Source organism: Bradyrhizobium vignae (genome assembly GCF_900324035.1).
Lineage (GTDB): Bacteria > Pseudomonadota > Alphaproteobacteria > Rhizobiales > Xanthobacteraceae > Bradyrhizobium > Bradyrhizobium vignae.
The window spans coordinates 1,174,746-1,230,821 of sequence record NZ_LS398110.1 but is presented as its reverse complement, the minus strand read 5'-3'; the positions used below and the strand labels follow the sequence as shown (position 1 = coordinate 1,230,821).

General features: G+C 64.1%; 50 protein-coding genes, 1 tRNA gene and 2 pseudogenes (2 of these 53 running past the window's edge). 21 read left to right on the top strand and 32 right to left on the bottom strand.

Features of this window, described 5'->3' with window-relative positions:
• On the top strand, positions 1–498 hold the 3' portion of the coding sequence (locus tag BRAD3257_RS05970; RefSeq protein ID WP_122401080.1) for an N-formylglutamate amidohydrolase. 306 nt of this gene lie to the left of the window's left edge; the window shows 498 of its 804 coding nt (coding positions 307–804); its start codon lies beyond the left edge, outside the window; the stop codon is at positions 496–498.
• Between the two features lie 408 nt (positions 499–906).
• On the opposite strand, the gene BRAD3257_RS05960 is transcribed toward BRAD3257_RS05970, so the two are convergent.
• Positions 907–1,527 (bottom strand): LysE family translocator, encoded by a 621-nt coding sequence (locus BRAD3257_RS05960; protein WP_162500130.1) that lies wholly within the window; start codon positions 1,525–1,527, stop codon positions 907–909.
• 122 nt (positions 1,528–1,649) lie between these two features.
• On the opposite strand from BRAD3257_RS05960, the gene BRAD3257_RS05955 reads away from it, so the two are divergent.
• The 4 genes from BRAD3257_RS05955 to BRAD3257_RS05940 are packed head-to-tail and all read left to right on the top strand — an operon-like array spanning position 1,650 to position 3,400.
• Entirely contained in the window at positions 1,650–1,964 is a 315-nt protein-coding gene (locus BRAD3257_RS05955) for an ArsR/SmtB family transcription factor (RefSeq protein WP_061880471.1), read from the top strand.
• Positions 1,957–2,421 (top strand): SRPBCC family protein, encoded by a 465-nt coding sequence (locus BRAD3257_RS05950; RefSeq protein ID WP_122401079.1) that lies wholly within the window; start codon positions 1,957–1,959, stop codon positions 2,419–2,421. Before BRAD3257_RS05955 ends, BRAD3257_RS05950 begins: the two co-directional genes overlap by 8 nt.
• Entirely contained in the window at positions 2,421–2,891 is a 471-nt protein-coding gene (locus tag BRAD3257_RS05945; RefSeq protein WP_122406395.1) for an SRPBCC family protein, read from the top strand. Before BRAD3257_RS05950 ends, BRAD3257_RS05945 begins: the two co-directional genes overlap by 1 nt.
• Positions 2,888–3,400: an SRPBCC family protein gene (locus tag BRAD3257_RS05940; RefSeq protein WP_122401078.1), complete on the top strand. Its 513-nt coding sequence runs from the start codon at positions 2,888–2,890 to the stop codon at positions 3,398–3,400. The genes BRAD3257_RS05945 and BRAD3257_RS05940 overlap by 4 nt, the downstream gene beginning before the upstream one ends.
• A 35-nt stretch (positions 3,401–3,435) precedes the next feature.
• Here BRAD3257_RS05940 and BRAD3257_RS05935 read toward each other — a convergent pair whose 3' ends face one another.
• The 6 genes from BRAD3257_RS05935 to BRAD3257_RS05905 form a co-directional block, all read right to left on the bottom strand.
• On the bottom strand, positions 3,436–3,879 hold the full coding sequence (locus BRAD3257_RS05935) for a hypothetical protein (RefSeq protein WP_122401077.1): 444 nt from the start codon (positions 3,877–3,879) through the stop codon (positions 3,436–3,438).
• A gap of 2 nt (positions 3,880–3,881) precedes the next feature.
• On the bottom strand, positions 3,882–4,250 hold the full coding sequence (locus BRAD3257_RS05930; RefSeq protein WP_122401076.1) for a YybH family protein: 369 nt from the start codon (positions 4,248–4,250) through the stop codon (positions 3,882–3,884).
• Positions 4,251–4,332: 82 nt separating this feature from the next.
• The gene (locus BRAD3257_RS05925; protein ID WP_122401075.1) at positions 4,333–4,800 is read right to left on the bottom strand and encodes a MarR family transcriptional regulator; all 468 of its coding nucleotides are present in this window, start codon (positions 4,798–4,800) and stop codon (positions 4,333–4,335) included.
• A 9-nt stretch (positions 4,801–4,809) separates the two neighbouring features.
• Positions 4,810–6,420 (bottom strand): acyl-CoA synthetase, encoded by a 1,611-nt coding sequence (locus BRAD3257_RS05920; RefSeq protein WP_122401074.1) that lies wholly within the window; start codon positions 6,418–6,420, stop codon positions 4,810–4,812.
• 370 nt (positions 6,421–6,790) lie between these two features.
• Positions 6,791–7,246: a GatB/YqeY domain-containing protein gene (locus BRAD3257_RS05910; RefSeq protein WP_122401072.1), complete on the bottom strand. Its 456-nt coding sequence runs from the start codon at positions 7,244–7,246 to the stop codon at positions 6,791–6,793.
• A 60-nt stretch (positions 7,247–7,306) separates the two neighbouring features.
• Positions 7,307–8,008 (bottom strand): alpha/beta fold hydrolase, encoded by a 702-nt coding sequence (locus tag BRAD3257_RS05905; RefSeq protein ID WP_122401071.1) that lies wholly within the window; start codon positions 8,006–8,008, stop codon positions 7,307–7,309.
• Positions 8,009–8,154: 146 nt separating this feature from the next.
• Here BRAD3257_RS05905 and carA point away from each other — a divergent pair, with 146 nt between their 5' ends.
• From carA to BRAD3257_RS05890, 3 genes are all read left to right on the top strand, one after another.
• Positions 8,155–9,345, top strand: a complete 1,191-nt coding sequence (gene carA, locus BRAD3257_RS05900; protein WP_122401070.1) for a glutamine-hydrolyzing carbamoyl-phosphate synthase small subunit — start codon at positions 8,155–8,157, stop codon at positions 9,343–9,345.
• 103 nt (positions 9,346–9,448) lie between these two features.
• Positions 9,449–9,970 carry a cupin domain-containing protein gene (locus BRAD3257_RS05895; protein ID WP_122401069.1) on the top strand — a complete coding sequence of 174 codons (522 nt, stop codon included), beginning with the start codon at positions 9,449–9,451 and terminating at the stop codon, positions 9,968–9,970.
• A gap of 322 nt (positions 9,971–10,292) precedes the next feature.
• Entirely contained in the window at positions 10,293–11,264 is a 972-nt protein-coding gene (locus BRAD3257_RS05890) for an IS110 family RNA-guided transposase (RefSeq protein ID WP_122401068.1), read from the top strand.
• Positions 11,265–11,473: 209 nt separating this feature from the next.
• Here BRAD3257_RS05890 and BRAD3257_RS05885 read toward each other — a convergent pair whose 3' ends face one another.
• Positions 11,474–11,995, bottom strand: coding sequence for a Dps family protein (locus tag BRAD3257_RS05885; RefSeq protein WP_122401067.1), 522 nt, complete (start codon positions 11,993–11,995; stop codon positions 11,474–11,476).
• A gap of 114 nt (positions 11,996–12,109) precedes the next feature.
• On the opposite strand from BRAD3257_RS05885, the gene BRAD3257_RS05880 reads away from it, so the two are divergent.
• Positions 12,110–12,811: a class I SAM-dependent methyltransferase gene (locus BRAD3257_RS05880; RefSeq protein ID WP_122401066.1), complete on the top strand. Its 702-nt coding sequence runs from the start codon at positions 12,110–12,112 to the stop codon at positions 12,809–12,811.
• 263 nt (positions 12,812–13,074) lie between these two features.
• Here BRAD3257_RS05880 and BRAD3257_RS05875 read toward each other — a convergent pair whose 3' ends face one another.
• Entirely contained in the window at positions 13,075–13,452 is a 378-nt protein-coding gene (locus tag BRAD3257_RS05875; RefSeq protein ID WP_122401065.1) for an ArsR/SmtB family transcription factor, read from the bottom strand.
• 110 nt (positions 13,453–13,562) lie between these two features.
• Between BRAD3257_RS05875 and BRAD3257_RS05870 the strand changes: the two genes are divergently transcribed.
• The 3 genes and pseudogenes from BRAD3257_RS05870 (at position 13,563) to greA (ending at position 19,022) form a co-directional block, all read left to right on the top strand.
• Positions 13,563–14,732, top strand: a complete 1,170-nt coding sequence (locus BRAD3257_RS05870) for an MFS transporter (protein WP_122401064.1) — start codon at positions 13,563–13,565, stop codon at positions 14,730–14,732.
• A 143-nt stretch (positions 14,733–14,875) separates the two neighbouring features.
• The gene (gene carB, locus BRAD3257_RS05865; RefSeq protein WP_122401063.1) at positions 14,876–18,340 is read left to right on the top strand and encodes a carbamoyl-phosphate synthase large subunit; all 3,465 of its coding nucleotides are present in this window, start codon (positions 14,876–14,878) and stop codon (positions 18,338–18,340) included.
• A 209-nt stretch (positions 18,341–18,549) separates the two neighbouring features.
• Positions 18,550–19,022, top strand: a pseudogene (gene greA / locus BRAD3257_RS05860) (transcription elongation factor GreA).
• A gap of 276 nt (positions 19,023–19,298) precedes the next feature.
• Here greA and BRAD3257_RS05855 read toward each other — a convergent pair.
• Entirely contained in the window at positions 19,299–19,778 is a 480-nt protein-coding gene (locus tag BRAD3257_RS05855; RefSeq protein ID WP_122401062.1) for an Lrp/AsnC family transcriptional regulator, read from the bottom strand.
• Between the two features lie 265 nt (positions 19,779–20,043).
• Between BRAD3257_RS05855 and trxB the strand changes: the two genes are divergently transcribed.
• The 5 genes from trxB to BRAD3257_RS40215 all read left to right on the top strand — a co-directional run bounded on the left by trxB (position 20,044) and on the right by BRAD3257_RS40215 (position 23,883).
• Positions 20,044–21,009 carry a thioredoxin-disulfide reductase gene (gene trxB, locus BRAD3257_RS05850; RefSeq protein ID WP_122401061.1) on the top strand — a complete coding sequence of 322 codons (966 nt, stop codon included), beginning with the start codon at positions 20,044–20,046 and terminating at the stop codon, positions 21,007–21,009.
• A 5-nt stretch (positions 21,010–21,014) separates the two neighbouring features.
• Positions 21,015–21,938, top strand: coding sequence for a LysR family transcriptional regulator (locus BRAD3257_RS05845; protein WP_162500129.1), 924 nt, complete (start codon positions 21,015–21,017; stop codon positions 21,936–21,938).
• Positions 21,939–22,382: 444 nt separating this feature from the next.
• Entirely contained in the window at positions 22,383–23,291 is a 909-nt protein-coding gene (locus tag BRAD3257_RS05840) for a 4-hydroxy-tetrahydrodipicolinate synthase family protein (protein WP_122401059.1), read from the top strand.
• 159 nt (positions 23,292–23,450) lie between these two features.
• A complete protein-coding gene (locus tag BRAD3257_RS39595) occupies positions 23,451–23,606 on the top strand; it encodes a hypothetical protein (protein WP_160118751.1) in 156 nt (51 codons plus the stop codon).
• A 130-nt stretch (positions 23,607–23,736) separates the two neighbouring features.
• A complete protein-coding gene (locus BRAD3257_RS40215; protein WP_164936746.1) occupies positions 23,737–23,883 on the top strand; it encodes a hypothetical protein in 147 nt (48 codons plus the stop codon).
• Positions 23,884–24,067: 184 nt separating this feature from the next.
• On the opposite strand, the gene BRAD3257_RS05830 is transcribed toward BRAD3257_RS40215, so the two are convergent.
• Both BRAD3257_RS05830 and BRAD3257_RS05825 read right to left on the bottom strand, forming a co-directional pair.
• Positions 24,068–24,745: a ParA family protein gene (locus BRAD3257_RS05830; RefSeq protein ID WP_122401057.1), complete on the bottom strand. Its 678-nt coding sequence runs from the start codon at positions 24,743–24,745 to the stop codon at positions 24,068–24,070.
• A gap of 413 nt (positions 24,746–25,158) precedes the next feature.
• Positions 25,159–25,500, bottom strand: a complete 342-nt coding sequence (locus BRAD3257_RS05825; protein WP_122401056.1) for a hypothetical protein — start codon at positions 25,498–25,500, stop codon at positions 25,159–25,161.
• A 376-nt stretch (positions 25,501–25,876) separates the two neighbouring features.
• Between BRAD3257_RS05825 and BRAD3257_RS05820 the strand changes: the two are divergent.
• Both BRAD3257_RS05820 and BRAD3257_RS05815 read left to right on the top strand, forming a co-directional pair.
• Positions 25,877–27,039, top strand: a pseudogene (locus tag BRAD3257_RS05820) (CaiB/BaiF CoA transferase family protein).
• Positions 27,040–27,227: 188 nt separating this feature from the next.
• Positions 27,228–28,757 (top strand): MFS transporter, encoded by a 1,530-nt coding sequence (locus tag BRAD3257_RS05815; RefSeq protein WP_160118750.1) that lies wholly within the window; start codon positions 27,228–27,230, stop codon positions 28,755–28,757.
• Between the two features lie 133 nt (positions 28,758–28,890).
• On the opposite strand, the gene BRAD3257_RS05810 is transcribed toward BRAD3257_RS05815, so the two are convergent.
• The 5 genes from BRAD3257_RS05810 to BRAD3257_RS05795 all read right to left on the bottom strand — a co-directional run bounded on the left by BRAD3257_RS05810 (position 28,891) and on the right by BRAD3257_RS05795 (position 35,298).
• Positions 28,891–29,835: a DUF5996 family protein gene (locus BRAD3257_RS05810; RefSeq protein WP_122401054.1), complete on the bottom strand. Its 945-nt coding sequence runs from the start codon at positions 29,833–29,835 to the stop codon at positions 28,891–28,893.
• A gap of 241 nt (positions 29,836–30,076) precedes the next feature.
• Positions 30,077–33,436, bottom strand: a complete 3,360-nt coding sequence (locus BRAD3257_RS05805; RefSeq protein WP_122401053.1) for an adenylate/guanylate cyclase domain-containing protein — start codon at positions 33,434–33,436, stop codon at positions 30,077–30,079.
• A 590-nt stretch (positions 33,437–34,026) separates the two neighbouring features.
• The gene (locus BRAD3257_RS39200) at positions 34,027–34,350 is read right to left on the bottom strand and encodes a hypothetical protein (RefSeq protein WP_129146192.1); all 324 of its coding nucleotides are present in this window, start codon (positions 34,348–34,350) and stop codon (positions 34,027–34,029) included.
• A 69-nt stretch (positions 34,351–34,419) separates the two neighbouring features.
• Positions 34,420–34,496 (bottom strand) — tRNA-His (locus tag BRAD3257_RS05800).
• A 367-nt stretch (positions 34,497–34,863) separates the two neighbouring features.
• On the bottom strand, positions 34,864–35,298 hold the full coding sequence (locus BRAD3257_RS05795) for a phasin (protein ID WP_122401052.1): 435 nt from the start codon (positions 35,296–35,298) through the stop codon (positions 34,864–34,866).
• A gap of 702 nt (positions 35,299–36,000) precedes the next feature.
• Here BRAD3257_RS05795 and BRAD3257_RS05790 point away from each other — a divergent pair.
• Positions 36,001–39,369 carry a PAS domain-containing sensor histidine kinase gene (locus tag BRAD3257_RS05790; protein ID WP_122401051.1) on the top strand — a complete coding sequence of 1,123 codons (3,369 nt, stop codon included), beginning with the start codon at positions 36,001–36,003 and terminating at the stop codon, positions 39,367–39,369.
• 94 nt (positions 39,370–39,463) lie between these two features.
• Here BRAD3257_RS05790 and BRAD3257_RS40715 read toward each other — a convergent pair whose 3' ends face one another.
• The 12 genes from BRAD3257_RS40715 to BRAD3257_RS40210 all read right to left on the bottom strand — a co-directional run bounded on the left by BRAD3257_RS40715 (position 39,464) and on the right by BRAD3257_RS40210 (position 51,356).
• Complete coding sequence (locus tag BRAD3257_RS40715; protein ID WP_376707306.1) at positions 39,464–39,685, bottom strand: hypothetical protein; 222 nt, start codon at positions 39,683–39,685, stop codon at positions 39,464–39,466.
• 349 nt (positions 39,686–40,034) lie between these two features.
• Complete coding sequence (locus BRAD3257_RS05780; RefSeq protein WP_122401049.1) at positions 40,035–41,207, bottom strand: thiolase family protein; 1,173 nt, start codon at positions 41,205–41,207, stop codon at positions 40,035–40,037.
• A gap of 216 nt (positions 41,208–41,423) precedes the next feature.
• Positions 41,424–43,013, bottom strand: coding sequence for a phosphoglycerate dehydrogenase (serA, locus tag BRAD3257_RS05775; protein ID WP_122401048.1), 1,590 nt, complete (start codon positions 43,011–43,013; stop codon positions 41,424–41,426).
• Between the two features lie 118 nt (positions 43,014–43,131).
• Complete coding sequence (locus BRAD3257_RS05770) at positions 43,132–44,304, bottom strand: phosphoserine transaminase (RefSeq protein WP_122401047.1); 1,173 nt, start codon at positions 44,302–44,304, stop codon at positions 43,132–43,134.
• A gap of 79 nt (positions 44,305–44,383) precedes the next feature.
• Positions 44,384–44,575, bottom strand: coding sequence for a hypothetical protein (locus tag BRAD3257_RS05765; protein WP_244607864.1), 192 nt, complete (start codon positions 44,573–44,575; stop codon positions 44,384–44,386).
• 173 nt (positions 44,576–44,748) lie between these two features.
• Positions 44,749–45,213 carry a GNAT family N-acetyltransferase gene (locus BRAD3257_RS05760; RefSeq protein ID WP_122401045.1) on the bottom strand — a complete coding sequence of 155 codons (465 nt, stop codon included), beginning with the start codon at positions 45,211–45,213 and terminating at the stop codon, positions 44,749–44,751.
• A 17-nt stretch (positions 45,214–45,230) separates the two neighbouring features.
• Entirely contained in the window at positions 45,231–45,821 is a 591-nt protein-coding gene (locus tag BRAD3257_RS05755) for a glutathione S-transferase family protein (protein WP_122401044.1), read from the bottom strand.
• Between the two features lie 71 nt (positions 45,822–45,892).
• A complete protein-coding gene (locus tag BRAD3257_RS05750; protein WP_244607863.1) occupies positions 45,893–46,795 on the bottom strand; it encodes an outer membrane protein in 903 nt (300 codons plus the stop codon).
• 129 nt (positions 46,796–46,924) lie between these two features.
• Complete coding sequence (locus BRAD3257_RS05745) at positions 46,925–47,800, bottom strand: outer membrane protein (protein ID WP_122401043.1); 876 nt, start codon at positions 47,798–47,800, stop codon at positions 46,925–46,927.
• 239 nt (positions 47,801–48,039) lie between these two features.
• Entirely contained in the window at positions 48,040–49,290 is a 1,251-nt protein-coding gene (locus BRAD3257_RS05740) for an MFS transporter (RefSeq protein WP_162500128.1), read from the bottom strand.
• A 332-nt stretch (positions 49,291–49,622) separates the two neighbouring features.
• Positions 49,623–50,966 carry a phosphoglucosamine mutase gene (glmM, locus tag BRAD3257_RS05735; protein ID WP_122401041.1) on the bottom strand — a complete coding sequence of 448 codons (1,344 nt, stop codon included), beginning with the start codon at positions 50,964–50,966 and terminating at the stop codon, positions 49,623–49,625.
• A 222-nt stretch (positions 50,967–51,188) separates the two neighbouring features.
• Positions 51,189–51,356: a hypothetical protein gene (locus BRAD3257_RS40210; protein WP_164937260.1), complete on the bottom strand. Its 168-nt coding sequence runs from the start codon at positions 51,354–51,356 to the stop codon at positions 51,189–51,191.
• Between the two features lie 115 nt (positions 51,357–51,471).
• Between BRAD3257_RS40210 and BRAD3257_RS05725 the strand changes: the two genes are divergently transcribed.
• Positions 51,472–52,608, top strand: a complete 1,137-nt coding sequence (locus BRAD3257_RS05725) for an alpha-hydroxy acid oxidase (RefSeq protein WP_122401039.1) — start codon at positions 51,472–51,474, stop codon at positions 52,606–52,608.
• 146 nt (positions 52,609–52,754) lie between these two features.
• On the opposite strand, the gene BRAD3257_RS05720 is transcribed toward BRAD3257_RS05725, so the two are convergent.
• From BRAD3257_RS05720 to BRAD3257_RS05710, 3 genes are all read right to left on the bottom strand, one after another.
• Positions 52,755–53,381, bottom strand: a complete 627-nt coding sequence (locus BRAD3257_RS05720) for a hypothetical protein (RefSeq protein ID WP_122401038.1) — start codon at positions 53,379–53,381, stop codon at positions 52,755–52,757.
• 57 nt (positions 53,382–53,438) lie between these two features.
• Entirely contained in the window at positions 53,439–54,278 is an 840-nt protein-coding gene (locus BRAD3257_RS05715) for a shikimate dehydrogenase (RefSeq protein ID WP_122401037.1), read from the bottom strand.
• 66 nt (positions 54,279–54,344) lie between these two features.
• A protein-coding gene (locus tag BRAD3257_RS05710) for a SulP family inorganic anion transporter (RefSeq protein ID WP_122401036.1) crosses the window boundary here: on the bottom strand, positions 54,345–56,076 show its 3' portion. Its footprint extends 11 nt past the window's final position; only the last 1,732 of its 1,743 coding nucleotides appear in the window; its start codon lies beyond the right edge, outside the window — the gene reads right to left on this strand; the stop codon is at positions 54,345–54,347.

The window sequence follows — 56,076 nt, the reverse complement described above, 5'->3', positions numbered from 1 at the left end:
TCGATCCCCGTGACCTCCGAGGCGACCGCGATCCCGCGCAACGAGGGCATTTCGGAGCGGGAACGTGAGGCACGGCGGCGCGAGATTTTCGAGCCCTATCACCACCGCATCGATGAGGCGATCTCCCGCCGCCGCCATGACAAGCAGCCGACGGTGCTGGTGTCGCTGCACAGCTTCACGCCTGTCTATGCCGGCATCGCACGTCCCTGGCACATCGGCACGCTCCATCACCGCGACACCGTGCTGCCACAGCTCTTGCTCAAGCACCTGCGCAGCGAGGGCGATCTCGTCGTCGGCGATAACGAGCCCTATGCGGTGAGCGATCTCACCGATTACACCATCCCCGTGCACGGCGAAGCCCGCGGCCTCGTCAACACCGGCATCGAGATCCGCCAGGACCTGATCGAAGACCAGTCCGGCCAGCAGCAATGGGCCGAACGGCTGGCACGGATCCTAGCGGAGATCGCGGTGGAGCTGCGGGCGGAGCCGTTGGTGTAGCCGGCCAATCCGGCGGTGCCCTCACTCTCCCCGCAAACGACCGCAAACGGAGAGAGGTGAACGTCAACCGGCTCGCGTCGCGACGAACAGCGCCAGCGCCGCGAAGATCGCGGCGATGGTCCAGAGCACGTAGGCGAAGCGGCCGAGCGATGACAAAGCCAAAGGCGCAGAAGGCCACGACGAGCCCGGCGAGATCGGGCCGAGCGATATGTCGGGCGAGATATTGATAGCTCTGGTGGAGGCAGAGCGCAGCTTGCGGGCATTGACGGAATATTCGTAAGTAAAGCGCGATGGGATTGGGATGAATCGTCATCGCGCTTTGGCTCGTACTTCGGGCACGATCGTTTCGGACAACCGCTCAGCACCTTGCATCAACGGCGGCCGTCCGGGTCCGGATCATGCCTTCGCTCACTTCGCCCGTGTCAGCGCGAGCCAGATGCCGCCGCCGATCATGAAGCCGCCGGAGATGCGCGACATCATCCGCGTGCGGCGCGCCGAGAAGAATTTTCGGGCGCGCCCGGCGGCGATGGCGTAGAGCGCATCCGTCATCACTGCGGTCACCATGAAGGTGGCGCCCAGCAGCGCGACTTGCGGGAAGTGCGGCCGGTTCAGGTCCATGAACTGCGGGATGAAAGCGCCGAAGAACACCAGCACCTTCGGATTCGACAGCAGCACCAAAAATCCCTGCAGGAAAAAGCCGCCGCGCGGCGGTGGTGGCGGCGCGTCGACCTCGACGCCCTCGACCGGCGTCCAGATCAGCCTGATGCCGAGCCAGACGAGATAAGCGGCGCCGGCAAAGCGCACCCAGTCGAACCAGTAACCCATGGTCGCCATCAGCGAGGTCAGGCCGACCGCGACGATGCCGATGACGATGGCAAGCCCGGCCTGCGCGCCGGCAACGTTGGTGAGCGCCGCACGCGTGCCGTGGCGCAGTCCGTTGGCGATGACGAGGGTGACGATCGGACCCGGCAGCAGCGCCAGCGCAATGCAGGCGGCGACGAAGGCGAGATAGGCTTGCATGGACATCATGGGAGAGACTCGCTGGAGGCGGTGCCACATTAATGCATGGCGCGTGCTGGAACGGAAGACGTTCCCCCTCCCTCTATTTTCGCGCCTTGACATGCAACCGTTTGGTTGCGTATTATCCTGCCATGGATGAAGTCTTCAAAGCGCTCGCCGATGCGTCACGACGGTCGCTGCTCGACAGGCTTCACGCCAGGAACGGCCAGACGCTGAACGAGCTCTGCGAGGGTCTCGCGATGACGCGGCAGGCCGTGACCAAGCACCTTGTCATTCTGGAAGAGGCCAACCTGGTGACGACCATCAGGCAGGGCCGCGAGAAGTTGCATTATCTCAACCCGGTACCGATCCATCAGATCGGTGAACGCTGGATCAAGAAGTTCGAGCGCGGCAAGCTCGCCGCGCTCAGCGAATTGAAACGCCAGTTGGAGAAACGCGATGAGTAAGCCCGAATATGTCTACGTCACCTATATCGAGACGACTGCCGATGCACTGTGGCGGGCCCTGACGGACGGCGATCTCACGGAGCGCTACTGGTTCGGCAATCGCATTGCCTCCGACTGGACGCCGGGCTCGGCCTACCGTTTCACCAATGCAGGTTCCCCGACGGTGGAGGGCGAGGTGATTGTGTTCGATCCGGTGCGCAAGCTCGCCTATAGCTGGATCGATCGCAAGCCGGAAGCCGCGGGCGAGAGCGCTTCCCGCGTCACGTTCGATCTCGAGCCGCGTGGCAAGGTCGTCAAGCTCACGGTAACACATGACGAGCTCGGAGAGGACGGCAGGACACGGCGTTCCATCTCGGGCGGCTGGCCGATGGTCCTCTCCAATCTGAAGAGCCTGCTGGAGACAGGACATGTCATCGAGATCGCGGCTCCCAGCTGTTCTGCGAAGGATGCTGCGTGATGCCGAAGCCCCAATTCGTCTACGTGACCTACATCGAGACCACGCCCGAGAAGCTGTGGGAGGCGCTGACGTCGAGCGAGTTCACCAGGCAATACTGGTTCGGCGCCGAGGTGAAATCGGACTGGAAGGTCGGCTCTCCCTTCGCGCTTCTGCTCGACGGCGAGGTCACCGATTCCGGCGAGATCCTCGAAGCCGATCCGCCGCGGCGTCTGTCCTACAGCTTCAAGCACCACAAGTACGAGGAGCTTCGCGGCGAGCCGACCTCGCGCGTCGTCTTCACCATCGAACCGTTCGGCTCGCTCGTGCGTTTGACCGTGCTGCATGACGGCTTCGTCGAGGGCGGCAAATATCTCGGCGCCGTCTCCAATGGCTGGCCGGCGATCCTGTCCCAGCTCAAGAGCCTGCTCGAGACCGGCAAGTTGCTCGGCATTCCACGCGCAGCCCTGAACAAGGGATTCGATGCAAAATGAAGCTCGATCAATTCAAGCCGCTCACGGTCTACACCATCTACATCGCTTCGACGCCGGAGAAGGTGTGGGAAGCGCTGACCTCGGCCGAGTTCAGCAGGCAGTATTTCTTCGGCAACACCGTCGCGGTCGAGCCGCGCCTTGGCGGCTCGTTCATCGTGCGCACGCTTGACGGCGCGCTGCACATCAGCGGCGAGGTTCTCGCCTACGACCCGCCGCGAAAGCTCTCGGTGACGTTCAACGTCAACTGGCCGGACCTGATCGAGAAGCTCGGCCCCACGCTCGTCACCTACGAGATCGAGCAGGTCGGCGATGCGGTCCGGCTCACCATGAGCGAAGGCCATGATCGCCCGCTCAGCGACGACATCCTTGCCGGCGGACGCCAGGGCTGGCCGGCGATCCTGTCCAGCCTCAAGAGCCTGCTCGAGACCGGCCAGCCACTGGTGGTGAAAATGGGCCCGCCGCAGCGAATGCTCGACGCGCTGAAGGCGATCGGGATCAAGACGCCGTAGGCGCGGCCATCTCCATGTCAAACGTGCGGCGCCTATCAAGCGCGCGACAGCAGCTGAAGCGCCACGCCGAGATTGGCCGCGAACAGAGCCGCGTCGATGACGAAGATCCGGAGCATCGGGCCCTTCAGCACGGGCCAGTAAGCCACTCCGACGCGGCCTCCACGCATCAGCACGGGAACATTGTAGGCGAACTGGCTGAAATGGCAGGCGGCGAAGAACAGGAACAGCGCGAGCTGCGCTTCGGCCGGCTGGAAGAAGGACGGACGGGCGGCCAGGAGATAGAGCGACAGCAGCCCGATCGGCAGATTCATCGCGCCCAGGAACGCAACGCTCGCCGCCAGGGTCGGCGCAATCGGATTGCGACGCTCTTCCCGCGGCAGCAGGATCTTCAACGTGTTGGTTTGCGCGATGCTGAACTGGATGAAGGCGCCGACGAACCAGAGCGTGTTGAGAAGCAGGATGAAATCAGAAAGGTGCATCGTCATTTTCCGTAAAAGGCTTCGCTGCGTACGACGCGGCCCGCGTCGTCGAAGTCCATGAACTCGCTGGCGCGGGTGTCGCCCAGCTGCCACCACACCGTCAGTCGCGCGATCGCCTCGTCCCAGCTCCAGCTCAGGATCTTCAGGTCGGCACTTTCGATGTGGCCATAGGCTTTCCGCCAGTAGGCGCGGATAGCCTCAGCGCCGGTGACGGTCGGAGAACCCGTCAGGGTGAGAGCGAGAGGGCTGCGCATCTGCGCATCGTCGGCGAAATGCGCGACCACCGCGTCGATATCGACCCTGCACCAATTCGCGCACCATGCCGCGACGAAGCGTTCGGCGGCCGCGCGATCCATTGCTTGTCCGCTCATGATGCGGATCCTCCCCTGGCTCGTGGCCGGGAAGGTGGCAAAGCCCGCGCCTCATGTCAACTATGTTGACTTGAGATTTCGTTCAGCTGTTGTCGGCGATCGCCTCCATCACCCCCATCCAGCCAGCCGCACCGGACGCCCCGACGCGATCGAACGCCGCGCGCAAGACCTGGCGCTCGTGGTCGGAGGCGCGCTGCTCGATGCGCCGCCCCGCTTCGGTCAGGCGCAGCAGTTTCGAGCGGTGCTGCTCCGGCGAGCGCTTCGACGTCAGGAGCTTGCGCTCCAAGAGCAGATTGAGCGGCCGGTTCAGAGCCTGCTTGGAAATGCCGAGGACCTCGACCAGCGAGCCGATCGAGATATCGGGCCGGCGCGCCACCACATAGAGGATACGATGATGCGGGCGCGACAGACCCTGCTTGGCAAGATATGCGTCGGCTTCCAGCGTCATCCCGCGCCAGCCGTAATACATCAGCTCGAGTGCCGCATCGAGCTCGTGCAGCTTCGCAAGCGACGCACGGTGAAGCCCCGCGGCTTGAGACGTCTTGGCCATCGTCGGAAGCTAGCCCCTCGCCCGCAGCTCGCGCCGCAACACCTTGCCGGTCGCCGTCATCGGCAACGTCTCGGCGAACTCCACGAAGCGCGGATATTCGTGGGCGGCGAGCTGCACCTTGACGAACTCCTGGATCTCGCGCGCGAGCGCATCGCTGCCGGTAAAGCCGGGACGCAGCACGATCCAGGCCTTGATCGATTCCGTGCGGATCGGATCGGGAATACCGACCACCGCCGCCATCGCCACCGACGGATGCTTCATCAGCGTGTGCTCGATCTCGGACGGGCCGACGCGATAACCGGCGGTGGTGATGACGTCGTCCTCGCGGCTGACATACCAGAAATAGCCGTCCTCATCCTGCACGCCGAGATCGCCGGTGAGCAGGAACTCGCCGGCATATTTCTTCGCCGTCGCCTCCGGATTGCGCCAGTATTCGAGCATGGTGACCGGGCATGGCTGGCGCACGCCGATGATGCCGCGCTGGCCGCGCGGCAGTTCCTCGCCCTTGTCGTTGACGATGCGGACGTCGAAACCCGGCGTCGCCTTGCCCATCGCGCCGGGGCGGATCGGAAACAGATTGGAGTTGCTGCCGATCACGAGGTTGCATTCGGTCTGACCGAACACCTCATGTGCGTCGACACCAAAAGTCTCGCGCACCCAGCCGAGCAGCTCGCCGCCGAGCGACTCGCCGCCGGTGAAGATGCTGCGCAGCTTGACGCCTTGATGTTTCACGCCGGCCTGCCGCATCAGCTTCAACGCAGTCGGCGGCAGGAAGACGTTGCGGACGCCGAGGTCGGCCATCATCTGCATCGCCGCCTGCGGCTCGAATTTTCGCGCGCGATGGCCGACCAGCGGTATGCCGTGATACCAGAACGCCAGCAGGCCGTTGATGAGGCCGCCGATCCAGGCCCAGTCCGCCGGCGTCCACATGAGATCGCCGGGGCGTGGCAGAAAGTTGTGACACATCTCCACATTCGGCAGATGGCCGAGCACGACGCGGTGCGCATGCAGCGCGCCCTTCGGGTTGCCCGTCGTGCCCGAGGTGTAGATGATCAGCGCGGGATCGTCCGCCGAGGTGTCGACGTTTGCAAAATCCTCGGATGCGGTTTCGATCGCTGACCAGAACGGCTTTGCACCGGCGTGGACGGCGCCACTCGTGACATAGATGTCCTGCAAATAGGGCAGCCGGTCGCGGATCTTGGTGAGCTTCTCCCAGCCCGCCTCATCGGTGATGATCGCTCTCGCCTGCGAATTCGACAGGCGGAATTCCAGCGCGTCCTCGCCGAACAGCGCAAACAGCGGGATCGAGATCAGCCCGGAGCGGAACGCCGCCATGTGCGCGATCGGCAATTCCAGGGACTGCGACAGGAACACCGCGACGCGGTCGCCACGGACAAGCCCATCCGTCTTCAGCACATTGGCGAAGCGGCGCGACATCTCCGCGACCTCGTCGAACGAGGTGCGCGTGGTGGCGCCGTTCTCGTCGACATAGATCAGAGCCAGGCGGCCCGTGCCGTCGGCATGGCGGTCGCAGCACGCCTCCGCCATGTTGAACCGCGCCGGGATGTCCCAGCGGAAGTTGCGATAGAGCTCGTCGTAAGTTGCGGCTTCGGTGAGCATTCCGTCCCTCGTGTTTCACTCCATTTTGCGCGGAGAGAGCATCGAAGCCTAGCGAAAAGCGCGGGGGCTAAAGCACCGCCTCGGACAGCGTGGGCCGGGAGCTCCCTTCAGCTGGGCGCAGGCGCGATCTCAGTTCCCTTGCATGTAGCGCGTGGGATTCGTTTTGTCCGCCTTGAAGATGTCGGCAGCCTCCGCAAACAGCGCCGACACGGCCGAAGCATTCAGATCGGTGAACGCCTTGAAGTTCAGCGACGGCAGCCCTGCGCATCAGCGCGTGCAGCTTTTCGAGATCCGCCGTGCGATTGGGATCGAAAGCGAGATAGGCCTCCAGACTGTCCGCAGTGACACGAAACATCCAGGGCCCTTCCTGCTAGCCTGACAGGGCAGCCTTCACCAGGCCGCTGGCCTTGCCGAAATCCATCTGTCCCGCGTACTTCGTGCGCAGCACCGCGATCACCTTGCCCATGTCCTTCATACCGGCCGCACCGGTTTCAGTGATCGCATCCGCGATCGCCTTCTTCACCTCGTCGTCCGACATCTGCTTCGGCAGGTATGCCGAGATCACCGCGATCTCCTCGCGCTCCTGCGCGGCAAGCTCGGCGCGGCCGCCCTTGTCGTAGAGCTCGACCGCCTCCTGGCGCTGCTTGATCATCTTCTGCAGCACGGCGAGGATGTCGGCGTCCGACAACGGCGGCTTGCCGCTGCCGCGGGCGTCGATGTCGGCATTCTTGATGGTCGAATTGACCATGCGCAGCGTGGACAGCTTGCGCTCGTCCTTGGCCTTCATGGCCTCCTTGACCGCATTGTTGATGTCGTCGCGCAGCATGGTCGTGATCCCTTCGAGTATACGACGCCTGATCTAGGCCGTTTGCGGCCTCCGCACAACCTAGCTCGCGAGCCATTCGGTGAGGGCGCGCGCAGTGGCTTCCGGCTGTTCCGGCTGCGGCAGGTGTCCGCAGCGATCGAGGATCACGAGCTTTGCGCCTGCGATGGCCTCGGCCATCTCCTTCGAGAAGGCGTTGGGGATGGTGTTGTCCTGATCGCCCGTCAGCACCAGCGTCGGGCATCTGATCGTCGCCAGCGTCGGGCGTGAATCCACCCGCGCGATGATCGCGGTCTGCTGCCGCAGATAGCCTTCGACGCCGACGTCCTCGTCCTGCGCATGCACGAGCTTCAGGATAGCGGCATCATCGCGCCGCGACGGATGCACGAGCTCCGGAAAGCTCTCCTCGCGGATGGCGCGGAGCTCGCCGCGTTTCGCGCGCTCCATCAGGCCGCGGCGGCGCGCGGTCGCCTCCGGCGTGTCGGGGCCGGCCTGGGTGTTGATCAGCGCGAGTTTTGCCACCCGCTCGGGCGCCTGGCGCATGATCTCGAGCGCGATGTAGCCGCCCATGGAATGACCGCCGAGTGCGAAGCGCGGCGGCGCCTCACTCAACACCCGGGCGGCGATCGCCGCCATGCTGTCGTCGCGGATATGGTTGGCAATCATCACCGGGCCGAGCCGCCACAAGGCGGGGAGGACCGGGGCATAGATCCGGGCCGAGGAGGCCAGCCCCGGAACCAGCAGAAGCGGGGTGGTCTGATCCATTATTGCCTCGCAAGCCCCTCAAACTGCCGGAAATTGTGCGGCCGAGCTTAAGTGCGCGAGAAGAGCTGTCAAATATGCAAAAACGCATGTGAATCGGCCCTCTCCCGCTTTGACGGGCACGTCCGGGGGGCTTATGAAGCGGGCTCATGACACAACATGACAACGATCCCGCCTGGCCGGACCATAAACCGACCGCGCTCCTCGTGCTTGCCGACGGCACGGTGCTCGAGGGCTTTGGTCTCGGCGCCGAAGGCCACGCCGTCGGTGAGGTCTGCTTCAACACCGCGATGACCGGGTACGAGGAGATCCTGACCGATCCTTCCTATGCCGGACAGCTCATCACCTTCACGTTCCCGCATATCGGCAATGTCGGCACCAACGAAGACGATATCGAGACGGTTAACATGGCCGCGACGCCCGGCGCGCGCGGCGTGATCCTGCGCACCGCGATCACCGATCCCTCGAACTATCGCGCCACCAAGCATCTCGACCAATGGCTGAAGGCGCGCGGCATCATCGGCCTCTCCGGCATCGACACCCGCGCGCTGACCGCGCTGATCCGCTCCAAGGGCATGCCCAACGCCGTGATCGCGCATTCCCGGACCGGCGAGTTCGATCTGCATGGTCTTAAGGAAGAGGCGCGCGAATGGCCGGGCCTCGAGGGTATGGACCTCGTGCCGATGGTCACGAGCGGCCAGCGCTTCACCTGGGACGAGACGCCGTGGCTATGGGACAAGGGTTTTGGCCGGCAGGAGAAGCCGGAGTTCAACGTCGTCGCCATCGATTACGGCATCAAGCGCAACATCCTGCGCCTGCTCGCCGGCGTCGGCTGCAAGGTAACAGTGGTGCCGGCGACAACGTCCTCCGAAGACATCCTGGCGATGAAGCCGGACGGCGTGTTCCTGTCCAACGGTCCGGGCGATCCGGCCGCGACCGGCAAGTACGCGGTGCCAGTCATCCAGGACGTGATCAAGTCGGGCACGCCGACCTTCGGCATCTGCCTCGGCCACCAGATGCTGGGCCTCGCCGTCGGCGCTAGAACCAAGAAGATGCATCAGGGCCATCATGGCGCCAATCATCCCGTCAAAGACGAGACCACCGGCAAGGTCGAGATCACCTCGATGAACCACGGCTTCGCCGTGGACGAGACCACGCTGCCAAGGGGCGCGAGGCAGACCCACGTCTCGCTGTTCGACGGCTCCAATTGCGGCATCCAGCTCGACGGCAAGCCGGTGTTCTCGGTGCAGTACCACCCCGAAGCATCGCCCGGCCCGCGCGACTCGCATTATCTCTTCCAGCGCTTCGCCGACCTGATGCGGCAGAAGAAGAGCGCGTAAGACTCGCTACGGCTCTCGTGCCCCGGGCCGGGACACGAGGCCTGCCAAGGAACGCCCTGACAAGGTGAAATGTTGTCTTGGCACCTTGCAGCAGGAGCCTGCCATGTCCGTCCTCCGCGACAAGGCCGAGCCGCTCGCCATCGTTTTCGAGGATGACGGGCTCGTGCCGAACAACATCCTTCCGTTCCTGGTCTACCAGGACGCGGTGAAGCTCGATCCGAAGCGTCCCGAAGAGACCATCGAAAACCTGTTCGAACAGAACGGCTGGGGCGGGACATGGCGCAACGGCGTCTACGACTATCTGCACTATCACTCGACGGTTCATGAGGTGCTCGGCGTCGCGCGCGGCAGCGCCCGCGTCCGTTTCGGCGGCGATCATGGCCAGGAGCTTCAGATCAAGGCCGGTGACGTCGCGATCCTGCCCGCCGGCACCGGACACCAATGCATCAAGGCCAGCAATGATTTCTGCGTGATCGGCGCCTATCCGCCAGGCAGCAAGATGGAGATCACACGGGTTACGCCGGAGAACCATGCGAAAGCGCTGAAGACGATTCCGCAAGTCGCGCTGCCGCCCGCTGATCCCGTGACCGGGAAGGATGGCGCGCTGATGCGGTTGTGGCGATAGCTACACGCGCAGTACCGTGGTGGTCGGCAAAGCGAAGCGTGCCCACCAATCGATTTGAGCCGCGAAGGATAGATGGTGGGCACGGCGCGAAGAGCGCGCCTTTGCCCGCCCTTGTTTTAGCGCACCGGACTAGAATGGCCTCGTTCCGTGAGGAATGGCCCAGCTCGGGTGGCCGCCCGAGCTGGGCTGCCGATCGATCGGATCGATGCCCACCGAAGCCTTGAGGGCTGCCTTTCGTAGCAGGATCGCGATCGGTACTTCATCGGGACCCGGATGGTTGAACGAACTTTAGGTTCGCACACACAAGGGAGGGTCGACGAAGATGGCCAAGCGTATCACGATCTGTGCCGGGATCGATACCGGTAAACGTAAGCTCGATGTGGCACTTGATGGCAGTTTGGAGCGGCTTCAGGCCGATAACACGCCGGATGGCTATAAAGTGCTGGTGGAATGGTTGCAGCGCCACAAGGTCAAACGGGTCGGGATCGAGGCGAGCGGCGGCTATGAGCAGGCTGTCGTCGCCGAGTTGCGGCGCCAGCGGTTTGTGGTCGTCGTATTTCAGCCGGCCCAGGTGCGCGCTTATGCCGTGTTCCAGCTGCAGCGCGCCAAGAACGACAAGATCGATGCCGCGCCGATTGCGGCCTGCACCGCCGCGGTCAAGAAGATCCACGCAGCTCCGGATCCCCGCTTGCTGCCATTTGCCGAGCACCTGACGATGATCGACCAGATCACCGAGGACATTGCTCGGCTGAAGAACCGGATCGAGAGCTGCCGCAATATGCGGCTCCAGAAGCTGTGGAAGGAGGATATCGCTCGCCTGGCCAAGCGCGAGAAGGTCGAACTGAAGGCACTGGCCGCCGCAATCCGTGAGCATCGCGATCTTGCCGAGCGGCTCGACTTGATCAACAGCATCGATGGTATCGGGCTAAAGACCGCCATGGTCATTCTGGTGCGGATGCCCGAGATCGGTCAGATCACGCGCGAGCAAGCGGCCGCGCTGGCTGGCATTGCCCCTTACGATGACGACAGCGGCGATCGCACCGGCGTTCGTCACATCGCCGGCGGGCGTGAACGGCTGCGACGTGCGCTCTTTACTGCGGCGCTGCCGGCGTCATTTCGCTGGAATCCGCAGCTCATCACGCTCTATGGAAGGCTGATGGGAGCAGGCAAGGAACACAAGCGCGCATTGATCGCTTGCGCCAGAAAGCTATTAATCTTCGCCAACACAGTGGTCGCCCGCGGCACGCCTTGGCAGACAAAACCGCCCGAGATCGCGAGGGCTCCGGCTACCTGATGGCGTTTCTTTGTTCGGCCGAAGCACCGTTTCTTCGTCCCGACCTGCCGTCACAAAGACGCCGCGCGCCGCGGCCGTCAAAGGCTGGCCGTCGCCCTGGCCTCAACTCCATCTCCGCTGCCGCCAGGCCACGCCTTGACGGCCGCAAGCACGGCGTCATGCTACCCTCAGCGATCGGGCGAATCTAATGGTTGCTACGACACCGTGCGCTACGCCGCGTTGCTGCCTTCCTGCCGGGTCGCCTCGAACAGGAACCAGGTGCGGCGCTCGGTCTCGTCGATGAAGACCTCGAGGATGCTGGCGCTGGCGACGTCGCCGGCCTCGTCGCAGACTTCGTGCGCCTTGCGCATCGCGGCTGCGACGTGCTTGTTGTCCTGCATCAGCTCGCGCAGCATCTCCCGCGGCGGGACATAGTCCTCGTTGTTGTCCTTGATGGTCTGGAGCTTTGCGACCTGGCCGATCGACTTCAGCGTGGTGCCGCCGACCTTGCGGACGCGCTCGGCAAGCTGGTCGGTGGTGGCGAAGATCTGGTCGGACTGCTCGTCGAGCAGCAAATGATAGTCGCGGAAATGCCGGCCGCTGATGTGCCAGTGGAAATTCTTGGTCTTGAGATAAAGCGCGAACGCGTCGGCCAGAAGCACGTTGAGCGCTTCCGAGACCTTCTTGACTCCTTCGGACGACAGATCGGTAGGGGTGTCGAGATCGGGCGAGACCTTGTTCGTTTTGCTCACGGGAGACCTTCCTGTTAGGACGCGGACATTGACGGCGCGCCGTCGCACCCCTAACGCAAGGCAGGCAGCGTCGGTTCCTGAGCAGGAACCATTTGGCCGGGACGTTCGAATACCATGGACGATTGGATCGATTATTACGACTCGACGCACACGATCTATGTCAGCAAGCTGCATCGCGATTTGCACTTCCAGATCATTGCGCGAGACATCATCGGCTACATCCCCTCGCCCGAGGCGACGGTGCTGGACTATGCCTGCGGCGAGGCGCTGTCGGCGAACCAGGTGGCTGCCGCCTGCGCCAAGCTGATCCTCGCCGAGCCCGCGCCCGGCGTGCGCGGCCGGCTGATCGCGCGGTTCGCCCCGAACACCAAGATCCGCGTCCGCTCGCTCGATGACGTCCGCAAGATGCAGGACAAGTCGATCGACCTCGTCGTGATGAACTCGGTCGCGCAATACATGACGCCGGAGGAGCTCGATGCCGCCCTCCTCAACATCCGCCGTATCCTGAAGCCGTCCGGCAAGCTGGTGCTTGGCGATATCCTCCAGCCCAATGTCGGCATGGTCAGGGACGTGATGGCGCTGCTCGGCTTCGGTCTGCGTCACGGCTTCCTCAAGGACGCGCTGCTCGGGCTGATCAGCACCGCACTGTCTGATTACCGTCATCTGCGCACGCGCATCGGGCTGCAGCGCTACAGCGAGGACGAGATCACCGCCAAGCTGAAGGCGGCGGGCTTCGCGGTCCAGCGCGCCCACAGCAACATCGGCCATAACCGCTGGCGCATGACCTTCATCGCGCGACCGCCTTTGATTCGTTAAGCATAACGATCGGCCGAGGTGGCCTCTCGCATTCCGATCGGTCATTATCGCCGCGGCCCGGTGGCGGAAGCGTCTACGCGGGAGCGGTGCATCGCTCTTCATCCTGGTTCAAATCCAGGCCGGGTCTCCACGCTTGCGGGGTTACGCGTGGCGCAGCCACGCAGGGGCGAAGCGTGTCCGCCGTAGCTGGAGCGGAGCAAAAGCGAAGACGGACTGCCGGCTAAACGCACGCCGGGCAAATCAGCACCCCACGAGCAACCGTCTCATTTTCGGTCACCCTCGACCAATTCGCAGCCGGACACGAGCGGAAGCCGGTCCGCATCCCTGGCCGCCGAACTGAGCACGGCATCGAGCAGGCCTGGGAAGCGCGCCTCCAGATCCTCACGTCGCAGCCGCATGAATCGATTGGTGCCCGCCACGCGCGTCTGCATCAATCCGCATTCGCGCAGCTTGGCGAAGTGGTAGGCGAGGTTCGACTTGCCACCAAGCCCGCTGAAATCGCCGCAACAGAGTTCGCTGCTGACACGTTCTTGCTGGGCAAGCTGGTAGACGATGGCGAGCCGGATCGGATCGCTCAAGCAATCCAGCACCATCGGCAGCTCGATCTGCTCGCGGGTCGGATGAAGTGGCGTGCGGCTCATGCCCGGATCATAATGAAGCGGCGACAATGTTCAATAGTTCTTGAACCAATTGACTCTCGGAACCATAACATCCAATAGTTCAATAAACCTTGAACATGGGGATTTCTCCAATGAGCGTGTTCTGGCTGGCCCTGGCGGCCTTTGCGATCGGCACTGAAGGGTTTGTCATTGCAGGACTTTTGCCGGCAATCGCCACCGACCTTTCGATTTCGGTCTCGGCCGCGGGCCAATTGGTCACCGCCTACGCCCTCACCTATGCGGTGGGCTCGCCCATCCTCGCCGTGGCGCTGAACAATATCGACCGCCGCACCGTCCTGGCCCTCGCACTGACGACCTTCATCGCCGGCAACCTCGCGGCGATGGTGGCATCCAACTACGCCCTGCTGCTGGCCTCGCGGATGCTGATGGCGCTGGGCTCGGGGCTGTGCATGCCCACGGCGCTTGCGGTGTCCGTGGCGGTTGCCGCGCCCGAACGGCGTGGCCGCGCGGTGGCGCTCGTCACCGCGGGGCTCACGGTTGCGACCGTGGTCGGCGTGCCCTTCGGCAATCTCGTCGGCAGCCTGCTCGGCTGGCGCGCGACCTTTGCCATGGTCGCCCTGATCGGCGCGGTCGCGCTCGCCGGCCTGTTGCTCGGCCTGCCTAAAGGCCTGCCGCGCAATACGGCCTCGCTCAGCGAACGGTTGGCGGTGGCGCGCCACGGTCACGTTGTGGTTGCGCTGCTGATCACGACATTGTGGGCGCTGGGCGGCTTCACAGTGTTCACCTATTTCGCGGTCCCGCTGCGCGGCCTCGGCTTCGGCGCCTCGCAAATCAGCTTGGCGCTGCTGGTGTTTGGCGGCGCGGCGGCAATCGGGAACATGCTTGGCGGCGTCCTGGCCGACCGGCTCGGCACGCTCGTGACCGCGGGCCTCGGGCTCGCCGGCATGGCGGGCGCCCTGATCCTGCATTCGCTGGTCCTGAAGCTGATGCCCGCACAGGCGCATTACGCGGTGCTCGGGGCGATCTTCCTCTGGGGGCTCTCGGGCTGGGCGTTCTATCCCGCCCAGCTCGCCAGCATCATCCGGATCGAGCCGCAGGCTTCGACGATCGCGCTCTCGCTCAACGCCTCATCCATGTATCTCGGCTTCGCCATCGGCGGAGCGCTGGGCGGCGCTGTGCTGGCCACCCTGTCGCCGACAGACCTCGGCTGGATCGGCGGATCGAGCGTTGCGGCCTCGCTTCTGGTGCACCTTGCCCGTGGCTGGCAGGCGCGGCCAAAACCGGTCAAAATTGCCGGTTGATGGGCGTTTTTCGGGGTTTCGCCGCCCCGAAAACTGGTCTAAGACCCACCCGCGCGCGAGGGAGACCACCGCGCTCTCGGCCAAAGGGACGCGCAGCAGGCGCGCCCTTTTTTTGTGCCCAAATTCCACTTCGGCGAGAGTTGATGCCCAAACGTACAGACATCACCACCATCCTGATCATCGGCGCCGGTCCCATCGTGATCGGCCAGGCCTGCGAGTTCGACTATTCGGGCACTCAGGCGGTGAAGACGCTGAAGGAAGAGGGCTATCGCATCGTCCTCGTCAATTCCAACCCGGCCACCATCATGACCGACCCGGAGCTGGCCGATGCGACCTATATCGAGCCGATCACGCCCGAGATCGTCGCCAAGATCATCGAGAAGGAACGTCACGTCCTTCCCGGCGGCTTCGCGCTGCTGCCGACCATGGGCGGCCAGACCGCGCTGAACTGCGCGCTGTCGCTGCGCCGGCAGGGCACGCTGGAGAAGTTCGACGTCGAGATGATCGGCGCCACCGCCGATGCCATCGACAAGGCCGAAGACCGCCAGCTGTTCCGCAACGCCATGGAGAAGATCGGGCTGCAGACGCCGAAGTCGCGGCTCGCCAACGCCTCCGAGCTGAAGAAGTCGTTCCGCGACAAATATCTCGCCGAACGCGAGAAACTGTCGGGCGCGGCGCTCGAAGAGCTCGACCGGCAATGGACTCTCGGCGAAGGCGACCGCCGCAAGCGCTATCAGGAGTACGCGCTTGGGCAGGCGATGATGGCGCTATCCGAGATCGGCCTGCCCGCGATCATCCGCCCGTCCTTCACCATGGGCGGCACCGGCGGCGGCATCGCCTACAACAAGGAAGAGTTCCTCGACATCATCGAGCGCGGTCTCGATGCGTCTCCGACCAACGAAGTGCTGATCGAGGAATCCGTGCTCGGCTGGAAAGAGTACGAGATGGAGGTGGTGCGCGACAAGAACGACAATTGCATCATCGTCTGCTCGATCGAGAACCTCGATCCGATGGGCGTGCACACCGGCGACTCCATCACGGTGGCGCCGGCGCTGACGCTGACCGACAAGGAATACCAGATCATGCGCGACGCCTCGATCGCGGTGCTGCGCGAGATCGGGGTCGAGACCGGCGGCTCCAACGTGCAGTTCGGCGTCAATCCCGAAGATGGCCGCATGGTCGTCATCGAGATGAATCCGCGCGTGTCGCGCTCGTCCGCGCTGGCCTCGAAGGCCACCGGCTTTCCGATCGCAAAGGTCGCCGCCAAGCTCGCGGTCGGCTACACGCTCGATGAGATCGCCAACGACATCACCGGCGGCGCCACGCCGGCCTCGTTCGAGCCGACGATCGATTACGTCGTCACCAAGGTGCCGCGCTTCGCCTTCGAGAAATTCCCGGGCGCCTCGGCCACGCTGACCACGTCGATGAAGTCGGTCGGCGAAGTCATGGCGATCGGCCGCACTTTCCAGGAAAGCCTGCAGAAGGCGCTGCGCGGGCTCGAGACCGGATTGACCGGCCTCGACGAGATCGAGATCGAGGGCCTCGGCCGCGACGACGACAAGAATGCGATCCGCGCCGCGCTCGGCACGCCGACGCCGAACCGCATTCTTCAGGTCGCCCAGGCCATGCGGCTCGGCTGGTCGAACGAAGACATCTTCAACTCCTGCAAGATCGATCCGTGGTTCCTCGGCGAGATGCGCGGCATCGTCGACATGGAGGAGAAGGTCAGGAAGAACGGCCTGCCCGGCAACGCCTTCGGCATGCGCACGCTGAAGGCCATGGGCTTCTCCGACGCGCGGCTCGCCGTGCTCGCCGAGACGACAGAGGCCGAGGTCAAGGCGAAGCGCCATGCGCTCGGCGTTCGCCCCGTCTACAAGCGCATCGATACCTGCGCGGCCGAGTTCGCCTCGCCGACCGCCTACATGTACTCGACCTACGAGGCGCCGTTTGCGGGAGCACTGGCGGACGAGAGCACGCCATCCGACAAGAAGAAGGTCATCATTCTCGGCGGCGGGCCGAACCGCATCGGCCAGGGCATCGAGTTCGACTATTGCTGCTGTCATGCCTGCTTCGCCCTGCACGATGCCGGCTACGAATCCATCATGGTCAACTGCAACCCGGAGACGGTGTCGACCGACTACGATACGGCTGACCGGCTCTATTTCGAGCCGCTCACCTCCGAGGATGTGCTCGAGATCATCGCGACGGAGCGCAGCAAGGGCACGCTACACGGCGTGATCGTGCAGTTCGGCGGTCAGACCCCGCTGAAGCTGGCGCACGCGCTGGAAGCCGCCGAAGTGCCGATCCTCGGCACCTCGCCGGACGCCATCGACCTTGCCGAGGACCGCGACCGCTTCAAGCGCGTGCTCGACAAGCTCAGGCTCAAGCAGCCGAAGAACGGCATCGCCTATTCGGTCGAGCAGGCTCGCCTCGTCTCCGCCGATCTCGGCCTGCCGCTCGTGGTGCGCCCGTCCTACGTGCTCGGCGGCCGCGCCATGCAGATCATCCGCGAGGAGAACCAGCTCAACGACTATCTGCTCGGCACGCTGCCGGAGCTGGTGCCGGCCGACGTCAAGGCGCGCTATCCGAACGACAAGACCGGGCAGATCAACACCGTGCTCGGCAAGAACCCGCTGCTGTTCGATCGTTATCTGTCTGATGCAACCGAAGTCGACGTCGACTGCCTCTGCGACGGCAGGGACACGTTCATCGTCGGCATCATGGAGCACATCGAGGAAGCCGGCATCCATTCCGGCGATAGCGCCTGCTCGCTTCCGCCGCACTCGCTCGATGCGAAGATGATCGAAGAGCTGGAGCGGCAGACTCGCGAGCTCGCGCTCGGCCTCGACGTCATTGGCCTGATGAACGTGCAATACGCCATCAAGGACGGCGAGATCTACGTGCTCGAGGTCAATCCGCGCGCTTCGCGCACCGTGCCGTTCGTGGCCAAGGTGATCGGCATGCCGGTCGCCAAGATCGCCGCGCGCATCATGGCGGGCGAGAAGCTCGCCGACTTCAAGCTGAAGAAGGCGGCGCTCAAGCACGTCGGCGTCAAGGAATCGGTATTTCCGTTCGCCCGGTTCCCCGGCGTCGATACCGTGCTCGGCCCCGAGATGCGCTCGACCGGCGAGGTCATGGGCATCGACCGCTCGTTCGCGGTCGCCTTCGCCAAGAGCCAACTCGGCGGCGGCACCAGGGTGCCGCGCAAGGGCACGGTGTTCGTCTCGGTGCGCGAAAGCGACAAGACGCGCATCGCCGACGCCGTTCGCGAATTGCACTCGCTCGGCTTCAAGGTGCTGGCGACGTCGGGCACCGCGCGCTTCCTGACCGACCAGGGCATTCCGACCGAGAAGGTGAACAAGGTGCTGGAGGGGCGGCCGCACATCGTCGATGCCATCACCAATGGCGACGTCCAGCTCGTCTTCAACACCACCGAAGGCCCGCAGGCGCTGGCGGACAGCCGTTCGCTGCGGCGCGCGGCCCTCTTGCATAAAGTGCCATATTACACCACTCTTTCCGGGGCCGTGGCGGCCGCGCAGGGCATCCGCGCCTATCTGGGCGGGGACCTTGAGGTTCGTACCCTGCAGAGCTACTTTTCGGAAACCTGATCGCGAGCGGCGGCGAACCCGCCGCTAAGTGATTGGCAATGAAGCTACAATGGCCGGAGGAACCGTCCGGCCATGTGGTTGTTCTGTTCCGGCGCCAGACCACATGAGAGATCCCGGCGGGCGCGTGTTCAGCCCCGGGAATACCGACGAATCAAGGTTGCCGCGCCCCGCATCTTTCCGGGGCGCGCAGCTGAAGGACGAGAGAAGAGATGGAAAAGGTTCCGATGACCCAGGCCGGCTTTGTCGCGCTCGGGAAGAATTGAAGCACCGCCAGTCCGTGGACCGTCCGCGGATCATCGAGCACATCGCCGAGGCGCGCTCGCACGGAGACCTGTCGGAGAACGCGGAGTATCATGCCGCGAAGGAAGAGCAGTCCCACAATGAGGGCCGCATCGCCGAGCTCGAGGACAAGCTTGCGCGCGCCGACATCATCGACATCTCGAAACTGTCCGGCGACACCATCAAGTTCGGCGCCACCGTGACGCTGGTCGATGAGGACACCGAGAAGAAGACGGTGTGGCAGATCGTCGGCGAGGTCGAGGCCGACGCCAAGAAGGGCCGCATCTCCATCACCTCGCCGCTCGCGCGCGCACTGATCGGCAAGAAGAAGGGCGCTTCCGTCGAGGTCAATACGCCCGGCGGCGCCAAGGCCTACGAGATCACCAAGGTGGAGTGGCGGTAAGCATTTGCCGCCACCGTGTAATGATGTTTCGAAAAGGCCGCGCGTGGCGCGGCCTTTTTGTTTTTGCGTGTTGTTGGCATGGGTGAACGCTGGCTCTCGCCATCCGACATTGTGCGGGCGCAGCGAAGCAAATCCAGACTGCCGCTGCGGAAAGACTCTGGATTGTTTCGCTGCGCTCGCACTGTCGATGTGGAAGCAGCGGACCCAACTCCATCACCGTCACTCTGAGGTGCCCGCCTCTTCGGCGAGCCTCATCAGGATGACGGAATGAGCGATCTACCTCCGCCCCTTCACCTCCAGCGGCACCGCCGCCTCGTATTTCGAATTGTGCAGTACCAGCGAGGTGCGCACGTTGCGCACATGGGGCGCTGCAGTGAGGTGGGTGACGAAATCCTGGAAGGTCGCCATGTCGGGGGCGACGCATTTCAGGATGAAATCGACCTCGCCCGACAGCATCCAGCATTCCCGCACCAGGGGCTCGGCGCGGACGAACTCCTCGAACGCGCGCAAATCGGCCTCGGCCTGGCTGGACAGGTGCACGGCCGCGAACACGGTGACGTCGAAGCCGAGCTTGCGGGCATCCAAAAGGCCCCGATAGCCGTGGATGTAGCCCTCCTCCTCCAGCGCGCGGACGCGGCGCAGGCAGGGGGGCGGCGAGATGCCGACGCGCTTGGCCAGCTCGACATTCGTGATTCGACCGTCGGCCTGAATCTCGGCGAGAATTTTCAGGTCGATCTCGTCTAGGTTCCGCGACACGTGATTGGAACTCCTGCCCCTTACGGGGTATTGGGTGATTTGTCGAAATCCTCATAGCCCAGTCCGCACTGTCGACGCAATTTTATTGCGCGCGCGGCCCGATCGGCTTTTGTTCCCTGTTGGAAAAATCCGCCGTGAGGGAATGCAATTCTTGCATGGCTCATCAGAAAGCTTAGATTGGCTCTGATATTTCAGCGCCTCCGCGAGGCCTCCCGGCACGTTCCGCGCCCGCGCTGCAAATCCCCCGTGAAAGGCGTCCATCGAAATGTCCGCTCCTGTTCATGCAAAGGTCGTCATTATTGGCTCTGGCCCCGCCGGCTACACCGCCGCGATCTACGCCGCGCGCGCGATGCTCGAGCCGATCCTGATCCAGGGCATCCAGCCCGGCGGCCAGCTCACCATCACCACGGACGTCGAGAACTATCCGGGCTTCGCCGACGTGATCCAGGGCCCCTGGCTGATGGAGCAGATGGAGAAGCAGGCGGTCCATGTCGGCACCAAGATCGTCACCGACCTGGTCACCAAGCTGGAGACTGCGCAACGGCCGTTCCGTCTCACCTGCGACAGCGGCGACGTCTATCTCGCCGACACCGTGATCCTCGCCACGGGAGCGCAAGCACGCTGGCTTGGGCTGCCCTCCGAAGCGAAGTTCCAGGGCGGCGGCGTGTCGGCCTGCGCCACCTGCGACGGCTTCTTCTACCGTGGCAAGGAAGTCATCGTGGTCGGCGGCGGCAACACCGCGGTCGAGGAAGCCCTGTACCTCACCAACCATGCTTCGCAGGTCACCATCGTGCATCGTCGCGATCACTTCCGTGCCGAGCGCATCCTGCAGGAACGCCTGTTCAAGCATCCGAAGATCAAGGTGATCTGGGACTCCGCCGTCGACGAGATCTGCGGCACCGAGAACCCCAACAAAGTCACCCATGTCCGGCTCAAGAACGTCAGGACCGGCGCGCTCACGAACGTGAAGGCCGACGGCATCTTCATCGCCATCGGCCACGCACCGGCAACCGAGCTCGTCAAGGGCCAGGTCAAGCTCAAACCGTCGGGCTATGTCGAGGTCGCCCCGAACTCGACCGCCACGTCGGTGCCCGGCTTGTTTGCCGCCGGCGACGTCGCCGACGAGACCTATCGCCAGGCCGTGACGGCCGCCGGCCTCGGCTGCATGGCCGCACTCGAAGCCGAACGTTTCTTGGCCCTTCGCGCCAGCGAGCGCGCGGCAGCGGAATGAAGATCATGCCTCGAACACGCGACGGATTCACGGATATGGACTGGGACAAGCTGAAGGTGTTTCACGCGGCGGCGGAAGCGGGCAGCTTCACGCATGCTGGCGAGCAGCTTGGTCTGTCGCAATCGGCGGTCTCCCGCCAGGTCTCGGCGCTGGAGCAGGAGCTTTCGGTCTCGCTGTTTCACCGCCACGCCCGCGGCCTGATCCTCACCGAACAGGGCGACCTCTTGTTCCGCACCGCGCACGACGTGTTCATGCAGCTGCAGGCGGCGCGCGCCAAGCTGACCGACAGCCGCGAGCGGCCGAGCGGCGACCTCAAGATCACCACCACGCCCGGCGTCGGCATCAACTGGCTGATCCCGCGGCTCGGCGAGTTCACCGCGCTCTATCCGGAGATCCGGATCTCGTTGATCGTCACCGACGAGGAGCTCGATCTATCGATGCGCGAGGCCGACGTCGCGATCCGCACCCGCAAGCCGACGCAGCCCGATCTCATCCAGCGCAAGCTGTTCGCAATGGGCTTTCACGCCTATTGCTCGCCGGAATACATCAAGCGCTTCGGCACGCCACGCACGCTGGAGGAGCTCGACTCCCACCGCATCATCACGCTTGCCGACGGCAACTTCGCGCCGCATCTGCAGAACCGCAACTGGCTGATCGAAGCCGGTCGCAACGGGTCGGGTCCGCGCGAAGCCTATTTCAAGGTCAACAACATCCTCGGACTCGTGCGCGCCTGCCAGCAGGGACTCGGCATCGCCGCCCTGCCCGACTACCTCGTCGAGGAGCAGAGCAAGCTCGTGCAGCTATTCGGCGAGTCGGATTCGATCCAGCTCGACACTTACTTCGTCTATCCCGAGGAGTTGAAGACGGTCGCGCGCGTGCAGGTGTTCCGCGACTTCGTGGTGAGCAAGGCACAGCGCTGGCCGTCCTGATTTCCGCATGACTGACATGCGGCCTCGGCTGTTGCTGCATGGCGCTTGGCAAGCCCATAATGTTTGCACGCTGAGCCTTCGCGTTGCGCATTTGTCCCCCTCCTCCAGTGGCGCGGGAGTTCAGTAATCCCTCTTGGAAGGTGATTGTGTCGGCCTCACGTGGCCAATACCTAAGCCGGGCCCTCGGGTCCGGCTTTTTTTCGTCAAAATGTGGCTTCGCGCTCCGCGTGTATTGACAGTTCCAGGCATACCCCGCATCATTTGCAAATGATCACGAAGTCGTGCGCAGTTATCTCGAAAAAAGGCCCCCATCCCGGGGCCTCGGATTTCTGCGCGCACTAGGCTGACGTCGTCATTGCGAACAAATCCCGAAAACCCCGCCGCCTGGACGGGGTTTTTTCATGTGCCTCCGTCTCAGGCTTTTTCCCGAGAAGGAGATGGAACATGACCGGACTACGAGATCATTTGCATGGGCTATGGCTGCCGCTGGTGACGCCGTTTCAGGGCGGCGCACTGGACGACAGGTCACTGCGGCGACTGACGCGGCATTACGGCGGACAGGCCGTTGACGGCTTCATCCTGGGGGCGACCTCCGGCGAAGGCATGACACTGCGCGGCGCCGAGTTCGAACGTCTCGTCGCCGTGGTGCGCGACGAGATGGCGGCCGGCGGCCGCAGCCTGCCGATCTGCCTCGGGCTCTCGGGCGCGGACACCTCGCGGCTGCAGGAGCGCCTCGACGAGACCGCGGACTGGCCGATCGATGGTTACCTGATCGCCAGCCCCTATTACGTGCGGCCGTCGCAGCGCGGGCTGCTGGCGCATTTCGAGGCGCTCGCCGACCACGCTGCATGGCCGATCGCGCTCTACAACATCCCCTATCGCTGCGCGGTCAACATCACCAACCAGACCATGCTGCGGCTCGCCGAGCACAAGAACATCGTCGGCTTGAAGGATTGCGGCGCCAGCCGCGAGCAGTCGATCGCGCTGCTGCGCGACCGGCCGAAGGACTTTCGTGTGCTCACCGGCGAGGACGCCAACTATCTCGAGGCGCTCATTGACGGCGCCGACGGCGGCATCCTGCTGTCGGCCCATGTCGAGACCGCGATATTTGCAGCCGTGTATGCCGAGCTGAAGCGCGGCAACCACGATGCGGCGCAGGCGCGCTGGCACGAGGTCGCCGAGCTGACGCGGCTGTTGTTCACCGAGCCGAGCCCCGCGCCGGCGAAGTACTGGCTGTGGCGCAGCGGCCTGATCGACAGCCCCGAAGTGCGCCTGCCGATGGTGGAAGTGAGCAGCGAGCTCGCGGCGGCGATCGATCGCGAAATCGAGCGACGGAGGAAAGTCGCGGCGTAGCGGCTTCCATCCCCTTCCCTGGAGGGCCCCTCCAGGGAAGGGTAAGAGGCGACCGTGGTTAACAGCATCCCAACCGCATTCGCAGCCGCCGCATCGCGCATCCACGGCTCGTTTACGCAATCGGGCCTATCGTCTCCGCAAAGGACCTCGGAGAGGGGAATGATCATGGGGCATCGCATCCGGCCGACGGCCGCGCGGCAATTCGCGCCGGCCGATCTCTTGCAGGGCATTCTGATGGTGTCGTCATTCGGGTTCTGGGCGGTGATGCTCGGCCTGATACCGGTGCTGCTGTTTCGCGTCTGGCTGATCGGCTGACGCGAGCGGGCGCGGGATGGTTAACCCGTGGGTCACGGCCGTGCTCAAATGCGCTGGTCGCAGCGACCCGGAATGTTAAAACATCCCGGCTAGCGTGGACGCCATAAGCGAAGAAATCGCGGAGGCGTTTGTGAATAGTCATAATGAACTGGCGTCGCATTGCGACGCTGGACAGCAGGGCTTTACCACCGAGGACATTCTCTGGGCGACCGGCATCTGGTCGGTGATCCTCACCTTGTCGCCGGTGATCGTGTTCTACATGCTGTTGGTGGCGTAAGATTCATTTCGTCATTTCCGGATGGCGCGATAGCGCCAGACCGCAGGTGCACAATTGCGCACCGGGGAATCTCGAGATTCCGGCTTCGCCCTTCGGGTGCTCCGAAATGACAGGTGAAGGCAGAAACGCAAAACGCGCGGCTCGACCCGCGCGTTTTTCGTATCCACGAAATGACCAATGAAAATTAAGCGGCCTGCTTGTGCATTGCGCCGGACGCCGACGCCGTGCCGCGAATAGCCTTCACCGAACGCTCGATCGCCGCCCAAAGCCTTGCGATTTCCTGAGCCGCACGGCTCTCGGCCTGATACTCGCGCGCGCCTTCGCCGTGGCTGAGCGCCATCAGCAAATCCGAACGGTTGGTGATCTGGCCGCCCCACACCGGAGCGCGGAATTTCGCCAGCGCTTCGCGGGCGATGGTGACGATCGGGCTTTCGACCTCGTCACGGCGCGCCGGCGCACCGTTGAGCACGACCGCGTAGGGCTTGCGCGCGGCGCGGCACATCTGGATGGTTTCCTGCACCGCGTTGACGTCGAACACGCCGGGACGCGCCGGAATGATCACCATCGTCGCGTTACGGATCGCGTCGTCGACGACGGCCGACAGGTTCGGCGGCGTGTCGATCAACACCCATTCATAACCGTCGCGCTTGGCAGCGGAGACGATGCCGCTGACGGAGTTCACGGCAGCCTTGATCGGCGGCTCGTTGGTGCCACGCAGCTTGTGCCACAGCGTGAGCGAGCCCTGCGGATCTGCGTCCACCAGCATGACCTGCTTGCTCGCCTTGATCTGCGCGGCGAGATGTGCAGCCAGGGTACTCTTGCCCGAGCCGCCTTTACGCGATGCAAAAACAATTACGTTCATACCTTCGGCCTCCAGATTGACCCCAGGCCGCGAAAATGAATCAGCGCAGTGATTCGCGAAAGAAAAATGTATCGAGGGTTGCGTTGGCGCCACGAAATAACGAGGCGTGTTGGCTTTTGAGTCACACTGCTTGCTGTGACGTCACACACAAACTGCTGCAAAACGCTTCGCGCGCGGGCAAGCGTGCGTTTCTTGAGCAGCGGACGGGACAACACAACCTTGCCGCGCAAACCTCGGGGCGGCTCTTTTCCGTCAGAGGCGCCCGTAATGGCCGCAAGCCTGTGCGGCGACGCGCGAACAAAACGAGTCCGCTGTCGCGAAGCTGATGTCACGGCCGGAGCGAGCCGGATATGCGATGGCGCGGTTCCCAGGCCTGTCGGGTTTCAAAACAGGCACGCGCTTCGCTCGGGATTTTAGCCTTCGCTGGATTTCTTCTTCTTCGAGGCCGGTTTGGTCTTCTTCGCGGTCCTCGGCGCGATGTGGGTCGGCTTGCCGGCGCGCAACTCGCCCGGCTCGGGGCCGGCGCGGAAGAACACCCGGCATTGCGGCGAGAGCTGCGCCTTCTTCTTGATCATGCAGGCGGTGATGGCATCGACGTTCGGAACGAACTCGCTGCACAGCCGCATCGCATCCGGCGTGCAGGCCTGCTGCTGCTCCTGGGTGTAGGCGAAACCTGAGCGCGGCAGCGCCAGGACGGCCAAGGCAAGCGAGAGGCTCGCAATGGCCAATGACTTCTTCAAGCGAAATGCCGGCATCGATCCCCCCCACATGACGAGTCAGTGCGAATAGTGGGTGAACGGCGGTTCATTGGCAACCGAGGGGAGACGCGAAAGCCGGCACGTGTGCGGTCTCGGCAACAGGGACGCCGCGGCGTACCGGATCCCCCGCTTTCGCGGGAGATGACACCTGAGGGTGGGGACAGGCCGTTCAAGACAAAACTGCGAAAACAACCCCATGCACAGTAGCCAAGTCATGGCAATCCTTACGCATTTCATGCCTTAGGATTTTGCGAAGTCGAGTTTGACTCGTCGGGCAAAACAGGAGCATGATGGCAGCATCAAAGAATGCGCGTGGGTGGTCGGCTTGTCTCCTGCGCTGATCAAGAGCTTGAGCGGGAGTGGAGGCGATCGCATGGAGGGGAATGAGGCGGAGCTGCCGCTGTCGGGCGTGACGGTGGTCTCGCTGGAGCAGGCGATCGCAGCGCCGCTGGCCAGCCGGCATCTGGCGGATTGGGGCGCACGGGTGATCAAGATCGAGCGGCCGGGCGGCGGCGATTTCTGCCGGGACTACGATCATGTGATGAACGGCATGTCGAGCCAGTTCGTCTGGACCAATCGTTCCAAGCAAAGCCTCGCCATCGACATCAAGAGCGAGAGCGGCCGCAAGGTGCTCGACGCCCTGCTGCCGCGGGCGGATGTGTTCATCCAGAATCTCGCGCCTGGTGCTGCGGAGCGGCTCGACCTCGATGCCGCATCGCTCGTGCGAAGATTTCCGCGCCTCATCGCCTGCGACGTCTCGGGCTATGGCAGCGGCGGCCCCTACAGCAACAAGAAGGCCTATGATCTGCTGGTCCAGTGCGAGGCCGGCGTGCTCGCCGTCAACGGCACCGAGGCGGAGCCGGCCAAGGTGGGGCTTTCCGTGGTCGATATCGCCACGGGGATGTACATTCTCAACGGCGTGCTGATGGCGCTGTATCGCCGGGAGCGAACCGGCAAGGGCACGGCCTTCCAGGCCTCGCTGTTCGATTCCATCACGGACTGGATGAGCTATCCCGCCTTCTACACGATGAGTACCGGCCGGCCGCTGCCGCGCACCGGCGCGAAGCATGCGACGATCGCGCCCTACGGCCCGTTCCGCGTGGGTGACGGCACCACGATCTTCTTCGGCATCCAGAACGACCGGGAATGGCGGTCGCTGTGCCGGTGCTTGGCGACGCCGGCTTCGCCGACCATCCGAGCTTCCGCACCAATCCGCTGCGCATGCAGAACCGCGACGATCTGCAGGCGCATATCGAGCAGCGTTTTGCCGCGATGACCAGCGAGGAGGTGCTGCGGCTGCTCGATGAAGCCGCGATCGCCAACGCGCATCTGAACTCGGTCGAGGCCTTCCTGCAGCATGAGCAACTCCATGCGCGCTCGCGGGTGCAGAGCGTGGGATCGCCCTGCAGGCCGGTGATGAGCTTCCTGCCCGCCCTCACCATTCCCGACGTAGCGCCGCGGATGGACCCGGTGCCTGATGTCGGTCAGCACAACGAAGCCATCCTCAGCGAGCTCGGTCTCGCAAAGGAAACGTGACGATGGTCTCGCTGCGACCAACGCGGGCGTACCTGGCCGTCCCCGCGCACCGCTCCCGTCTCGTCGCCAAAGGGCCAGGAGCCGACCTCCGTCTGAGCGACCCGGCGAAATGGGCGAAACCGGCGGTTGCCAACGGTACCCTCGAGGCGCACGCTGACCGCGACAGCCACGCTTCTCGAGCCCCCCAAATGATTGGTTTCATGCAATCTCCCTGCGACGCCAACGTTATCCGGGTGACACCAGCTTTTGACGCGGCACCGTCGCAAAGACGCAAGCGGCTGACGCTGGCGGCGACCATATTCGGGTCGAGCATGGCATTGGTCGATGGGTCTGTCGTAAATATCGCCCTGCCGACGATTCAGCACGTCCTGCATGCAAGCGTGGCCGCGACCCAATGGATCGTTAATGCTTACCTGCTGCTGCTAAGCGCTACGGTGCTGGTTGGAGGGGCGGCTGCCGATCTTTACGGCCGTCGACGCATCTTTGTTTTCGGCATTACGATATTCACCTTGGCCTCTATTACGTGCGGCCTGTCCCCCAACATCACGGTGCTAGTCGCAAGCCGCGCAATTCAAGGGGTTGGCGCCGCGTTCCTCATCCCGGCGAGCCTCGCGATGTTGGGAGCGACTTTTGACGAGCACGAGCGCAATCATGCGATCGGAGTATGGGCTGGTGTCGGCGCGCTGACCGCCGCCATCGGCCCGGTATTGGGCGGCTGGCTCGTCGATCAGGTGTCGTGGCGCGCGATTTTTCTGCTCAATGTGCCGCTGGCGGCCGTCGCGGCGGGACTTGCGAGCTTCGCAGGCGAAAGCCGAAATGACAGCGCAAAATCGTTGGACTGGACCGGAGCGGCCACCATCGCCGCCGCTCTCGCCTCGATCACCTGGGGGCTTAACGCCATTCCGGCCTCGGGATTTTCTGACAGAACCGTAGTCGGCGCGCTCGGATCGGGATTTCTATTGCTCTTGTTATTTCTCGCAATCGAAGCCCGGCTCGGCGCACGAGCAATGATGCCGCTATCGCTGTACGGTTCGCGCAGTTTTGCCGCAGCCAACGCATTGACGCTGTTGCTTTATTTTGCGCTAGGCGGTGCGCTGTATTATCTGCCGTTTGGCTTGATCCGGCTCGGCGGCTACTCCGCGACACAGGCCGGTGCAGCACTGCTTCCATTTGCTCTCATCATGGGTTTCGGCGCGCAATTCGCCGGCATGCTTTCCGACCGTTTCGGGCCGCAGCAGTCGCTCACCTTCGGGCCCGTCATCGCAGGCTGCGGTCTGGCGCTGCTGGCTTTTGCCGATTTCCGACAATCCTACTGGGCCGGAGCGTTTCCGGCGATCTGCGTATTTGGCATCGGTATGACCATCACGGTCCCGCCGCTGACGTCGATGGTAATGTCGTCGGTGGGTGACGCCCACGCAGGACTCGCTTCGGGCGTCAACAACGCGGTCGCCCGGGTGGCAGGTCTCTTTGCAGTCGCGGCGCTTGGCGCCGTTTTGTTTGCCAGCTTTTCGTATCATCTTGCCGGTGCGCCGCGGGCACAAGCCAACGAAGCGCTGAATGCAATACTGGCCGGACAAGCCGGCATCACCGAAGCCGCAACGGCCGCGTTCGAACGCGCGCTACGCATAGTGTTGCAAGTGGCGGCGCTCTGCTCCTTGCTGGGCGGCATTCTTCTTCGGTTTTGGATCCGACCGATTGGATCGCAAGCGGCGCGTTGAAAGCGAACACCAAGGCAGATCCGAGTCGGGCGGCGCCTACCGTCGATGGGACGAGCAGCCCCGCCGGCATAGCATAGTGGCTCGACGTCGCGCTTAAGGTGCTCTGCCTGAACAACGGGAAGGCTGGTGAACTTCACCTCTTCCTGTTGAGAGGGCGGGGCCGAAGGGGGTGACCAATCGGACATTCGAGCGCGGCACGATCCCAGCCTCCGAGATCCGCTGCCGCACGATAGGTGCTTTCCAGAAACGACATGAGCGTCCCCTCTGGATCGCTTGACTTCCTCACAATGTCGTAGGCCAGGAGATATTCTCCGAGCTTCCGATCGAAATATGCGCCCGTCGGCAAAATCTGTTCGTCGGCAAAGCCGTTCGGAGTGGGATAGGCATAGGAGTAGAAAGCCGCAAAGTCTGTGCCGCCTCCGCCCGGCCAGAAGCCGGCGGATGAGACTTCATCACTGTACGCCTCGCGCGTCACTTCATCAGGTAAACCCGGTACGCCCCCCGGGTGAAGCGGAGCAGGACGTCCGGAGAAGCGCGTCACCGCGAGATCGAAGCTGCCCCAAAAGAGATGGACTGGACTGACCTTTCCGGTGAAGCCCGTCCGAAACCGATGAAAAACACCGTCGATTGCAACCAGGGCCCTGAAGAACCGCGTGGCGGCGTCTGCATCATAGGGGCGGATCTGACGGTCGTCCTGAAAAGCGATTGGATCAGGGACTTCATTGGGCCGGCCGTCGAATTCCGGTGTGCCGCCGAGACGTCCCACCAGCTCACAGAACCTGGTGTGGAAGTCGGCAACGGACATCGGCCCGAGCGCCATTTCAACCCTGCGCCCGTCAGAGGCCTCTGCGATCACGATATGGCGGGAGAGATCGAAGGTGATCTCGATACCTGAGGCGTCTGGAACCAGTGAAGTCGTGAGCCCGCGAGCATTCACGTAGAAAGTCGCGTGCCATGAATGGTTGATCCACGGCGTCCTCGCGAGCCGATACTTGCCGGCAACTTGGCAATACAAATGAAGCGCAGAACAGGTTTCGCGCCATGTCTCGAAGGGGATTTCCGGCCAGATCGCGCTCATGGGGTTTCCTCCTTTGTGCTTGGTCGCCCGGACGAGGCGCTCGTATCGTTATTTCACATATGAGCCTTGACGATGGCGCGTCGCCAAGTTCGTTGAGGTCCGGCCATTTTCCCAAGGCTATCGGCGGTCCGGTTCCTTGCACGCCACGTCCGGTCTGCACTTAAGAGCCGACGCTTGGACGAGCGTCGCGTTAGTCAGCCTCGGGCCAATAGCTGACCCTTTCCGTGCTCAAAGCGCCTCATTATGCTAGCTCTTCGAGTAGCGCCTTCGCCTGCTTCAAGTCCAACGTGTCGAAGCCCTCGGTGAACCAGCCGTAGATCGGCGCGAGAAGATCGCGCGCTTTGCCGTGTTTACCCTGGTCGCGCCAGAGCCGGGCGAGGTTGGAGGCGGCGCGCAGCTCCAGTAGGCGCGCATTTTGGCCTCGTGCGATTTCGAGCGAGTGGCGGTAACTGCCTTCCGCCTCGGCAACGTTCCGATCAGCTTGTGCCAGCAGCACGTCGCCGTAACATCGCTGCACCTGGGCATCGCAAACGCGCTCCTCGGATCGTTCGACGCACGCGAGAGCCTCCATAACGGCCGCGAGCGCGTCGTTAGCTCGTCCCACTCTCAAATATGCCTCAGCCAACACCACGAGATGCATGGGCATGAGCAGTGCCGCTTCGGCTGATCGCCATCTGGCAATTCCATCACGCAGCTGTTCAAGCCCGGCCTCGACATCGCCGCCTTCCACCTTCGACCAACCGGCATAAATGCCGCCGCCGGCGAGCCATAACGCGAAATCCTGCTTCGAGCATTCGGCGATCAGGGCGGCTGCGCGTTGGCGCAGTAGCCGTTCGTCGCGACGGAAGAAATGACAATAGCACGCGTGCAACAACGCAAATGCTGTGCTGGGGCGATGCGACAGCATTTCGGCATGCGCGATCGCCTCGTCGATTCTCCTGAGCGCCTGATCGAGATAACCCATCTGCGTGAGCGTGAACGAAGCCAGATAACCTTTGCACGCGACGAGCGGATCGTAAGCGTATCTAAACGCGAGATCGCGGTGAGTGAGAGGGTCGTAGTGCCCGATCGCCTGTTCTAGATGCTCGCGCGCCGCGTCAAGCTTGCCGAGATGGATCAGACTTATGCCCACCGAGCGGTGGCCAATGACCAGCGCGGCGGGATCGTGCGTGCGTTGCGCGGCGCCGAGCGCCCTCTGGGCCACCTCTTGGCTCGCTCGTAATTCGGCTCGAACGAGGTGAAACACGTATTGGCCATACAGCGCCGGAAGAAGCTGAGACGTATTCCCGAGCCGCTCGCAAAGCTCAAGGGCACGCGCGAAAGCCGATCCGGTCTCGGGTGCCGCCCAACCTCTGGTCGCGATCAGAGTGCCGCCCAACGCAACTTGTAGATCGAGTTTCAACTGAGACCGCTCCGGCGTCTCTGGCAACGTGCCGAGAAGCGACAAAGCGCGCGTCAATTGGGTCCGCGCCTCGACCATTGCTGAGCGCCGGATGGCCAACTGGGCCGCCTTGCCCCAGTACACAGCCGCCTGGTCGATTGCTTCCGCTTCGGCGCAGTGATGAGCGAGCAGTTCCGGCCGCGCCTCGACCTTCTCCGGAAACCGCTCCGCCAGCCCTTTGGCAACGCGCGCATGGAGGTCCCGCCGCGGTTTTCGCAAAAGAGTGGCGTACGCCGCATCCTGCACCAGCGCGTGCTTGAAGAGATAGGTGGCCTGCGGCGGCATACCTCGCCGAAACACCAGCCCGGCTTCGGCGAGCTGATCGAGTGCGGCATGCAGTTCGGCGACGCTGCGATCCGCCACCGCTGCGAGAAGTTCGTAGGAGAAATCCCGCCCGATCGTGGCGCCGATCTGGGCGATCTCCTTGGCCCGGGGGCCGAGCCGATCCAGCCGCGCCATCAGCGAGGCATGCAGCGTCGCGGGCACAGCAAGGGCTCGGTGTGGCGATCTGGCCAAGAAACTCGCGCCGTCGTCGTTCGCGCCGCTTTCGAGCGCCGACTTTGTCAGCTCCTCGACGAACAGCGGGACACCGTCGGTGCGTTGCACGATCTCTGCCACGATTTCATCCGGCAAGTCCTTGTTGCCCGCGATCCGCCGCACCAGCGCGACGCCCTCTGCTCGATCCAGCCGATTGAGCGTCAGTATCGTGACGTGCGCCTGGCCAACCCACGGCGGCGCATATTCGGGGCGAAACGTGACAATTAGGAGAATGGGCAAGCCGCGAACCCGGTCGACGACGTAATCGAACAGCTCCCGGGAGCTCGGATCGCTCCAGTGCGCGTCCTCCAAGATCATCAGCACGGGGTGGTGGCGGGCCAAGCCCTCGAGTTGCCGGAGCAACGCCTCAAACGTCTTCTCTTTTTTCTCTTGTGGCGCGAGCGAGAGAGGCGGGAAGCGGCCTTCAGTCGGAAGTAACAGGAGTTCGGCCAGCAGCGCCTCGTCTTCTGGCGGGGGCGCGGCAGGGGCAAGTAGCGCCGCCAATTTCTCAAGCTTCGCCTCGGGCGTGTCCTCACGCTCGAAGCCAGCAGCCCGTTCGAGCTGCGCAATAATGGGCTGCAACGCGCTGTCCTGATGGTGCAGTGAGCAGAAATAACGCAACCGCGTGTGCGGCTCGAAAGCAAGTCGTTCGATGACTGCTGCAGTGAGCCGTGACTTGCCAATGCCCGGTTCGCCAGAGAGCAACACTGCTTGGCCCTGGCCGGTCTTTGCTTTCGACCAGCGCCGCAGCAGTAGTTCGAGTTCTTCTTGGCGCCCAATGAGTTCAGTCACTCCACCCGCGTGTAGGGCCTCGAAGCGGCCCTCGACCAAAGAAGGTCGTAGCGCCGCCCAAGCTCTGATGCAGCCCGGGATGCCTTTGAGTTCCTGAGGTCCAAGGTCCTTTAGTTCAAACAGATCGCCCAGGAGCTTTCGCGTGCTCTCGGCGACGATCACCGCGTTGGGCTCAGCCATGGCTTGTAGGCGCGCGGCAAGATTGGGAGTTTCTCCGATAATATCGCGCTCCTCTGCCTCCCCAGATACGATCAGATCGCCAACAACCACCAGCCCGGTCGCGATGCCGACGCGGGCTTGCAGCGGAAAAGAAAACTTGAGCGCGCGCACTGCAGCAATCGCTTCCAGTCCTGCACGCACGGCCTGCTCGGCGTCGTCCTCGTGCGCCTGCGGATAGCCAAAATAAATCAGCACGCCGTCGCCCATGTATCTCGCGACGAAGCCACCTAAGCGGCGCACAGTATCGGCGACGCACGTCTGATAGGCCGAAATGATCTCCCGCAGATCCTCGGGGTCCATACGTGCGGAGAGCGACGTCGAACCGACGAGGTCCGAGAACATCACGGTAACCTGGCGGCGCTCGGCGGTGTCGTTGGCGGCTTTTCGACCTTCGGGAGGAGCCTCGGATAGGGGCACCGGTGCGCCCGCTTCAGCGCGCAAAGCGGCGATGGCGTCGAGCAGCTTACGGCGATGCCCGACAAATCCGATACCAAGCTCCTTCAAGTCCTCCGCGGTCAAATTCGGCAGGACCGTGTCGTCGATTTCATTGTCGCGGAATACGGCCTCATATCGTTCGAGGCCATGCCTCCGCAGCCAACCTCCGACATCCATGGCGGCCGCCCTAGTTCGCCTAACGCTGTATGATCCCTCAGGCGAGACAGCCTGTCTAGGGTGCCGCTTTTTGGATGACCGGTTTGGGTCAAAAGCGCCGTTCTGACCAGCGGTCGGGTGCTTCCGGTTTACCCCCGACTCCGGACATCTCGCCGCGACGCGCTAACGGAAGCGATGGGCCACGAGCAGATCTTCGTGCGCACCTGTCACGAAGCCTGGTGCATCGAGTCGAGCTCGGCGATAAGGCGTGTCAGGTTTGCTACAGCCCGTGGACGGGCCTCGCGCAGACGCTCGAGGATACGTACTCCTTCGGGACTTGACCTTACGCCGGTGTCCGGAAAACCAGTGCCGGATAACCTATGCTGGTCGATCCAACGACGCAGCTCCTTATCGGCCCCCATCGCCGTTCATTTCGCAAAGTGTCCAGCATCGTGCTCAAATAATCTGCCGCGAGCTCTACTGACGGAATTGGCGCACATAAGTCATTCTTGATCGCGTCATCGCCATAAGATGCTTCCACATGCGCAATCAAGGCCGCACTCAAACTGAGACGTCCCGGGCGCACCTGCTGGCGCGTGATCTCTTCCGCATCAAAGACCGAAACCGACGGGCGTTTCCTGAATGCTTTCGCGGTACAATCGACATAAAGGTCGTCCGGCGCCGCTTCGACCTTGCCTCTCTCGAGAACTATGGCGTCGCGTCGGTGGACCGAACACTTTGCTGTGGACACTACCGGGATGGCCGGGGCGCTTGCCGATCAACAAGGGCTTCCCGGTCTCTTGGGACCTCACCCGCGCCCACTCTTCAGCCTTGGCTATGGCCTCATCGCGGCCCGCAGCTTGAATGATGCTGCGAGCATAGGTGTTGTCGTTGTCGCAAATATCGACAAGCACAGCGTCACTTTCGTCGTTCATCGTCCCCGCGTGATAGCTAATTGGTAGCTACGCGACCTTTTGAACCAACCCGATTTAGGCTGAGAACATTGGTACAGTTGGGTGGGCTCGAACCACCGACCTCCTGTTCCACAGACAGGCGCTCTAACCAACTGAGCTACAACTGCATCCTGGCGAGCCGCGCCTTGGGACGCCCTGATTGGGCCGGTCACCGAGGGGGCTGGACGGGGCGGAAACTAGGTGCAACGGGGGTTTTTGGCAAGGCCGCAATGGGGTGAAAAACCGGCGGAAATCACCTTCGGTGCGAGGAAATCGGACGCGGTGGCGGGCGTCGAGGGTTGCGCCCCCCTCTCTCGCTTGCGGCAGGGCAGCGCATATGACGCTGGCGCTTAGGGCGCTGAAGCTTCCACATCGTCATGGTCGGGCTTGTCCCGGCATGACGACCTTCCCGGATTCCTACATGTGCAAGCAGGAGAGGTGAAAAAAACCCGGGCCTTTCGGCCCGGGTTTCTTAGCTCAAACCGGCCTCACCGCTCAGGCGGCGGGCTGGTAGAACTTCGAGGCGCTCGCCTTGATCGGCTCGGCGGTCTCGGCGGCGACGCGCTGGGTGAGCTCGACCAGCTCCTTGGCCTGGGACTGGAAGGTCTCGAGCTGCTTGCGGGCGTGGCCGGTCCACAGCTCCAAGGCTTCCGACGGCGACTTGGCGCCGAACAGCTGCTGGGCGAAGTCGAGCTGGGCGTTGGAGTTGGCCTTCATGAACTCGACCAGCTTGGCGGTGTACTCGCTCGCGCCTTTGCTGGCGCAGGTGAACACGGCCTCGACGGTGCCGTTGTGGGTTTCGGCGGCGTCCTTGAACTTGGCGTAGTTCTCGCGGGCCTGCGCCGCGCCCTTCTCGGCGAACGCACGCATCTGCTCAGGAACCTCGAACGGGATGATCGAGGCAGAAAACGGATCAGTCGCACCTGTCATGTTGGTCCCTCACGCAAATTGAAAAAGTGGAGTGAGCCTTCTGGCGCGCCCGCCGGCCCCGATTGTGGACCCTGGCATTGAGCGGGAACGTAAGACTGGAAACGCGAAACAAACGAGATGGCTCGCCCAGCGCCCAGCACTATGGCTGCCTATCATGTCAACATTGTGCATCGCAATCGTCCTGAGGATGCGTTGCGAAATTAATCTCGTAGAGGGTGAAGTTCCAAGGCGGGGGAACCGCGGGTTGAGGTAGTGCGGTGCCTGCTTGGCCGCCTTTTGCCCACCGTTGGGGAGGAGGGTCAGCTCGCTACGGGTCAGCCATGCGAGGCGCGGCGGGCTGATCTGTCCACATGAGGATCGCCTGCGGGGAGAGACTGTCACCCCACCTCGGTTCGCTCTCCGTTTCGCTGCATGCGAACCGATCCTCCCCCTCCAGGCCCTCCAGAGGAGGATGGGCAGCTGCGATGCCGCGTGAAGGCACATCTCTTGGCAAGCCAGCCTGAAGACGCGAATCCCTTGGCGAATCCCTTGGATGAAGCTGGCTGCGGCTTGCGGGTCTGGGCGCATTAAGGTTATCGCCGCTTGGGGGGCTCTTGCGGGCTTGCGGCCGTGGACCTGCCCGCGCCTTCCGGGCGATACTAACCCTTTCTTAAGGCTGCCATTCCCGGCGGCCGCCCTGATGCGTGAGCGACAGCCGGCCTTATGACGCGTTCGGATTTCCAGTTGCGAGGGGTAGGCGATCCGCGGCTGGCCGTGCATGCGACCTCTCCTTTGCCGGCCTGGCTGTGGTCGATCGACGGCGCGCGCGTGCTGTGGGCCAATCCAGTCGGCGCAAGACTGTTCGGCGCGGCGAATAGCGCAGGCCTTGCGGACAAGGTGTTCGGCCCGGCGGATAGCCATCGCCGTCAGGTTATCAGGCTCGCGCACCAGCTGCCGGCGAACGGCGCGGTGCGGCTCGAGCGGCTGCGCGGCTTCGGCGCCCGGCTCGGCACACTGATGACCTGCGCCTGCGCGCGGCTCGACTTCGCCGATGGCGGCCATGCCGTGCTCATCACCGCGATGGACCCGACGCTGCGCCCGATGCCGCTGGTGGAGCGGCTGCATCGCCTCGTTGCGGGCGCCAATGTGCCGATGGCGGCGTTCGCGCCGGATGGATTGTTCGTCGGAGCGAGCGAGGCAGCCCGCTCCCTGCTCGGCTTTCGCGATCTCTTTGAGGCCGGCCTCGATCGGGCCCGCAGCGATGCGCTGACAACCGGCCGCGCCGCGACGCCGATCGGGATCGGCCAGATGGTGCTGCAGCGGGTCGGCACCGGGGCCGATGTCGGGCTGGTCGCGCTGATCGAGCCCGGTGCCGCGCACAAGGCGCCCGCAGCGGTCGCGCCGGAGAACACGACGAATGCCGTCGCCGAAGCGCCGGTTGAATCCGCACCGCGGGAGGCCGCGGTGACGGGCGAGCCGTCATCGCTGGAGGAGCCGGGCGGCATCGCATTGTTCGACGCCTTCGCGGAGCCGGTCGACGCAAACGAAACAGCCGAGCCGATGACGCCCGCGTCCGAACCGGCCGAAGCGGCCGTGGAGGCGCCGGTTCCCGACCAGAGGAGTGAGGCCGCGGCCAAAACTCCGGTTGAAAACCACTGTTCGGCCCTTGTGTCGGCGCAGGCTACGCCGATCACTGTCGGCATGGTCGAGCCGCCGTCGGGCCAAGGGGCCTCGGGCCAGCAAGAGCCGCCCGCACCGCGTCAGCATCCGCTGCGCTTCCTCTGGCAGTCGGATGCAGAGGGCCGCTTTGTGCTTCTCTCCGATGAATTCATCCGCCTGATCGGCGCGCGCACGGCCGCCGGCTTCGGCCGCCCCTGGCGCGAGATCGCCGAGCAATTCTCGCTCGATCCGGACGGGCGCGTGGCAAAGGCGCTCGAGAGCCACGACACCTGGGCCGGCATCACCGTGAGCTGGCCGGCCGATGGCGGCGAGCACATTCCGGTCGAGCTTGCGGGCCTGCCGGTCTACGATCGCGAGCACAACTTTGCGGGCTTCAAAGGATTCGGCGTCTGCCGCGATCTCGACGGCCTCAACCGGCTCGAGGCGCTCAGGCGCTTCGAGCCGCTCGGCGCGCCGCCGGCGCAGCAGGGCCGCTCCGCTGACGTCGTCGAACCTAAGCCCAAATCCGAAGCAGAGCCCGAAGCAGCGGCGGCGGCGCCGCCAGTCGAGCCACCCGAGCCGACAGCCGAGCCCGACCTGCCAGAGCCCACAAGCGACGCGACTTCACACCCAACCGATCTGGACACGCCCGTGGAAACGCCTCCCAATGTCGTGCCGTTCCGCCCGCCCGGAGATACGCGCGCCCCGACGCTGACGCCGGTCGAGAACAGCGCGTTCAACGAGCTCGCTCGGCAATTGTCCGAGCGGCTCGAACGCGAGCGCGAGACCATCGCGGCGGATACGGCCGAGCCGGCGGCGGAGATCTCGGCCGAACCGCCGGAGCCGCTGCAGGCTGCAGCCGAATGGCTGGCCGAGCCGGCACCGCCGGCGAGCGGCGCCAGCGCGCGCGACCGCATGCTGCTCGACCTCCTGCCGACGGGCATCCTGATCTATCGGCTCGACCGCCTGCTCTACGCCAATCCCGCCTTCCTCGCGCGCATGGGCTATGCCAGCCTGAACGCGCTGGAGGATGCAGGCGGACTTGACGCGCTCTATGTCGAGCCTGGCGTGTCATCGGCGAGCAGCACCTCGCAAGGCGGCACGCCGGTTGCGATCAGCGCGACGGTCGCGAACGGGCAAGCGCCGCTGGCGACGACAAATGCGCATCTGCACACGATCGACTGGGACGGCGAGAGCGCGCATGCGCTGATCTGCGCAGGGCCGCAGGCGGCCCCCATCACCGCGGCGGCTGCCGTCACAGAGACCCTGGTGGCCGACTCCGTTGTCGCGGACTCCTACGCGGCGGACGTGGAGCCCGCGGCCGGCGATGCCGATGCCGAGGATCTCGCCGCCATCCTCGACACCACCGCCGAGGGCATCGTCATGTTCGATGCCGAAGGCAACATCCACGCCTGCAACCGCAGCGCGGAAGCGTTGTTCGGCTATGACGGGCAAGCGCTGCTCGAGCAGAATTTGCTGACGCTGTTCGCGCCCGAGAGCCAGCAGATCGTCGCCGACTATCTGGGAAGCCTGAAGAGCCAGGACATCTCCAGCCTGCTCGACCACGGCCGCGAGGTGCTGGGACGCGAGAAGAAGGGCGGCGTGATTCCGCTCGCCATGATCATGGGCCGCACGCGGCCGGACGGGCCGAACTTCTTCGCCGTGTTCCGCGACCTCTCGCAGAGCAAGAAGGGCGAGAGCGAATTGATCCAGGCCCGCCGCCTCGTCGACGGCGCAGCCAATGCCAAGGCCGACATGCTGGCGCGGATCAGCCACGAGATCCGCACGCCGCTCAACGCCATCATCGGCTTTGCCGAGGTGATGATCTCCGAACGCTTCGGCGCGCTCGGCAACGAGCGCTATGGTGAATACATGAGGGACATCCGCGCTTCCGGCGAGCGCGTCATCACCATCATCGACGATTTGCTGGAGCTGTCGCGGATCGAGACCGGCAAGCTCGATCTCAATTTCGCCAACCTCAATCTCAACGACCTGGTCGAGGCCTGCGTCACGGTGATGCAGCCGCAGGCCAATCGCGAGCGCATCATCATCCGCACCTCGCTCGGGCATGCGCTGCCGCAGGTGAACGCGGACGCGCGCGCGATGCGGCAGATCACCATGAACCTGATCTCGAACTCGATCCGGCTTGCGACCGCCGGCGGCCAGGTCATCGTCTCGACGGCACTCACCGACCGCGGCGAGATCGCGCTGCGCATCCGCGACACCGGCCACGGCCTCACCGAGCGCGAGGTCGCCGCCGCAATGGAGCCGTTCCGCACCCCGCCGCCCGGCGATGCCGCCGACAATTCCGCGCTCAGCCTGTCGCTGACGAAAGCGCTGGTCGAAGCCAACCGCGCCCGCTTCAACATCAAGAGCGCCGGTCATGGCACGCTGATCGAGGTCGTGTTCGCACCGGCGCTGGCGAAGACTTAGAGCGTGTCGCGCCCCCCGGCCTCTCGCTTCAGGAGAGGTGAAGCAAAGCTCCTGCGCAGGAGCTGGTTCCAGAACCGGGCTCTGCTGCGATCACCTATCGCTTCGCGGGCGGACCACTCTTGTTGCCCGGCATGCCCTTGACGTTCGAAGGGTCCTGCTCCTGGACCGAAAGATTTGGGGAGGCCGATCCGACTGTTCCCTTCTGGGCGGGCGGACCGCTCTTGTTGCCGGGTGCTCCCGCGATGCCCGCGCCTGAATTCTGCGCGCTCGGGGACGTGGCAACACCACTGTCGGCACGGTTGCGATCGCCCGGCATGGTTGCGGCCGTGCCCGGCTTATCCTGCTCTCCGACATATCCCGAAGCGCCGGAGTTTTCCGTTTTGATGCCCTTGTCCGCCTCACTCTGCATGTTCGGGTTCGGCGTTGTCTGCTGCGCGATCGCCGGCGCCGCCAGGAGCGGGATCGTCGTCAGGATTGCTGCCATTGTTGAGCGCATGAGCGTTCTCCTCCATCTGCCCCGTCGCGCATAACGCGCGGCCAGCCAAAGATTTCCTGCGCTCGACGAATAAGGCTTCGGTTGCAGACCAGCTTTGCGGCACGGTGGTTCAAACAAAAGGGCACGGCACTTGCCGTGCCGTGCCCTTTTCGTGTTCCTTGCGACGATCTCAGTGATAGATCTCGAACAGGCCGGCGCCGCCCTGGCCGCCGCCGATGCACATCGTCACCACGCCCCACTTGGCCTTGCGGCGCGCGCCTTCCTGCAGCAGATGGCCGGTGAGACGGGCGCCGGTCATGCCGAAGGGATGGCCGATCGCGATCGAGCCGCCGTTGACGTTGTACTTGGCGGGATCGATCTCGAGCTTGTCGCGGCAATATAGGCACTGGCTGGCGAAGGCCTCGTTGAGCTCCCACAGATCGATGTCGTCGATCTTGAGGCCGGTACGCTTCAAGAGCTTCGGAATCGCGAACACCGGGCCGATGCCCATCTCGTCGGGCTCGCAGCCGGCGGTCGCCCAGGCGACGAAGCGGCCGAGCGGCTTGAGGCCGCGCTTCTCGGCATCCTTGGCTTCCATCAGCACCACGGCGGCGGCGCCGTCCGAGAGCTGGCTGGCATTGCCGGCGGTAACGTACTTGCCCGGGCCCTTCACCGGCTCGAGTTTTGCCAACCCTTCCATCGTGGTGTCGGGCCGGTTGCACTCGTCGCGATCGACGACGTAGTCGACGATGCTCTCGGCCTTGGTCTGCTTGTCGACGACCTTCATCTTGGTCTTCATCGGGACGATCTCGTCCTTGAACTTGCCGGCCTGCTGCGCCGCGGCCATGCGGCGCTGCGATTCCAGCGAGTACTCGTCCTGGTATTCGCGGCTGAGCTTGTAGCGCTCGGCGACGATGTCGGCGGTGTCGATCATCGCCATGAAGATGTCGGGAGCGACCTTGAGCAGCTCAGGATCGATCGATTCCTTCGGCGAGCCGCCGCCCGGGATCGAGATGCTTTCGACGCCGCCGGCGACGATGCAGTCGGCCCCGTCGGAGCGGATCGAGTTGGCCGCCATCGCGATGGTCTGCAGACCCGAGGAGCAGAAGCGGTTCACCGAGACGCCGGCGGTGGTCTTCGGCAAGCCCGCAAGCAGCGCCGCCTGGCGGCCGATGTTCGGCGCGCCATGGGCGCAATTGCCGAGATAGCAGTCCTCGACATAGTCCTTCTCGACGCCGGCGCGGCTCACAGCATGCTTGATGGCGTGGGCCGCGAGCGACATCGGCGGTGTGATGTTGAACCCGCCGCGGCCGGATTTGGCGAGACCCGTGCGCGCATAGGAAACGATGACGGCTTCACGCATTGTTTTCTCCCTTTTCGAACGATTTGGAACGGAGCATAGCTACGAGGCGTTCTGGGCGCCATTGGTACACAGTTCGGCAGGCGCGGGGAAAATAAAAACGCCGCCTCCAGTGAGGGAGGCGGCGTTGTTCCGTGGGTCGGAATATATGGTGACGGGCGTGATTAATCTGGCTCTGTCGACTTGCCCTGTCACCTCTCCCTACGGGAGAGGTGAAAATCAGAACGACAGCGCCTTGACCTGCTTGACCTGCGGCAGGGCCTGCACCTTGGCGAGCACGTCGGCCGGCACGGCGCCGTCGACCTCGACCAGCGCAATGGCATCGCTGCCGGGCGCGACGCGGCCGAGATGGAAGGTGGCGATGTTGATCTTGGCATCGCCGAGCAGGCTTGCGAACTTGCCGATGAAGCCCGGCTTGTCCTCGTTGGTGATGTAGATCATCGACTTGCCGAACTCGGCATCGACGCGGATGCCCTTGACGTCGACGAGGCGTGGCTTGCCGTCGTGATAGACGGTGCCGGAGACCGAGCGCTCCTGGCGTTCGGTCGCGACGGTCACGGTGATCAGGCTCTCATAGTCGCTCTGGGCGGCGCGCACGATCTCGTCCACCACCATGCCGCGCTCCTTGGCGACGACCGGCGCCGAGACGACGTTGACCTCGCCCAGCATCGGCCGCAACAGGCCCGACAGCACCGCGGAGGTGATCGCCTTGATCTTCATCTCGGCGACATGGCCCTCATAGGTGATCTCGACCTTGAGGATGCCGGTCTCGGTGAGCTGGCCGGCGAAGGAGCCGAGCTTCTCGGCAAGCGCGATGAACGGCTTCAGCTTCGGAGCTTCTTCGGCCGTGATCGAGGGAAAGTTGACGGCATTCGAGATCGCGCCGGTCAGGAGATAATCCGACATCTGCTCGGCAACCTGGAGCGCAACGTTCTCCTGGGCTTCGGTGGTGGACGCGCCGAGATGCGGCGTGCAGATCACATTGGGATGGCCGAACAGCACGTTCCTGGTAGCGGGCTCCTCGACGAAGACGTCGAAGGCGGCGCCGGCGATATGCTTGGAGTTGAGCGCATCGACCACCGCCTGCTCGTCGACGAGACCGCCACGGGCGCAGTTGATCAGGCGGACGCCCTTCTTCATCTTGGCGATCGCAGCCGCATCGATGATGTTCTTGGTCTTCTCGGTCAGCGGCGTGTGTAACGTGATGAAATCGGCGCGCTTCAAGAGGTCGTCGAGCTCGACCTTCTCGACGCCGATGTCCTTGGCGCGCTCCGGCGACAGGAACGGATCGAACGCGATCACCTTCATGCGCAGGCCGAGCGCGCGGTCGGCGACGATCGAACCGATGTTGCCGCAACCGACGACGCCGAGCACCTTGCCGGTGATTTCGACGCCCATGAAGCGGTTCTTCTCCCACTTGCCGGCCTGGGTCGAGGCGTCCGCCTGCGGGATCTCGCGAGCCAGCGCCAGCATCAGGGTGATGGCGTGCTCGGCGGTCGTGATCGAATTGCCGAACGGCGTGTTCATCACGATGATGCCCTTGGCCGTGGCGGCGGGGATCTCGACGTTGTCGACGCCGATGCCGGCGCGGCCGATCACCTTCAGCCTGGTCGCCTTCTCGATGATCTTGGCGGTCGCCTTGGTCGCGGAGCGGATCGCAAGCCCGTCGTAATTGCCGATGATCTCGGCGAGCTTGTCCTTGTCCTTGCCGAGATTGGGCTGGAAGTCGACCTCGACGCCGCGGTCCTTGAAGATCTGCACGGCAGCGGGCGAGAGCGCGTCGGAAATGAGAACTTTGGGTATGGTCATGGGGATGATCCGTGGTGCGTGCTGCATTTACGGAATGTCATCCGCGGGCTCGACCCGCGGATCCATCATCGATTGATGGATGGCCGGGTCAAGCCCGGCCATGACGAAGATGGTTTGGTCAAGCCGCCTTTGCGAGCTGTGCCTTGGTCTCGGCAAAGGCCCAGTCGATCCACTGCGTCAGCAGCTCGACGTCCTTCGCCTCCACCGTGGCGCCGCACCAGATGCGCAGGCCCGCCGGCGCATCGCGGTAATAGGCGAAGTCGTAGCCGGCGCCTTCCTTCTCGACCAGCGCCACCAGCTTCTTGCAGAAGTCGGCCTGCGCGTCCGCCGGAAGCGAGGTGATCGCGGGATCGGTGAACTTCAGGCACACCGAGGTGTTGGAGCGGATCGCAGCGTCCTTGGCCAGGAAGTCGATCCACGGCGTCTTCGCCTTCCAGTCGGCGAGCACCTTGGTGTTGGCGTCGGCACGCGCGATCAGCGCCTTGAGGCCGCCGATCGACTTGGCCCAGTTCAGCGCGTCGAGATAATCCTCGACGCAGAGCATCGACGGCGTGTTGATGGTCTCGCCGACGAAGATGCCTTCGTTGAGCTTGCCGCTCTTGGTCAGGCGGAAGATTTTTGGCAGCGGCCAGGCCGGCTTGTAGGTCTCCAGCCTCTCAACGGCACGCGGCGAGAGGATCAGCATGCCGTGCGCGGCTTCGCCGCCGAGCGCCTTCTGCCAGGAGAAGGTAACGACGTCGAGCTTGGACCAGTCGAGAGCTTGCGCAAACGCAGCCGAGGTCGCGTCGCAGATGGTCAGGCCTTCGCGGCTCGCGCTGATCCAGTCGGCGTTCGGCACGCGCACGCCCGAGGTGGTGCCGTTCCAGGTGAAGACGACGTCGCTCTTGGGATCGACCTTGGAGAGATCAGGGATCTCGCCATAGCCCGCGTTGAGCTTGGTGACGTCCTTCAGCTTCAATTCCTTGACGATGTCGCTGACCCAGCCCTCGCCGAAGGATTCCCAGGCGAGCGTGGTGACGGGCCGCGCACCCAGCAGCGACCACAGCGCCATCTCGACCGCGCCGGTATCGGAGGCCGGCACGATGCCGATGCGGTAATCGGCGGGAACCTCGAGCACCTCGCGCGTCAGGTCGATGGCTAGCTTGAGCTTGGTCTTGCCGATCTTCGCGCGATGCGAGCGACCGAGCGCTGCGTCCTTGAGATTTTGGGCATTCCAGCCGGGGCGCTTGGCGCAGGGGCCGGAGGAGAAATGCGGCACAGTCGGCCGCGAAGCGGGCTTCGCTACAGTCATGATCTACCCTTCCAGATAGTAAGCCTCCCGTTGGGGGGAGGTGTCCCGCCGCGGCTGATACGGGAAACGTGAAGGGCAGTCAAGGAAGTTCCGGGGCCTCACGCGCCGGTGATGGCGTCTCGGGCACGGTATTTGGGGATTCCACCACGGCCAGCGCATTCAGCATGTCCGTGGCATCGCTGATCAATTGCGCGGCCCTGCGACGGCTGCCGACCTTCAAAATGCATTTGTCATTGGCCTGCACGACGTAGTCGTTGCCGACCTTGATCATTGAATAGCTTGTCATCGAAATCCGCGAACCGACCGAGTTCGGTGTCAGAGGCTGCCGTAGCACCGTTCGTTCCCATGGGAACGTGAACGACCGCCGGGTAGTTTATCAGCTCTTAAGATGAACGAATGCGAGGCTCGATTTCGCTGATCGCACAGCGCTCGCGTCGCGCTGCCTCAAAAGCGGACAGTCATGCCGACGTGACTGGCGGTGAATCCCAGCCGTTTGTAGAAGCGCTGCGCATCGATTCGCGTCTGATGCGTGAGCAGTTCGACCAGATTGCAGCCGCGCGCCTTTGCTTCCGTCACCGCCCATTGCACCAGCTGCTCGCCGATGCCGCGGCTGCGACAATCGGAGGCAACGCGAACGTCCTCGAGCAGGCCGCGCACGCCGCCTTGCGAGCTGATGCCCGGCAGGATCGCGAGTTGCAGGCAGCCGACCACCCTGCCCGCGCTCTCGGCAACCACGAGCGTCAGATTCGGATCGCGCTCGACGCGCGCGAATGCGTCGTAATAGGCGGCGGGCAACGGATTCTCCACGCGCTCGCGCGCGCGGCCGAGATGATCGTCGGCGAGCATCGCCACGATCGCGGCGACGTCCTCGCGGCGCGCGGGACGGATGCAGACGGCTTCGTCGTTCATGTCAGGCAACTCCGGATTCAGCGCACCGGCGAAAGGCCGAGAAACGCTTCGACTTCGCCGATCCAGCGGCGGACGGACGCATGACGGCCAAGATCGAAGCCGCCTTCATGCGCGAGGCGGGTATAGGCGAGCAGCGACACGTCGGCGAGCGAAACCTCATTGCCGGCGAACAAGCGGCTGGTGGAGAGATGCTGCTCCATGCGGTCCAGCGCCGCATAGCCGCGCTTGACCTTTTCAGGATCGAGCTCGGCGACGTCCTTGCCGAGATAGACGATGAGGAAACGGCACACCGCGATATAGGGCTCGTGGCTGTACTGTTCCCAGAACAGCCATTCGTCCATCTTCGCCGCAGCGAAGGGATCACGCGGAATGAGGACGCTGTCGCGGGCGAGATAGCGGATGATGGCGTTGGACTGTGCCAGCGTGCGGCCGTCGTCGAATGCGACGGTCGGCACCTGGCCGGCGCCGTTCATCTTCAGGAATTGCGGCGTGCGCGTCTCGCCCTTGCTCGTGTCGACCTCGATCCACTGGTAGGGCAGCGCGAGCTTGTCGCAGACCCACTTCACCTTCAGACAATTGCCGGAATTGCTATCGCCGTAGATCTTCATCGCTGCCGCCCCGCTATTGAGCGACAGAGCATCAGGACGAAGCGGCCGTGTCAACGACTACGACCGCCGGTCTAGAACTTGTAGCCGGCGCCCAAACGAAAATTGTTCAAGTTGACCGAGATATTCTTGGCGTTCGAGAACCCGACGTGTTCCCATTCGCCGCGCAGGATCACACAGTCGAGCAGCGCGTATTCGATGCCGATGCCCCCCGTCCAGCCATAGATGAAACTGTTCACGCGCCGCTCGGACTGCGTCATCAAAAAGGGGCCAGCGGTCGTGCGGCTCGCGGCGCCGGTGGTCGGGTCCGTAAAGTCGTCGTATTTCAGATACGACACTGTCGCAAACCTCGACACATCAGCACGTCCGATCGCAAGGCCGCCGAACGCATAAGGCATGAAGTCTCCACCGGACCATCCAACCCGACCTCGGAAGGTCACATAGTCCTTGAGCTGCAACGCAGCGCCGCCGCCGAGCGTCGTGTTGTAAGTATAGGTGTGATTCGGTGGCGCGGCTTCGCCGGGGATCAACCGCGTCATGGAATCGCTCGCCGTGCTCGCGAGATTGTTCATGTAACTGTAGTTCGCTTCAACGCCCATCACGGCGTCGTAGTATTGCCAATTCCGGCCGACAAAGGCACCGAATCCCGTCGTCTGGACGTGATTCTTCGGTAGCAGCGACCATCCGCCAACGGGAGCCTGCAGGATGCTGTCGCGCAACACGAAATCCGTCATCGATTTCGGAGCCCGGCTGAAGTCGATCTCGGTCGTGGCAAAGCCGAACTGACCACCGACGTAAAAGCCATCCCAATTGACGGAGGACTTCGACAGGCCGTCGGTGAAACCGCCGCGCAGGATCGGCAGGTCCGGCATGTCGGCCGCGTGCGCGGCAGACACCATCCCCAACATCGCCGCTGCCAACAAAAGCCTGCGCATCGCAACGCTCCAAATCGGACTCGAACTTTCGCTGATGATCATGGCTCGTTAACCTTAACCAATGGTTGCGTCCGGCGATTTCGCCGCGGTCGAGCCATGAAAAATCCGCAAAGCAAGACGGCGCGGGATGATCCCGCGCCGTTAAGAGACGTTAAGCGATGAGGCTGCCGCTCAGCCCTTGGTGACCAGCGGCGCATGGTAGACCGGCGCCGGCTGATCGAGATTCCAGCGCACGCCGAGCATCAGATCGTGCGAAGTGATGTCCTTGACTGTAAAGGCGCTGCCGTTCACCACGGTGACGCCGTCGAAAGAGCGAGTGGGCCCAGTCACTGCGTCGCCCAGATTGATGTAGCGATAGGCGAGATCAAGCGTCACGTTTGGCGTAACCTTGTAGGCAAGGCCGGCGTGCACGGCCCAGGCTAGATTCCATTTGCCGGAATCGCCCGCATAGGTGACGCTGCTGCTCTGAACGCCGCCCGTCGAGATCACGCCGTCATCGCGGAAGCCGCTGAGACGATTATACGCGCCGCCGAGACCGGCACCGACATAGGGCGTGACGCACCACCAGGTACCGAGATCGACATAGGCGTTGGCCATGACGACCCATTCCGACTTGCTCCCGGAGTAATTGTCGACAAAGAACTGGTTATTGGCAGCGGCATAGGCTGAGTTCGCTGGGACGTTCTGCGAACCGTGAAGGTTCGCCTTGCCACGATATTCACCAGTGAGATCGGCACGGAACCAGTTGTTGAACTGATAACCAACACCGAGCTTGTAGAGCGGAGAGCTGTCGAAGCCGAAGCCGTTGTTCTGCAGCGAGCCGGGGAAGTTGGTGTTCACTCTGTCGATGCTCGCGCTGTGCAGGCTCTTCATGCTCTGGTTGGTCATGCCGATGTCGCCGCGCAGATACCAGCCGCCGAAATCGGCGGGCGGAGCCGGCGGCGCGTACATGGGAGGGGGCGCGGCGATCGGCATATCGGCGGCGAACGCCATCGACGAGATCAGGGTTGCCGCACCCGCGGCAAGGAGAGACTTAACGCTACGCATTGGCTTCGTCCTTATTGGCCGGTGAGGCAAAATGCAGAGGCCCCACGTTCTGGAAACTCACGACGCGGACGATGGCAGCAAATGCTTAAGCGCCACTTAACCCTAATTTTTAAGGTTGATTTTTTCTCTACCCACACGCGCGCGTCGCGCGAGCGTTGCAAGAATGCCGCGCCAAATGCGACGCCCTCGCCGCATTCCCTAACGATGTGTGAAGCCGCAAAGCGGCAAGAGAGGATGCGTTAACGTAGCGGCCGCGGCAGTTTCGGCAGGAACACGGCGAGCAGCCCGATCGCCGGCAAATAGGCGCAGACGTGGTAGACGAACTCGATCGAGGTGTGGTCGGCGAGCTTGCCGAGCACGGCCGCGCCGAGGCCCCCGATGCCGAAGGCGACACCGAAGAACACGCCGGAGATCATGCCGAAGCGGTGCGGCACCAGCTCCTGCGCGAACACGATGATCGAGGACGTCGTCGAGGAGATGATCAGGCCGATGGCGACACTGAGCACGGCGCTGGCACCGAGCCCGGCATAAGGCAGCGCCAGCGTGAAAGGCAGCGCACCGAGGATCGAGATCCAGATCACGATCTTGCGGCCGAAGCGGTCGCCCAAGGGACCACCGAGAAACGCACCGACGGCGTTCGCTGCAAGAAAAACGAAGAGATAGATCTGGGCTGCCTGCGTCGACACGCCGAAACGGTCGATCAGGTAGAAGATGTAATAGCTAGACAGGCTCGAGACGTAGAGCTGCTTGGAGAACAACAGCGCGACCAGCACCAGCAGTGCCACGGCGACACGGCGTGAGCTCGGCCCGCCGGGCTGGGTATGGACGGGCGCAGCCTTCTTCGTCGTGATCTGCGGCGCGTACCAGCGGCCGATGCGCCAGAGGATGAGGATCGCGAGGAACGCGATCGAGGAGAACCAGGCGATGCTGCCCTGCCCGAACGGCACCACGATCAGTGCCGCCAGCACCGGCCCCATCGAGGTGCCGAAGCTGCCGCCGAGCTGGAACACCGATTGCGCAAAGCCGTAGCGGCCGCCGGAAGCGAGCCGCGCAATGCGTGCGGATTCGGGGTGAAACACTGCCGAGCCGAGGCCGACCAGTGCAGCGGCGAGGAGAATGACGAGATATTGGTGCGCGGTGCTGAGCAGCAAGAGGCCGAAGAACGTCGAGGCCATGCCGATCGCCAGCGAATAGGGCTGCGCCTTCTTGTCGGTGTAGTGCCCGACCACCGGCTGCAGCAGCGAGGCCGTGAACTGGAAGGCCAGCGTGATCATGCCGATCTGCGCGAAGTCGAGCGCGTAGGTGTCCTTCAGGATCGGATACACCGAAGCGATCAGCGACTGCATGGTGTCGTTGAGGAAGTGCGAGACGCTGATGCCGGCGAGCACGATGTAGGCCGGCCCTGCGGCTGCCTTGGCGGCGGGCGCGACGTCGCTGACGACGATGGGCTCGGTCAGCGTTTCCTCTGAGACGACGACAGGCTTGTTCAAGGCAGCATCCCGGCGCGGCAGATTGCCGCGAGGAACTGATTACGATGCAGGCGGCGGGGGAACCAGCGCCAATCGCAAATGGCTGGGATGCGCGGGTATCCCCCACTCTCTGGCTCCCTCGCCCCGTCCTTCACGGGGGCCTTCACGGGGAGAGGGTGGGGTGAGGGGCTGTCTCCGCACGTCCGGTCCGAACGAGACGGGGAGACCGCGCGCGTCGCTTGCGCGCCGGATAGAGATTCAGTGCGGCGACAGCCTGCCACGCCCCTCACCCGGATCGCATCGCGATGCGATCCGACCTCTCCCCCGCGGAAGAGCGGGGAGAGGTTGAGCAATCAGGCCGCAGCCTGTCCCAGCGCCAAGACGATGGTGTCGACGACGTCCTCGACCAGAATGCGGTCCTCGCCCTCGCCCATGACGCGGATCACGGGCTCGGTGCCGGAGGAGCGGATCAAGAGACGGCCGTGGCCGTTGAGGCGCTTCTCGCCGTCGGAGATCGCCGACTTGACGTCGGAATCGTCGAGCGGCTTGCCGCCCTTGTGACGAACGTTCTTGAGAATCTGCGGCAGCGGATCGAAGCGGTGACAGACCTCGGACACGGGCCGGCGCAGCTTCTGCACCACGGCCAGCACCTGCAGGGCCGCAACGAAACCGTCGCCGGTGGTGGCGTAGTCGGACAGGATGATGTGGCCGGACTGCTCGCCGCCGAGATTGTAGCCGCCGCTCAGCATCTGCTCGAGCACGTAGCGGTCGCCGACCGGCGTGCGCACGAGCTCGAGCCCCTGCCCGTTCAGGAAGCGCTCGAGGCCGAGATTTGACATCACGGTGGCGACGATGCCCGGCCGCGACAGCCGGCCGTCTTCCTTCCAGCTCTGCGCGATCACCGCGAGCAGCTGGTCACCGTCGACGATGTGGCCGCGCTCGTCGACCAGGATGACGCGATCGGCGTCGCCGTCGAGCGCGATGCCGATGTCGGCGCGCATCTCGCGCACCTTCTTCGACAGCGCCTCCGGCGAGGTCGAGCCGCATTCCTTGTTGATGTTGAAGCCGTCGGGCTCGACGCCGATCGGCACCACGTCGGCACCCAGCTCCCACAGCGCTTCGGGCACCACCTTGTAGGCCGCGCCATTGGCGCAATCGATCACGACGCGCAAGCCGTCCAGCGACAGATCGCGCGGCAGCGTGCGCTTGGCGAATTCGATGTAGCGGTCGTGCACGCCGTCGATACGGCGCGCGCGGCCGAGGCTCGCGCTCTGCGCCAGCCGCTTGTCGAGGGATTCGTCGAGCAACTGCTCGATCTGCCGCTCGACATCATCGGAGAGCTTGAAGCCCTGCGGCCCGAACAGCTTGATGCCGTTATCCTCGAACAGATTGTGCGAGGCCGAAATCATCACGCCGAGATCGGCGCGCATCGACTTGGTCAGCATCGCGACCGCCGGCGTCGGCATCGGGCCGACCAGCAGCACGTCCATGCCGACCGAGGTGAAGCCTGCGACCATCGCGTATTCGATCATGTAGCCGGACAGACGGGTGTCCTTGCCGATCACGACCCGGTGGCGGTGGTCGCCGCGCTGAAACGCAAGGCCTGCGGCCTGGCCGACCTTGAGCGCGAGCTCCGGCGTGATCAGTCCGTTGGCGCGGCCCCGGATCCCGTCGGTCCCGAAATATTTGCGGCTCATATCGTCCCCCAAGGCAACAACCAGGGAATCCCCTTTACAACCACGGGCTGCCCGACCGGGCCCCGCATCCCCTGATGTGCTGGGGGTCTTATAATGCCATGGTAGCTAACTTGGCTTCAAAAAATATGATCAATCGTTACGGAACCGGGCGCGGCAACGGCTCAATAACGCTTTGTTAACATTATATTTCATACTGGAACGCCGCGCCAGCTGGAACCCGCGCTACCCGGCGCGCTTCACATGGCCGTCCTCGCGGCTCGGCGCCGGCTGGGTGACATTGACCGGGTCGGAGCCCGGAAAGGTCTCTTCCAGTCCCTCTTCCAGCGCCTCCTCGAGATCATGCTTCTCCTTGATCTCTTCCGGCGAGGGTCCAGCGTGCGGCCGCTTCATGGCGCCCTCCTTGAAAACGTGCTGCAAACGATTTGGCTGTGCATCCAACCATGCTAGATGACCCCGAAATGTTCCGATGCAAGAACTTCCACGTCAGACGGGCCGGGGAAACGACATGAAGCACATCACCTGTATCGACGATCTTCGCACGCTGCATCAGCGCCGCGTGCCGAAGGCGTTCTTCGACTATTGCGACCGCGGCTCCTATGCCGAGGAAACGCTGCGCGCCAATCGCGAGGACATGCAGGCGATCAAGTTCCGCCAGCGCATCCTCGTCGACGTCTCCAAGCGCGACACCTCGACCACGATCCTCGGCGAGCCCTCGACCATGCCGCTGATTCTCGCGCCGGTCGGCCTGCTCGGCATGCAGCACGGCGACGGCGAGATCCATGCCTGCCGTGCCGCCCAGGCCGCCGGTATCCCGTTCACGCAGTCGACGATGTCGATCTGCTCGATCGAGGACATCGCCGCCAATGTCGAGAAGCCGTTCTGGTTCCAGCTCTACGTGATGAAGGACCGCGGCTTCATCAAGGAGCTGATCCAGCGCGCGATGGCCGCCAAGTGCAGCGCGCTGGTGCTCACCGTCGACCTGCAGGTGATCGGCCAGCGCCATGCCGACATCAAGAACGGCATGACGGTGCCGCCCGAGTGGTCGCTGTCGAAGCTCCTGGACTTCGCCAGCAAGCCGGCCTGGGTCTCCGGCGTGCTGCGGGGCAAGCGCCGCACCTTCGGCAACATCGCAGGTCACGTGAAGAACACCGAGGATCTCAACCGACTCGCCGAGTGGACCGCCTCGCAGTTCGATACCTCCTTGAACTGGAAGGACGTCGAGTGGGTCCGCAGCATCTGGCCAGGCAAGCTCATCATCAAGGGCATATTGGACGTCGAGGATGCCGAGGAAGCCGCCAAGACCGGTGCGCAGGCGCTCGTCGTCTCCAATCATGGCGGCCGCCAGCTCGATGGCGCCCCGTCCTCGATCGAGGTGCTGCCCGAGATCGCCGACGCGGTCGGTGACAAGATGGAGATCATGTTCGACGGCGGCATTCGCTCCGGCCAGGACGTGATGCGCGCGCTGGCGCTCGGCGCAAAGTCCTGCATGATCGGCCGCGCCTATGCCTATGGCTTAGGTGCCGGCGGCCAGGCCGGCGTCGCCAAGGCGATCGAGATCATCCAGAAGGAGCTGCTCACGACGATGGGCCTGTGCGGCGTCAACCGGATCGACGAGATCGATGATCATGTCATTGCGGTGTGAGACGCCTGGCGAGACGCTGCCACATTGATAACTGTCGTCCCGGACAAGCGCAGCTTCAGATAACGCGCAGCGTTAGCTGGAGCGGAGCGCTGATCCGGGACGACAGCGGAGATTGTGGAGGCAACTGCGCGCTACACCACCCGCCCTCACATCGGCGGCGTCAGGCCGTCGCGGCCGACGCTGACGCGGTTGGTCTCGAACGAGCCGTCCGGCAATTGCTTCATGAAGGCGATGACCTTGGCGCCGGCCTTCAGGTCGGATTTGTCGCCGGGCACGAATGTCACCACCGTCGTGTTGTCGGCGACGAACACCTTCTTCTCGCCGTCCTTGTACTTGACCAGCAGCGTGTGACCGTCATTGCCGACGACGCTCTCGGCCACCGTCGCATTGGTCATGCTGGAGTTGGGCTTGAGGTCCCACGGCCGAGAGCCCTCGCCGGTGCCGCGCATGCTTTCCGGAAACACGTGCACCTCGACGGCGTTCTGGCTGCCGTCCGGTCCCGGCACGGTGGTCGCCCCGATGAACGAACCCGGCTTGATGTCGGCGAGTGAAATCCTGGTGATCCCCGACACGTTCACGTCGGAGGCGAGGTGAAGCTTGACCTCCTCGCCGCTGCGCGACTTGACCTGCATGGTGTCGCCATTGACGCTTTCGATGGTGCCGCGCACGCGCGTCGGCACCGGCGCCTTCTGGGCGAAGGCGCAGTAGGTCGAGACGGCCACCATCGCGACGGCGATCAGCGGACGTGTGAAAGTTGCACGTTGAACAGGCATGATGGTCTCCGATTGTCCCCACGGATGGAGAACTCCGAAGAGCCGCGCCCTATTCTCTCAAGACTTCGTGAGATCGGCCTCGACCAACGCGCGCAGCTCGGCCGTGACCTCAGGCCGGCGGCCGAACCACAGTTCGAAGCCGCGCACCGCCTGATGCAGCAGCATGCCGAGCCCGTCGGCGGTTTTCAGGCCTCGCGCCCTCGCTGCGGCGAGCAGCGGCGTCACCAGGGGAACATAGACGAGGTCGGCGACGACCGCCGCTTGCGGCAGCCGTGCGACATCGACATCGAGTGAAGGCTGCCCGTGCATGCCGAGCGATGTCGTGTTCACGAGAAGTTTTGCCTGCGGCAGCACGTCGCCGATCGCGTCCCACGTCACGGGATGCACGTTCGGTCCGAACTGCTTTGCCAGCGTCTCGGCCCGCGCGACGGTGCGATTGGCGACATGCACGCACTTGACGCCGCGTTCGAGCAGGCCGAACACGACCGCGCGCGCGGAGCCGCCGGCACCCAGCACCAGCGCTTCCTCAGCCGCATCCCAGCCGGAGGCGCTGGCGTCGAGATTGTTGACGAAGCCTTCAACGTCGGTGTTGGTCGCGCGCAGCTCGCCATCCGCGAACCACAGCGTGTTGGCGGCGCCGACCGCCTTGGCGCGCGCATCGGGCGTCGACAGCGCCAGCACGGCTTCCTTGTGCGGGATGGTGACGTTGGCACCGACGAAGCCGCGCAGCAACAGCCGCAGCACGAAATCGCGCAGGTCCTCGGGCGGAACCGCTTCGATGACATAGCCGCCCTCGATTTCGAGCGTGCGCAGCCAGTAATGATGAATCAGCGGCGAGCGCGAATGCGCCGCCGGCCATCCGATCAGACAGGCTGCGGGAGTTCTTGGCGCGGTCATCTTTCCCTCGGGTCGTTTCCGAGGCGATCCATTTCGCGTCGCGCCCGCGCTGTCAAGCGCGCGCCGTCAGCTCGCAGCGGTCTCATCGGCGGCTCGGCCCTTGATGTCGGCGATGGCACGCTCGAGGCTCTGGCGATAGCGCGCGCGCGGCGGGCTCACGCCATGGGTGAGCAGCGCGCGCCGGACCGCGGGCGAGGCCCCCGTGATGAACAGCCTGATGCCCTGGCGGTGCGCCTTGGCCGCGACCCGGCCGAGCACGTTGGCCGCGGTCGAATCCAGGAACGGCACCGCGGCGAAGTCGACCACGAAGGCCTTGCGCCGGTCGGCGATGTCGTCGAGCACGCCGCCGATCGCCGAGGCTGCGCCGAAGAAGAACGCGCCGGTGATGCGATACACCAGCACGTCGCGGTCGATCGCAAGCGCGGGGTCGTAGGGCACGCGCGCACCGTTGCTGTCATCGGCCCGATCGGCGGCCACCAGCGGCGTGCGCTCCTCGATGCCCGTCATCTCGGCCATGCGGTGGATGAACAGCACCGCGCCGAGCGCGAAGCCGACCAGGATGCCTTCGGTGAGATCGCGGAAGATCGTGAGCAGGAAGGTCGCGAGCAGCACCACGGCATCGCCCCACGACGAGCGCAAGAGCGTGGCGAACTCCTGCTTCTCCGCCATGGTCCAGGCCACCACGACCAGCACCGAGGCGAGCGCGGCCAGCGGAATGTAGCTCGCCAGCGGCGCCGCGATCAGCATGAACAGCAGCAGGAACACCGAATGCAGCATGCCCGCGAGCGGCCCGCGCGCGCCGGCGCGGATGTTGGTGGCGGTACGTGCGATCAGGCCGGTGACGCAGATGCCGCCGAACAGCGCCGAGCCGATATTGGCCGCGCCTTGCGCCACCAGCTCGCAATTGGACCGGTGACGGCGGCCGGTCATGCCGTCAGCCACCACCGCCGACAGCAGCGATTCGATGGCCGCCAGCAGCGCGAAGGCGATCGCATCCGGCAGCACGGCCCGTGCCTTCTCCAACGAGAACGCCGGCAGCACTGGGGAGGGCAGCTCGCGCGGAATGCCGCCGAAGCGCGAGCCGATGGTCTCGACCGGGAGCGACAGCATGCCGCTTGCGACCGCCGCAAACACGACCGCGATCAGAATGCCGGGCCAGGACGGCCGCCAGCGGCGCAAGCCGGCGATGATGGCGATGCTGACGATGGCGACTGCGACGGCGGACGGATTGATGGTGTTGAGGCCGCGGGCGAGCGCGAGGAGTTTCGGCACGAACTCGCTGGGCTCCCTTCCCGCGAGCGCGATTCCTGAGAGATCGCGGAGCTGGCTGGCGAAGATGATCACGGCGATGCCGGCGGTGAAGCCGACCGTCACCGGATAGGGAATGAACTTGATGTAGGTGCCGACCCGCAACAGGCCCGCGGCGATCAGAAACAGGCCCGCCATCGTGGTCGCGAGGATGACACCGTCGACGCCGTGACGCTCTGCGGTCGCTGCGACCAAGACGATGAACGCACCGGCAGGTCCGCCGATCTGGAACCGGCTGCCGCCGAGCAGGGAAGCGATGAAGCCGCCGGCCACAGCCGTGTAGAGGCCGCGGTCCGGCGTCACGCCCGAAGCGATCGCAATCGCCATCGACAGTGGCAGCGCAACGATCGCAACCGTCAGGCCGGCAAAGACGTCGGCGCGGAAATCGGCGAGACCGTAGCCTTCACGCCAGACGGTGACGAGCTTCGGCAGATACAGTTCGGCAAAGGTCGGCTGATGCAGCTGGTGCAGCCGGCTCGCCTGATCACTT

What these genes read in the sequence shown, in the direction of transcription:
- BRAD3257_RS05960 (WP_162500130.1), bottom strand. Translation starts at nt 1,527, where the DNA reads ATGATGTCCATGCAAGCCTATCTCGCCTTCGTCGCCGCCTGCATTGCG.
- BRAD3257_RS05955 (WP_061880471.1), top strand. Translation starts at nt 1,650, where the DNA reads ATGGATGAAGTCTTCAAAGCGCTCGCCGATGCGTCACGACGGTCGCTG.
- BRAD3257_RS05950 (WP_122401079.1), top strand. Translation starts at nt 1,957, where the DNA reads ATGAGTAAGCCCGAATATGTCTACGTCACCTATATCGAGACGACTGCC.
- BRAD3257_RS05945 (WP_122406395.1), top strand. Translation starts at nt 2,421, where the DNA reads ATGCCGAAGCCCCAATTCGTCTACGTGACCTACATCGAGACCACGCCC.
- BRAD3257_RS05940 (WP_122401078.1), top strand. Translation starts at nt 2,888, where the DNA reads ATGAAGCTCGATCAATTCAAGCCGCTCACGGTCTACACCATCTACATC.
- BRAD3257_RS05935 (WP_122401077.1), bottom strand. Translation starts at nt 3,879, where the DNA reads ATGCACCTTTCTGATTTCATCCTGCTTCTCAACACGCTCTGGTTCGTC.
- BRAD3257_RS05930 (WP_122401076.1), bottom strand. Translation starts at nt 4,250, where the DNA reads ATGAGCGGACAAGCAATGGATCGCGCGGCCGCCGAACGCTTCGTCGCG.
- BRAD3257_RS05925 (WP_122401075.1), bottom strand. Translation starts at nt 4,800, where the DNA reads ATGGCCAAGACGTCTCAAGCCGCGGGGCTTCACCGTGCGTCGCTTGCG.
- BRAD3257_RS05920 (WP_122401074.1), bottom strand. Translation starts at nt 6,420, where the DNA reads ATGCTCACCGAAGCCGCAACTTACGACGAGCTCTATCGCAACTTCCGC.
- BRAD3257_RS05910 (WP_122401072.1), bottom strand. Translation starts at nt 7,246, where the DNA reads ATGCTGCGCGACGACATCAACAATGCGGTCAAGGAGGCCATGAAGGCC.
- BRAD3257_RS05905 (WP_122401071.1), bottom strand. Translation starts at nt 8,008, where the DNA reads ATGGATCAGACCACCCCGCTTCTGCTGGTTCCGGGGCTGGCCTCCTCG.
- carA (WP_122401070.1), top strand. Translation starts at nt 8,155, where the DNA reads ATGACACAACATGACAACGATCCCGCCTGGCCGGACCATAAACCGACC.
- BRAD3257_RS05895 (WP_122401069.1), top strand. Translation starts at nt 9,449, where the DNA reads ATGTCCGTCCTCCGCGACAAGGCCGAGCCGCTCGCCATCGTTTTCGAG.
- BRAD3257_RS05890 (WP_122401068.1), top strand. Translation starts at nt 10,293, where the DNA reads ATGGCCAAGCGTATCACGATCTGTGCCGGGATCGATACCGGTAAACGT.
- BRAD3257_RS05880 (WP_122401066.1), top strand. Translation starts at nt 12,110, where the DNA reads ATGGACGATTGGATCGATTATTACGACTCGACGCACACGATCTATGTC.
- BRAD3257_RS05875 (WP_122401065.1), bottom strand. Translation starts at nt 13,452, where the DNA reads ATGAGCCGCACGCCACTTCATCCGACCCGCGAGCAGATCGAGCTGCCG.
- BRAD3257_RS05870 (WP_122401064.1), top strand. Translation starts at nt 13,563, where the DNA reads ATGAGCGTGTTCTGGCTGGCCCTGGCGGCCTTTGCGATCGGCACTGAA.
- carB (WP_122401063.1), top strand. Translation starts at nt 14,876, where the DNA reads ATGCCCAAACGTACAGACATCACCACCATCCTGATCATCGGCGCCGGT.
- trxB (WP_122401061.1), top strand. Translation starts at nt 20,044, where the DNA reads ATGTCCGCTCCTGTTCATGCAAAGGTCGTCATTATTGGCTCTGGCCCC.
- BRAD3257_RS05845 (WP_162500129.1), top strand. Translation starts at nt 21,015, where the DNA reads ATGCCTCGAACACGCGACGGATTCACGGATATGGACTGGGACAAGCTG.
- BRAD3257_RS05840 (WP_122401059.1), top strand. Translation starts at nt 22,383, where the DNA reads ATGACCGGACTACGAGATCATTTGCATGGGCTATGGCTGCCGCTGGTG.
- BRAD3257_RS39595 (WP_160118751.1), top strand. Translation starts at nt 23,451, where the DNA reads ATGATCATGGGGCATCGCATCCGGCCGACGGCCGCGCGGCAATTCGCG.
- BRAD3257_RS05830 (WP_122401057.1), bottom strand. Translation starts at nt 24,745, where the DNA reads ATGAACGTAATTGTTTTTGCATCGCGTAAAGGCGGCTCGGGCAAGAGT.
- BRAD3257_RS05825 (WP_122401056.1), bottom strand. Translation starts at nt 25,500, where the DNA reads ATGCCGGCATTTCGCTTGAAGAAGTCATTGGCCATTGCGAGCCTCTCG.
- BRAD3257_RS05815 (WP_160118750.1), top strand. Translation starts at nt 27,228, where the DNA reads ATGATTGGTTTCATGCAATCTCCCTGCGACGCCAACGTTATCCGGGTG.
- BRAD3257_RS05810 (WP_122401054.1), bottom strand. Translation starts at nt 29,835, where the DNA reads ATGAGCGCGATCTGGCCGGAAATCCCCTTCGAGACATGGCGCGAAACC.
- BRAD3257_RS05805 (WP_122401053.1), bottom strand. Translation starts at nt 33,436, where the DNA reads ATGGATGTCGGAGGTTGGCTGCGGAGGCATGGCCTCGAACGATATGAG.
- BRAD3257_RS39200 (WP_129146192.1), bottom strand. Translation starts at nt 34,350, where the DNA reads ATGAACGACGAAAGTGACGCTGTGCTTGTCGATATTTGCGACAACGAC.
- BRAD3257_RS05795 (WP_122401052.1), bottom strand. Translation starts at nt 35,298, where the DNA reads ATGACAGGTGCGACTGATCCGTTTTCTGCCTCGATCATCCCGTTCGAG.
- BRAD3257_RS05790 (WP_122401051.1), top strand. Translation starts at nt 36,001, where the DNA reads ATGACGCGTTCGGATTTCCAGTTGCGAGGGGTAGGCGATCCGCGGCTG.
- BRAD3257_RS40715 (WP_376707306.1), bottom strand. Translation starts at nt 39,685, where the DNA reads ATGCCGGGCGATCGCAACCGTGCCGACAGTGGTGTTGCCACGTCCCCG.
- BRAD3257_RS05780 (WP_122401049.1), bottom strand. Translation starts at nt 41,207, where the DNA reads ATGCGTGAAGCCGTCATCGTTTCCTATGCGCGCACGGGTCTCGCCAAA.
- serA (WP_122401048.1), bottom strand. Translation starts at nt 43,013, where the DNA reads ATGACCATACCCAAAGTTCTCATTTCCGACGCGCTCTCGCCCGCTGCC.
- BRAD3257_RS05770 (WP_122401047.1), bottom strand. Translation starts at nt 44,304, where the DNA reads ATGACTGTAGCGAAGCCCGCTTCGCGGCCGACTGTGCCGCATTTCTCC.
- BRAD3257_RS05765 (WP_244607864.1), bottom strand. Translation starts at nt 44,575, where the DNA reads ATGATCAAGGTCGGCAACGACTACGTCGTGCAGGCCAATGACAAATGC.
- BRAD3257_RS05760 (WP_122401045.1), bottom strand. Translation starts at nt 45,213, where the DNA reads ATGAACGACGAAGCCGTCTGCATCCGTCCCGCGCGCCGCGAGGACGTC.
- BRAD3257_RS05755 (WP_122401044.1), bottom strand. Translation starts at nt 45,821, where the DNA reads ATGAAGATCTACGGCGATAGCAATTCCGGCAATTGTCTGAAGGTGAAG.
- BRAD3257_RS05750 (WP_244607863.1), bottom strand. Translation starts at nt 46,795, where the DNA reads ATGATCATCAGCGAAAGTTCGAGTCCGATTTGGAGCGTTGCGATGCGC.
- BRAD3257_RS05745 (WP_122401043.1), bottom strand. Translation starts at nt 47,800, where the DNA reads ATGCGTAGCGTTAAGTCTCTCCTTGCCGCGGGTGCGGCAACCCTGATC.
- glmM (WP_122401041.1), bottom strand. Translation starts at nt 50,966, where the DNA reads ATGAGCCGCAAATATTTCGGGACCGACGGGATCCGGGGCCGCGCCAAC.
- BRAD3257_RS40210 (WP_164937260.1), bottom strand. Translation starts at nt 51,356, where the DNA reads ATGAAGCGGCCGCACGCTGGACCCTCGCCGGAAGAGATCAAGGAGAAG.
- BRAD3257_RS05725 (WP_122401039.1), top strand. Translation starts at nt 51,472, where the DNA reads ATGAAGCACATCACCTGTATCGACGATCTTCGCACGCTGCATCAGCGC.
- BRAD3257_RS05720 (WP_122401038.1), bottom strand. Translation starts at nt 53,381, where the DNA reads ATGCCTGTTCAACGTGCAACTTTCACACGTCCGCTGATCGCCGTCGCG.
- BRAD3257_RS05715 (WP_122401037.1), bottom strand. Translation starts at nt 54,278, where the DNA reads ATGACCGCGCCAAGAACTCCCGCAGCCTGTCTGATCGGATGGCCGGCG.